Here is a 57,671-nt window from a genome sequence, read left to right on the forward strand (position 1 = left end):
TCAAGTGAAACAAGGTCTTTTGCACTTTGTTTTCGAAGCTCTTCGTATTCTCCGCCTTGGACAATCCCAAACAGCCCTTGATCTTCAGGACGCTGGTGCGCTGTTAGACATCGCTCTGCCCATCTGCTTGTCCGCTCCACAGAACGTTTCATATAATCGTACTCTGCAGGATACGGCGGGCATTCATCAAATGCCATCATAATATCAGAGCCAAGTGCATTTTGGATGTCCATGGCTTTTTCAGGAGATAGGAACAGCTTGTCTCCGTTTAAATGATTACGGAAGTGAACGCCTTCTTCTTCAATTTTTCTAAATTCACTCAATGAAAAAACTTGGAATCCGCCTGAATCTGTTAGGATTGCTCGATCCCAGTTCATAAATTTGTGCAGACCGCCTGCTTCCTTTACGATATCGTGACCTGGACGGAGCCATAGGTGGTACGTATTGCTTAAGATGATGCCTGCATCCATAGCCTTTAATTCTTCAGGCGCCATTGTTTTGACTGTAGCCAGTGTACCTACTGGCATAAATACAGGTGTTTCAAAGGAGCCGTGCGGTGTATGAACGCGGCCAAGACGTGCACCTGTCTGTTTGCATGATTTAATGAACTCATAACGTATCGGTAATTGCGACAAAAATGAGCCCTCCTGTCTTTGTTGTATGATGTTATTGAATCAGCATGGCATCGCCAAAGCTGAAGAATCGGTATTCCTCTTTAACAGCCTCATTGTACGCTTTAAGTACGTGCTCTCGTCCAGCTAATGCGCTGACAAGCATAATTAACGAGGATTTTGGCAGATGGAAATTCGTGATCATGCCGTCAATTGCCTTGAATGTGTAGCCAGGGTAAATAAAGATCGACGTCCAGCCGCTTGAGGCTTTGAACTCACCATCATGTGCACTTGCAATGGTTTCAAGCGTTCTTGTTGACGTTGTGCCGACTGAAATAATCCGCCCGCCTTCCTTGCGAATGCGGTTAAGCTCATCAGCTGTTTCTTCATTCATTTCATAAAACTCTGCGTGCATTTCGTGTTCTTCAATACGTTCTGCACTTACCGGACGAAATGTGCCAAGCCCTACGTGCAGCGTAATGAAAGCAATGTGTACACCTTTCGCTTTCAGCGCATCCAGCAGCTCGGTTGTAAAGTGGAGACCGGCAGTTGGCGCAGCAGCGGAGCCAACCTCTTTTGAATAAACGGTTTGATAGCGTTCACGGTCGTCAAGCTGCTCTTTAATATATGGAGGCAGCGGCATTTCACCAAGGGATTCAAGCACTTCATAAAAAATGCCTGTATATTGAAACTCGACTTTTCTTCCGCCATGTTCCATTTCCTCTGTGCATACTGCTTTGAGCCGTCCATCACCAAACGTGATAACCGTCCCTTTTTTCACCCGTTTGGCTGGTTTGACAAGTGTTTCCCAGTTGTCTCCCTCTTCTTGTTTCAATAGAAGCAGCTCTACTTTGGCACCTGTATCCTCTTTCATACCAAACAGACGTGCAGGCAGAACGCGCGTATTGTTTAGAACGAGACAATCACCCTTTTGAAAATAATTGATGATTTGTGAGAATGTATCATGTGTAATCGCACCCGTTTGTTTGTTTAAGACCATCAGTCTTGATGCATCTCTTTTTTCAAGCGGCACTTGTGCAATCAATCTTTCTGGTAAATCAAAATCAAATAGTTCTAGCTTCATTTCCTTCACCTATTCTGTAGTTAACTAGTTAACGTTATTTCATCCGTCCAAAGATATTAAGTAATATGGTTAGTACGATGCTAATGACAATGCATGTAATGACAGGAAAAAAGAACGTTACATTTCCTTTTTTCACAAAAATATCACCTGGAAGCTTACCAACCAATTGAAATACTAATCCTGCGGCAAAAAGGACACCACCTAAAATCATTAATATTTTAGGGAATTCAGTCACGAATCGGAACCTCCATTTGAAAATGTTCATACGCTTCTCTTGTGACGACCCGCCCTCTTGGTGTTCTTTGCAGGAAACCAATTTGCAGTAAGTACGGTTCGTACACATCTTCAATCGTATGTGATTCTTCTCCAATTGTCGCTGAGATCGTATCAAGCCCAACAGGACCGCCTCTAAATTTTTCGATCATACTTAAAAGCAGCTTATGGTCTATATGATCAAGGCCAAGCCTGTCGACTTGAAGACGCTCTAGGGCATCTTCCGCAATATCCTGCGTAATGGCATGATTCCCAAGCACCTGCGCAAAATCTCTTACTCTTCTGAGCAAACGATTGGCAACCCTCGGTGTTCCCCGGGAACGTCTCGCAATCTCTTCAGCAGAGCGAATATCGATCCCAATCTCAAACAGCTCGGCTGTTCTTGCCACAATGTGAGCCAAATCTCTTTGTTCATAGTATTCCAATCTTGCATGTACCCCAAACCTGTCACGAAGCGGTGCTGTTAACAGCCCGACACGGGTTGTTGCACCTACAAGCGTAAATGGCGGTAAATCAAGCCGCACAGAGCGTGCTGTATCTCCTTTTCCAATGACAATATCTAAACAAAAGTCCTCCATTGCTGGGTACAGCACTTCTTCAATTGAACGCTGCAAGCGGTGAATTTCATCAATAAACAATACATCACCTGGCTCAAGAGATGTTAAGATGGCCGCCAAATCACCAGGACGTTCAATCGCTGGTCCTGACGTTGTACGCAGCTGAACATTCATTTCATTGGCAATGATCGACGCAAGCGTTGTTTTCCCAAGTCCAGGAGGTCCATATAAAAGGACGTGATCAAGCGTTTCCTGCCTCATGCGGGCAGCTTCAATAAATACGCTGAGGTTATCCTTTACTTTTTGCTGACCGATATATTGGCTAAGTGTCTGTGGCCGCAGACTTTGCTCAATGGCTGATTCATGGTTGTCTGCTTCAGTTGAGACGAGCCGTTCATCCATGAGACATCACCCTATTTCAACATTTTTTGTAAAGCTTTTTTCACATATTGATCGGTTGTGAGATTCTTTTCTTCTTTTAATAATGGAAGAACCTTTTTGATTTCACGATCACCGTATCCAAGGACACTTAAGGCTTCAAGCGCTTCATCTAATGCAGTTTGCTGCGTTTCGACCTGAATGTGGTCCTCGTGATTAAATAAGTTGCCAATCATTTCTGGTACCACATCTGCAAGTTTGCCTTTTAGATCCAGAATGATTTGGCGTGCTGTTTTTTTGCCCACACCAGGGAATTTAATCAGGAACGCTTCATCTTCACGTTCTATCGCTGAAATGACAGCGCCAGGATCCCCGGAAGCAAGAATGGCGAGTGCGCCCTTTGGCCCAATTCCTGTGACATTTAACAGTTTTGTGAACAGCGCTTTTTCTTCTCGTGTTTGAAAACCGTATAACGAAAAGGCGTCTTCCTTTATGTAATGATACGTATAAATCGTTTCTTGTTTATTTACTCGATAGATAAACGGGTTTGGGGTATAGACTTGATATCCCACTCCGCCGTTTTCAATGACAACATATTGCGGGCACACATAATCAATGGTCCCTTTTACAAACTCTATCACCGTTTTCACCTCTTTGACTGTTCTTCATTGTAACATAAATCGAAGAGAAAACCGCAATAAAAGTTAACATACGTTCGCTCAGTACATTTTTATGATGAAACCACGAAAAACAGCTTGTGGCCTTCACACCAGCAAGCTGTTACACGCTTTAAAACGATACTTCATTTCGATAAGGCTTCATGACTTCAAGCACATGCTCAAATTCATCCTTTGTTCGAAAAGGAATGCCTTGCTCAAGCTGCTTTTCCACATGACTTTCTAAACGGGACGTATCAATTTGAAAAAAGAGATGAATAGGCTCCGCCCAGCCGTCAGGCCTTCCATGAAACGTAGAGATCACACCGTCCTCTGATAATCCGATATATCCATTTGCTTTACTTAATGGAGAGATATCATCAATTTGCTTTCTAAAAAGGGCAAAATCCTCTTTTTGTTCTACGAGCGTCCAGCCTTTATACTGCGCCCAGAATGTGTCTTTGTCTTCTAATGATGCCCGGTGTCTTTCAATACTCACATCGCCGTCTAGATAGACTTTTTCAAGCTGGACGGTAATAGAGTTTGACTGCTTTTGCAAGTGTTCTTTCCCTTCCATATCCGCAGCAAAAAAAAGCACACTTGTCATGATAAGTCCTGTAACGAAACATTTCATCTTCACTTTCACTATTTACACCTCTTTAGAACATGAGATCGATGCATGACATATGTAGTTTGACCCATTTTTCTAAACATTAACCAAATCGATCATTCAAATGTATGGTAAGAGTCTTTCGTTGTATCCTTCATTCGTAAATGTTATGTTTTATACAATCCATTGCTTTATCGAATGACACGGTTTTTTCATCATTCGTTTTTCAGCCGCATAAACTGAAACCAAAGAAGGTGAAGTCAATGTCAGATGTCAAAAGATTAGCCGAATCGATTCAATATCATGAAGAGAAACGTTTTCATAAGCTTGCCTATAAACCGGCAGAGCTTGAACTGTGCGGCAAAGGAAGAAGTGCCTATGTCTTTTTATACAAAAAAGACGGCAAGAAAATGGCACTAAAAGTTTTTTTCCCTTCTTATCAGCATATTGCCCGCAAAGAGGCTGCCATTTACGAAAAACTTTCTGGTTCGTCTTACTACCCTGAGATTTATGAGTCTGGGGAACAGTATATTTTAATGGAATATATTAAAGGCTACACATTCTATGAATGCCTTACAAAAGGAATTCCTATTAAAAAACAAATGATTGAACAAGTCGATGATGCGCTGGAGGAAGCGCGCGAGAAAGGATTGAATCCTTCTGATATTCATCTGCGCAATTTGATCTTAACAAAAGAAGGACGGATCAGGGTCATTGACGTTGCCAGATTCACGCAAACGAAAGCATGTCATCAATGGGATGATTTAAAAGCCGCTTATGCCTATTACCAAAAACCTTTTTTCCCTAAAAAAGCACCGCGTCTGTGGCTTGAAGTCATTGCCTATTTGTATAAAAAGAACTGGCTGTCCCGCGGGCAGCTTAATAATCGAAATGATTTTTCTGCATAATGAAAGCCGCTCTCTTTGAGCGGCTTTCTGCGTTATTCTGTTTCTACATGGATACTATTGACGTTTAATAGGTTAATGATTTCATTATTCAGCTTAAACCAATGATTGGCTTCTTCAATTTTTTTATACACATCATAGGTAGCTGGACGTTTGAGCTCGAAATCAAGCACTTCCCCATTGTTCATATGAAATGTTACCTTAAATACTTTCATCATAAAGATCACCTTCCACTCTTCTTGTTCGCTGGTCAAATAGATCAGCTCTTTTCATTCATTCTCTATTCAACTCGTTTCCCCTCCTTGTTTCCATTCAAACCCAAGAAGTTTAAATTTTGTTTAAATTCACACAACATATCTATCTCTCAGATCTGCAAAGAAGTATATTGATTAAAAAGGAGGCTGCCCTTAATGAAGCAGAAAAAGAAACGAACATCTCCCGTAAAACAAACAGTCTTTTTTCATTTAACAGATGCTCTCATTCCAAGTGTGGACATGCTGGCATATGCAGCAAAGGCATTTTTTCACCTTTTAAGAAAAGCCTTCTCAGCCGTTTGATAAAACCCCGCACAGCATGCGTGCGAGGTTCTTTTTTTAGGGCTGATAAATTTGACTTCCCTGACTGACAAACTCCTTCGCCTTCTTTTCCATCTCTCTTTTCACTTCTTCAGATTGATTGCGGATATCATGAGAAATTTTCATACTGCAAAACTTCGGTCCGCACATCGAGCAAAAGTGAGCGGTTTTAGCGCCTTCGGCAGGCAATGTTTCATCATGGAACGCCAAGGCTCTTTCTGGATCAAGTGACAGGTTGAATTGGTCCCGCCATCTAAATTCAAACCTCGCTTTCGATAAAGCATCATCGCGCTTTTGAGCAGCAGGATGTCCTTTTGCTAGATCAGCGGCATGTGCGGCAATTTTATAGGCGATCACGCCTTCTCTCACATCTTCTTTGTTCGGCAGACCTAAATGCTCTTTAGGTGTTACATAGCACAGCATGGCTGTTCCGTACCAGCCGATCATGGCCGCACCGATTGCGGATGTAATGTGATCATACCCCGGCGCGATATCTGTTGTAAGAGGCCCTAACGTATAAAATGGTGCTTCCTTGCAAATGTCCATTTGCTTGTCCACATTCTCTTTGATTTTATCCATTGGGACATGTCCGGGCCCTTCAATCATCACCTGCACATCATGTTTCCAAGCGATCTCTGTTAATTCACCTAACGTTTCCAGCTCTGCAAACTGCGCCTCATCATTCGCATCAGCAATCGAGCCTGGTCTAAGTCCATCTCCAAGTGAAAAGGCGATATCATATTTTTTCATAATTTCACAAATGTCTTCGAAGTGAGTGTAGAGGAAATTCTCTTGATGATGAGCAAGACACCATCTTGCCATAATTGCACCGCCTCTTGAAACAATTCCAGTCACCCGATCGACTGTAAGCGGAATATATCTTAACAGCACGCCCGCATGAATTGTGAAATAATCTACACCTTGTTCTGCTTGTTCAATTAATGTGTCCCTGTACACGTCCCACGTCAAATCTTCTGCGACTCCATTCACTTTTTCAAGGGCCTGATAGATAGGAACGGTTCCTACTGGGACTGGGCAATTCCGAATGATCCATTCTCTCGTTGTATGAATATCCTTTCCAGTAGACAGATCCATCATTGTATCTGCCCCCCATCTGATCGCCCATGTCATTTTTTCAACCTCTTCATCAATGGATGACGTGACAGCTGAATTACCAATATTCGCATTGATTTTGACATGAAAATTCCTTCCGATAATCATTGGTTCACTTTCTGGATGGTTAATATTCGAAGGAATGACGGCTCTTCCGCTCGCTACTTCCTCTCTAACGAACTCAGGGCTTAGCTCTTCTCTTATTGCGATAAACTCCATTTCAGGCGTAATGATGCCTTTTTTGGCATAATGCATTTGCGTCACGCGCGCTCCTTGTTTCGCGCGGAGCGGCTTATGATGAAAATCAGTTTGGACAGAATGGAAGGACCCCTTCTCCCTTGAACGATATCCGTTATCTTCCGGTTTTACATGACGCCCTTCATAGCTTTCTGTATCTCCTCTTTCTTCAATCCATGCTGCCCTAAGACGCTTTAATCCCTTTGTGACGTCAATATGAACGTTCTCATCAGTGTACGGTCCACTCGTATCGTATACACGGACTGGTTCATTTTTTATGCCGCCCGCCTCTGTCACAGTATGTGAGAGCGCAATCTCTCTTTTCGGCACTAAGATATCGGGCCTTGATCCTTTCTCATACACCTTTCGGCTGCCGTCAAAGCTGGATAATAATGATTGGTTGGATGGGACACTTTTCTTTTCCTTCATTTGCTGTTCTCTCCTTTTCTTCTTGTCACCGGACAGGATGGAATCAGCACCAGCAAAAAACCAGGCTCTATTGAAAGAACCTGGTTTCGTCGTCAGAAATAAACATGCATATCATTGATAGGATACATGCATCATCTTCAACTTCCCCACGCTGGTACGAGCCAGATCAGGTCCAAAGGGTTAAGAAGCTTATGCTACTCTCTCAGCCCATTTACGGGCACCCCTAGTCACTTTTATTGATTTCCACATCAGTGTAGCATAGAGACATCATGAAAAAAAGAGAATTCAGGAAAATAGTTCCTTTCCCCTACAAGCTTTATGGATTATATTGATATACAGATTTCTATACATGATCTGTCTCTCTCATTTCAATTAAATCTGAAATAATCGTTGATCCTTTTCTCCTATTATGTATAATTAATCTAAACGGAGAATTTTTATACAATTTATTCAAAGGAAGTTCTAGTCGATTGCAAACATTTCTCACATTTATCGTCGTAGGATTCTCAATTGCTCTGCCTGTTGGAGCAATCACGGTTGAAATGACAAAACAGGGACTCAAAAACGGATTCTTTCATGGTTTAACTGTCGGAGCAGGCGGTATGACCATAGACTTATTACTTATCTTGACTTTATATGCTGGATTTGCTCAGTTTTTATCTCTGCCGTTTGTTCAAATCCCGCTCTGGCTGATCGGAGCTGTATTTTTAATGATTCTCGCATACGACTCCATTAAACACGCGGATCAAGATATCCATTTAGCAGGAGAAAAGGTCAATAAATCATTCGCAAAAACATATCGAAACGGCTTGCTCGTGGCGGTATCTCCTGGAAATCTTGTGTTCTGGGTTTCTGTTTTTGGTGCTGTACTTGCGGATGCGTATACAAAAACAGATTCATCTGAATTTATGCTGGCTGCCGGCGGTATCTTGGCAGGGATTTTCCTTCATGACATCGGTCTTCTCACACTTGTATCGTTAACAAGAAAAGTGATGAATCGGACGATGATCAAGTGGACATCCATTATTGCTGGTATTTTATTACTAGGGTTTGGCTGTTATTTCTTTTACGAATTTTATATAGGCATCAAGGTTTATTTTTAAGAAAAGGCTAAAGTTCGTGATGAACTTTAGCCTTTTTGTGTCAAACTATCGGGTCATGCCTGTTTGGCCTGTTTCAAATTGCGTTCTTCTCATGTCTCTAAAGCGAGTGAATGCACCTTCATCTTTTATGACTTGGACTGCTCTTCCATCCGCATAACGAGTCGCTGCTTCTTCTACTTGTGATACGCCTTCTGACGTCAGGCGGCCATCTGATTTAATGGCAATATACACATTCTCATCCGTCACCATGACTTGAGAGTCTGCCACGTGATTCATTTTATTGACGCGGTTGGCAATTTTTCTTGAACGCTGAATGTTCTCTTGTTTATCATAGCCTGAGAACGACATTTGGTTATGATAATTCATATCTCCATGACTGTAGCGTCCATCTCCACCTGTGAGAGGCATTCGATCATCCGTTTGAGGACGTGTACGGTAATCAACATTTGTTGTATTTCTCCCGTTCATTCCCTCCATAAGTTCAGAAACTGGTCCTTGATGATCTTGGTTGTTGTCTTCCGCTCGTTGATTTGAATGATAACCAACCGGCTGGCCTGATTGATTATGACGTGTATCGACACCTGCGTTATTATTTGCACCACATGCCGTTAAACCAATAGGAAGAAGCACTAATGCGATTGTTTTTTGCCATTTTTGTCTCAAACGAAAAACCCCCTGTACAAATTCAATCTCATGAGCGCGAAACAGGCTCTGTTTTAGCATGTACAGTTAGGAAAAAAATCAAGCTGTCAGTTATAAACAAAAAAAGGAACGATTGAGATCGTTCCTTCTGTCATTAATCTTCTTCCTCTTCCTCCGGCCTTGCAAAAACGGATTGACCTGGATATGGCTGCATATAAGGCTGAGCTGGATAAGCCCCCATTTGGCCATAAGGAACAGGATTCGGATCATGTCCTGGCCAAGGCTGATGATGCTTCATGCCATCATCGCATCCGCAGTCTCCCTTTCCATATGCTGGATTTGAAACATTTGGATAAAATCCTTGATTTGCGTTGGCATTTGCGTTGGCGTTTGAATGCATATGGTGATGCCAGTGATGTCCGTCGTTTGCATGGTGCTCATGATTCTCTCCGTAGTAAGCTGGCGCTTGATACGCAGGATAATACGGATGAGCCGGGTATGGATATGGCATCATATGATGATGATAATATGGCTGGATTGGATAACATAGGCCTGATCCCGGTAAAATTGGCGATGCCGGCACCATTTGCTGCGGATATGGATACATCGCCGGCATGTAATGACCATAACCAAAATAAGGATCATATGGTTCATGATGATGGTGCTGATGATGATGCTCGTTATTTTCAGCCACTCCCCCTACCGCTGCCCCTCCCATATTTGGCATTTGCGGGAAGTTAGGAAGGTTCGGATAATTGCCATGCTCCATGTCTTTTCCCTCCTCTTTTTGATGCGGAATATGAATAAACGGATCATACCCCTTCGCCACTTCTTCTTTTAGATGACCTTTATTTTCATGATGAAAATGGTCCTTGTTATCTTTATGTTCCTTATTTTCATGATGAAAATGGTCCTTGTTATCTTTATGTTCCTTATTTTCATGATGAAAATGATCCTTGTTATCTTTATGTTCCTTATTTTCATGATGAAAATGATCCTTGTTATCTTTATGGTCTTTATTTTCGTGATGAAAATGATCCTTGTGATCCTTTTTGTGATGAACGTGATCTTTTTTCTCATGATGATCTTTTTTGGGAGGAGGCGTGAATGGCTGGTAGAGATTGGTCTGATAATAGTTCACATCGACTTGCGGAAAAACTGGCTGCTCGATCTTTGGCACTGGCGGTACATATGGTACCGGTTCATTTGGCTTTTCCTTCGGTTTCGTATCTTGCACTTGCACAACATCTTTTGGCTTTTCTTTCACATACGGATGTTCTTTCGTTTTTGGCATTTCTTTTGCTTTGTGATGATCTGTTTTCACAGGAACACCACTAGATGGAATTTTAATCTTCATACCCGGCATGATCAAATCAGGATTACTGAGCTGTGAATTTAGTTTTTTCAATTCTTGAAAGTCGACTCCGTATTTCTTTGAAATTTTCCAAAGGGAGTCTCCTTTTTGCACAATATGAATTTTCAACGTTTTCCCCTCCTATGCAAAACGTGAACGTAACGGTTATGTCAGAAGTACAATATGTTTCAACATAAATTTATGCCTATTTACAAGCCGATATGATAAAAACTTGTTTTCTGATAGGAGGGGCTGATTCATTATTTAATGGTGAGCATTTTCTTGAGTGCAAGCAATGCGTCTTTCGTGATGTCTTCATTGACCTGTATCAACCCGGCCGGCTGACCCTTCTCAATGCTTTCAAGTGACCATAACAAATGAGGCAGATCAATCCGGTTCATAGTCAAACATAGACACATATCTGGGTTAAGGGATTCAATTTGTTTATCTGGGTGCTGCGCTATGATCCGTTTGACTAAATTCATCTCTGTTCCAATCGCCCATTTGCTTCCTGCTGGTGCCTGTTTGATCGTATCAATAATAAATTTCGTTGAACCTGCTAGGTCAGAAGCCCTTACGACCTCATGCGTGCATTCAGGATGGACAAGAATTTGAATGTCACGGTCTTTTTTTCTCATTTCTTCTATATTTTGAACGGTAAACTTCTCGTGTACGGAGCAATGGCCTTTCCATAAAATCATCTTAATACGAGAAAGCGGCTGATCGGTGATGAGCTTTTCTTCTATCTGATCCCACACAGCCATTTCTTCTAGCGGAATACCTAAATCAAAAGCCGTATTACGCCCTAGATGCTGATCAGGGAGAAACAGAATCCGCTCTTTTTGTGTCAGTGCCCACTCGAGTACTTTTTTAGCGTTTGACGAAGTAACAGTCGCCCCGCCATGCTTGCCGACAAATGCTTTAATATCTGCTGTTGAATTGACGTACGTAAGCGGAAGTATTGTATCCCCAAACAGATCAGTGAGCTGCTCCCATGCTCTGTCTGTTTGTTTCATGTTCGCCATATCTGCCATTGAACAGCCCGCCCTCATATCTGGCAAAACGACGCTTTGATTCTTGTTTGACAGCATATCTGCCGTTTCTGCCATAAAGTGAACACCGCAGAACACAATGTATTCAGCCTCGTGATTGTCGGCAGCTATTTGTGCCAGCTGCAATGAATCTCCTGTGGCATCTGCAAATTCGATGACCTCATCCTTTTGATAATGGTGGCCCGGTATAAAAAGCTTTGAACCAAAAGCCCGCTTAATTTCTAACACTCGCTGCTTCATCTCATCATCAGAGCGGTGTTTATATTCATCTGGCATCATGACTGCATGTTGATTGGCTAATACATTAAGCATAGACATGAGTCGTTCCCCCTTTATGACTGAATTCCATATTCATACTAAAATCAAACGCTGGAGCAGAATGAGTCAGAAAACCAAGTGAAATAAGATCGACTCCTGTCCCCCTGTAGCTTGGCAATGTCTCTAACGTGATGCCCCCTGAAGCCTCTGTCAGAATGGACTCTGGCGTCATTTGTTTAAAACGTTTTACCTCGTCCGGAGAGCAGTTATCAAACATGATGACATCCGCTTTTGCTTCAATGGCTTCCATTAGCTGCGTTTCTGATTCAATTTCCACTTCAATTTTCACCATATGACCGGCATATGCTCTTGCTTTCTCTACAGCTTCACGGATAGAACCGCATGCGGCAATATGATTATCTTTAATCATCACCCCATCTGATAAGCCAAAGCGATGATTCTTTCCACCGCCTGTCTTTACTGCGTATTTTTCTAACATACGCAAGCCGGGTGTCGTTTTTCTCGTATCACAAATCGTAATAGACGGGTCACCTAATCGCTGCACCGCCTCATGTGTTAAGGTGGCAATACCTGTCATTCGCTGCAATAGATTTAAAATGACCCTCTCTCCCTTTAATAAGTCGTTGACTGGGCCCTTTATTTTCGCCAGTACAGCGCCTGAATGAATCCAATCACCTTCTTGAAAAAACAGCTCAGTTTGAATCTGTTCATTCAACAGGCGGTACCCTGTATCAATCAGTTGTGACCCTGCCAATACACCAGATTGTTTCGCAATGATAAGAGCTGTTCCTTTCTTGTCTCCAAAGATGGCATCTGCTGATACATCTCCAAAGCCAATATCTTCTGTGAAAAAATGAGTGAGCATTTGTTTTAACTGTAAACGTTCCATTTGGCACCGATCCTTTCATTTTTCATAATGTGAATGTGGCCTTTTTCATGAACAATCTGCCTGCCCCGCCAAAACGCATCACTCCGCTCTGGATAATCCATTCGATAATGGCCGCCTCTGCTTTCTGTACGAAGTAATGCAGATTTAGCAAGGCAAACCGCTAATGCCCATTGATTGCTTAATTCGATCTGTTCATTTGTGATATCCTTCACATTAATTTGCTGAAAATTGACATGTTGCAACGAATGAAGCAAAGTCTGCAAGCCTTTTTCATCTCTCACAATGGCCGCAAATGTAGTCATCCATTGTCTCAGCTGAGCTGTTGAAATCATTGGGACCATCCATATTTCTTGAATAGAAAAAGGTGGACTTGTTTCTTTCAGTTTAGGCAGCTGTTCAATTCTCTGTGCCGCTTTGCTGCCTAACACGAGACCTTCCAGAAGAGAATTACTCGCCAATCGATTCGCACCGTGTAAGCCAGTGCAGGCCGCTTCTCCAATGGCAAATAGTGCTGGAACAGTCGTTTCTCCATATTCATTCACGCTGATACCGCCCATTAAAAAGTGCATACCTGGGGAAATTGGCAGCCTGCCGCTTGCCATATCGACGCCTGCACGCTGGCACATCTGAGCTATGGCCGGAAAACGAGCTGAAAAATGCGGAATATCATGGATGTTAAGATACAATTGATGACCTAATTGCTGCTCATGAAAAATCGCTCTAGCGACCACATCTCTAGGTGCTAAATCAGCTTGCGGGTGAATATCTTTCATGATCCGCCTGCCTGTTTCATCTTCTAAATAAGCTCCCTCTCCCCGTACTGCCTCTGAAATGAGACCAGCTGCTTTTCCCGCGATTGTTAAAAGAGTAGGATGGAATTGAACAAATTCGAGATCCACTAATTGCGCCCCGGCTCGATAGGCCATCATCAGTCCGTCTCCTGTTACAGAAGGATCATTTGTGTTTGTCTCATATAGGGAGCCGCAACCGCCAGTTGATAAAACAACGGCATCTGCGGTCATCGTATGTACGTGTCCTGTCTCGTCTTTCCATACAACACCCGTACATGTCCCTTCATGAATCAATAGATCAATGACATGATGATATTCGTATAAATGAATATGTGAGCCGAGCTGACTTTTCAGGAACTGTACAAGGGTTTTGCCTGATTGATCCCCTCCCGCGTGCAAGATGCGATGAGTGGTATGTGCTCCCTCTTTGCCTAATTGCGGCTCTCCCGCCTCATCTTGATCAAATGGACAGCCTTCTGCTACGAGCTGCTCCACAAGATGTTTTCCAAGTTTCACGATTTCTTGTACGGTTCTTTCATCATTGTGATCACAGCCGGCAGCTAGTGTATCTTGCACATGCTGCTGAACTGAATCATGTGCTGAAAAGGCAGCAGCGATTCCTCCTTGTGCCAGCATGGAATTACTAGATGAACATTGTTTTTTTGTCATCATGATGACCTGGCAGCTTTTAGAAATGGTTTTTGCAAAGGAAAGCGCTGCAATGCCTGATCCCACCACAATAACTTTTTTGATTGATGACACCATCGCCCCTCCTGTCATTTACACCTGTCTTGACACATATCATTACACAACACTAAAATAAATACAAGAAAAAATTTTCACACGGGAGATGGATAGGTTGGTTTATTTAGATTACGCAGCTTCTACACCTGTTTCAGAGGAAGCACTGCATGTTTTTGAGCAGCTGAGTAAAAATTTCTACGGAAATGCAAGCAGTCTTCATGATGCCGGGGGAAAAGCAAATGACATATTGACTTACAGCAGACAATCACTCGCTGCCATGATCGAGGGTGAACCAGATGGGGTCTACTTTACAAGCGGTGGAACTGAATCCAATCTCCTTGCGATTCAATCGATCATCAATGGACTGCCAGCACATCAACAGCATGTCATCACAACTTCAGTTGAGCATCCTTCTGTTCATCATGCAGTTAGCAGCTTAGAGCGTCTTGGCGCAAAAGTCACGATCATTGAACCGAATCAGGATGGAATCGTTACAGAGGACATTCTCAAAGAAGCATTATTGCCTGAAACAGGGCTAGTATCAATTCAGCACGCTAATTCAGAAACAGGGATTATCCAGCCGCTTGCTGATTTAGCGCCTCTTTTAAAAGAAAGGAACATTCTTTTTCATACAGATGCTGTGCAAACATTTGGAAAGATTCGTGTGTCCATCAAAGACCTTGGAGTCGATGCCGTGTCCATCTCAAGTCATAAAGTGTATGCTCCTAAAGGCGCTGGTGCCGTTTATATGGGCGCTCATGTTCCTTGGAAACCTTTATATACAGGAGCAGTTCAGGAAAATGGCTTACGTCCAGGGACAGTGAACGTTCCTTGTATCGGTGCTTTTGCTGCCGCAAGTGAACAAACGATGCTTAGGCTGGATGAACAGCATAAATTAGATGAGCAGCTACGTGATTATTTTCTTCAGCAGTTAAAAATAAGACAGCTGCCAGTTCGTACACTTCAGGACAATGACAATCGCCGCACGCTGCCTCATATTATTGGTTGTTTTTTTGAAGGGTTTGAAGGACAATATGTAATGTTAGCATGTAACCGGCATGGGATTTGTCTTTCAACTGGAAGCGCATGTGCTTCTGGTTATCACCATCCTTCCCCTGCTGTGAAGGCATTGCGTGTATCAGATCGTGATGCCCTTCAATTTATTCGACTATCATTTGGATGGCAGTCATCAAAAGAGGACATCGATCAGCTTTTGCATACATTTGAGCATTTGCAAAAGGAGAAGAAGGGAGCTTAGGACGTGGAGCAAGAGAGGAAACTCATTGGCGAAGAAAGAAGAAACGCCATTTTAGAGTGGCTGAAAGAAACAGACACACCGCTTACTGGAAGCTTTTTAGCTAAAAAGGCGGCTGTCTCTCGGCAAGTCATTGTACAAGATATTTCATTATTAAAAGCAAAAAACGAACCCATTATTGCCACAAGCCAAGGCTATGTGTATATGGCAGCGCAGCATGCGCCAGAAAGAGAAATTGAACAAATCATCGCCTGCAAGCATGATCCTGCTCGTACAGAAGAGGAACTGACCTTAATTGTAGACTTTGGTGTGACGGTGAAAGATGTGATCATTGAGCACCCTGTTTATGGTGAACTGACGGCCTCTATTCGCGTCAGTACACGGAAACAAGTCGCTGATTTTGTGCATCATATTTCTAACACCGGCGCTTCCTACTTGTCAGAACTAACAGACGGCGTGCACCTGCATACTCTCACTTCTTACAGCCAAAAGCAGCTTGACCAAGCCATTCAAGCGCTGGATGATGCTGGGTTTTTAATAAAAGACTAAAAAAATAGTGTCCTGCACGGGACACTATTTTTCATTCGTTAATTCATATGTTTGATAGCTGCCGAGCAGCTTAACCTCACAGCCAATCGCCTCTAATTCTTGAATCGCACCAGGAACGAGGACATCATCCATTTCTTTTTCAATATCAATAATAAATAAATAATGTCCAAGACCTGTTTTTGTCGGACGAGATTCAATTTTTGACAAGTTGAGATTCCGCCAAGAAAAAGCAGACAGCACGCGGTGCAATGCGCCTGATTGGTCATCCTTAGGCAGACTGACCACAATGGTCGTTTTTGGCTTTGATGAGAAACCAGAATTCATTGGGAACGATGCGTTAGGATCTTTATGTAAAATCACAAAGCGTGTATGGTTGTGCGGATAATCATGAATGTCTTTTTTCGCAATCGTCAAACCATACGTTTGTGCGGCAATTTCATTAGCAATAGCCCCGACAGCTTCATCTGGATGCTCACTGATGTATTTTGCTGCATAGCCTGTTGATTCCACTGGCCGATGAGGAATATGAGGGTACTGCTTTTTCAGAAATTGATGACACTGGGCAATCGCGTGAGGATGTGATTGAATGACATCTAACGTCTCCCAGCTCTCGGCTCTTGATGGGTGGACAAGCAAATGCTGCCGAATTGGTGCTGTCATTTCCCCCACAATGGACAGCGCTTCTTCATGAATTAAATAATCAATCGTTAAGTTCACAGAGCCTTCGAGTGCATTTTCAAGTGGAACGACCGCCAAGTCGACTTCGCCCTTTGACACAGCATCCATACATTGCGGAATCGTTGCATAGGCACGCTGCACCGCATCTTTTGGAAAACAAGAGCATACGGCCAAATGAGTAAATGTTGCCTCTGGTCCAAAATAACCTACAGTTAATTGCTTCATCTGCTATGATCTCTCCTTTTACGCCCCGGAACCTAAAATTTCGACTTTTTCGACAAATTCAAGCTTTCTTAATTGATTCATGACGGTGTTGATATCATCTGCCATACCAGCTGTACTAATTGATAAGGTGACATTCGCTCTTCCTTGCAGCGGAATCGTTTGGTGAATGGATAACACATTACAGCCAGAGTCAGCCACAATTTGAAGCAGTCTTGATAAAGCCCCAGACCGGTCCTCAAGGTGGAAAAACAATGTGATGATCTGCTCTTTCACCATTGTATAAAATGGAAAAACAGCATCTCGGTATTTATAAAAAGCACTGCGGCTTAAATCCGCTTTTTGAACAGCATCGGCAACTGAATCCGCTTTTTTGCGATCGAGAAGCTTTTTGACTTCAAGCGTTTTTCGCATCGCATCTGGAAGTACATCCTCTCTTACTAAATAGAACGTTTCTTCTTTCACCTGTTTTCTCCCCTTTTAAAAACGGGAGAGCCCATGGTCTGGACCCTCCTTTTGATCAATCAATAAATTCGAATTCAAATTCAAGCAGACGAATGATGTCGCCATCTTTTGCTCCGCGCTCACGCAAGGCATCATCGACACCCATTCCGCGCAGCTGTCTAGAGAATCGTTTAACAGATTCATCTCTTGAGAAGTCTGTCATCTTAAACAGACGCTCAAGTGCTTTACCCGTTAAGACAAATGTGCCATCAGGATCTCTAGAGATCTCAAATGGTGCATCGCCTTCATCAAACCTGTACATCACGCGGTTATCCGACAGCTCCTCTTCATTATAGAGCGGGAATTCCGGTGTTGTTTCAAGCTGATTGGCGATTTCAAATAAGAGCTCACGAAGCCCTTCTCTTGTGATCGCACTAATCGGGAACACTTTATAGTCATCCGTTAATTTTTCTTTAAATGCCTCTAGATTGTCAGCTGCATCTGGCATGTCCATTTTGTTCGCAACAATGATTTGCGGACGCTCAGTCAATCTCATATTGTACTGCTCAAGCTCTTCATTAATCGTCACGTAGTCTTCGTATGGGTCACGCCCTTCAAGTCCAGACATATCAATGACATGGACAATGACACGTGTACGCTCAATATGACGTAAAAATTGATGACCTAAGCCAACGCCTTCGTGCGCTCCTTCGATCAGTCCTGGCAGATCCGCCATAACAAAGCTTCGGTTATCGTCTGTTTCAACAACCCCCAGGTTCGGTACAAGCGTTGTAAAATGATAATCCGCTATTTTTGGTTTCGCAGAAGAGACAATCGAAAGCAGCGTTGACTTCCCGACACTTGGGAAACCAACAAGTCCAACATCTGCAAGTACTTTTAATTCTAAAATGACGTCACGTTCTTTACCTGGCTCACCGTTTTCAGACAGCTGTGGTGCAGGGTTTGCTGGTGTTGCGAAGCGTGAATTCCCACGTCCGCCACGTCCGCCTTTGGCAATTACAGCCCGCTGCCCATGCTCTGTCAAGTCAGCTAGTACTTGTTCCGTCTCTGCATCTGTCACAACCGTACCCGGCGGAACTTTGACAATCATTTCTTCCGCATTTCGGCCATGCTGGTTTTTACTCATTCCGTGCTCGCCGCGGTCAGCCTTGAAATGGCGCTTATAACGAAAGTCCATTAACGTTCTGAGTCCTTCGTCTACTTCAAATACAACATCTGCACCATTTCCGCCGTCGCCGCCTGCTGGGCCGCCCTTTGGTACATATTTTTCACGACGGAACGCCACCATACCGTTTCCGCCGTCACCGCCTTTAACATACACTTTAACCTGATCTACAAACATAACTTCCTCCGTTTCTCTGCATCACATATCTCGTTCTTGCCTCAAACAAAGCTCAATCATGGACTCATGAGGCGTCACATGAAATTGCGTTATACTCATACATGGATAGTTTGCGTAATGAAACGCATTTAACGCATCCAAACTTGTTAATTTTCCTTTGAAATCAAAATATAAGATCACATCATTTTCTTCATGATCTGTTTGGAACGTGACCGTTAAATGATTTTCAGTTTTTTGGCAAACTGATTGATCGAATATCGAAAACAACTCCTGTGATACCGTTAGCAGCTGCGATTCATATGCTGATAAGTCTCGGGTTTCACCAAGCACTTCATATTCTAAGGTGATAAAATGCGACTCCCAATTAAATGTTAGAAAGTAATAGGCCAATTGGGGAATTTTTAAATTTGAGAGTTTGGATTCATGCTGTGCTTCAATGACCATTTCTTCTATAATTTCAAACACGCGGTCATATTTTTCTAATGTCAAGTTGCCTTTGATCAGCTGTAATTTATTCATCCAGTCGTGTCTTGAACGACTGAGCAGATCAATCAATTCATTTGTTAATGCAACGTGAGTTAATTTTTCATTTTCTTTACTTGGTATCTCTTCCATTATCGCACTCCCAATCGTTTGGTCTCTCTTTTAGGAGTCTTATCATCAATATGTCTCCCTGAATTATAACAGAGAAGACAGCATAGAAAAACACTAGTTATGTGAGGAAAGGTTGTTTTTTCTGATTGTATAGGAGAAAATGAGGCAAAGTCAGCAAACGTTCTTTGATATTTATGGAGTGCATCTTCTTTTATCATCTTCGGTACTGCTTGTAAAAAGTGAAAAAAACTCCAGTCAATGACCGGAGTTTTTAGCAATTATTGTGCCGCAGGATATACGCTCACTTTTTTACGGTCACGACCGAAACGTTCGAATTTAACTGTTCCGTCGATTTTAGCGAAAAGAGTGTCGTCGCCTCCGCGTCCAACGTTTTCACCTGGATAGATTTTCGTTCCACGTTGACGATAAAGGATAGAACCACCAGTTACGAATTGACCATCAGCACGTTTAGCGCCTAAACGTTTAGACTCAGAGTCACGTCCGTTCTTTGTAGAACCTACCCCTTTTTTAGATGCGAAAAATTGAAGATCTAATCTAAGCATGAAGTTCACCTCCTATTTTTTTGTTGATATTCTCACATAATCGTGATAATCTCGTTCAATTGTCTCCAAGGAAACGACCATGCCTTCTAAAAGCAGCTGGGCTTTTTCAAAGGATACTGGATCTGTATCAGCCGGCAGTTCAAAAGAGAAGTAGCCGCCTTCTTCACCAATATCAAGCAGTGGGTCCAATCCTGTCAGTGCAATAATTGAATTGACTGAGCCGAAAACAACAGCAGATACACCTGCACAAACGAGATCCTGACCTTTTTCAGCAAACTCGGCATGTCCAGTCATCTGAAAAGACGTAATGCTTTCATCTGCTGAAGACCGAGTAATGGTTGCTTTGATCATATCACTCACACGCCTTAAGCGTTGATTTTTTCGATAACAACTTTAGTGTAAGGTTGACGATGACCTTGTTTCTTGTGGTTGTTTTTCTTCGGTTTGTACTTGAACACAGTAATTTTCTTACCGCGACCTTGTTTTTCAACTTTAGCCGTTACTGTTGCTCCAGCAACTGAAGGGTTACCCACTTTGACAGTGTCTCCGCCGACAAACAATACGTTTTCGAAAGTTACTGTTTCACCTGCTTCAGCAGCTAGTTTTTCAACATAAACAGTTTGACCTTCTTCAACTTTTACTTGTTTACCACCAGTTTCGATAATTGCGTACATCTCTGCACCTCCTAATAAACTCAGACTCGCCGAATACAGGGGGCCATAGGCACTTTACACCTGCTCCGCGCGGTTGTAGCACGGGTGCTACATATCCATAACATTAAAAAATATATCAAACTAGACGCAGAATGTCAATGTATTTTCACCATTAGTACGGTAAAAGAAGCTCTTCCATTGAGGAGGTGGTTCTGCGGTCTGAAAAATACGCATGGAGCAGTTCATTTTCATCAAGCTGGCTCATCTTCACGCCATCTCTTTCAATAATAATCGGATGTTTGCAGCCCCTTTGAAATCGTGCCATCACTTCGTATACTTTTTCCTCTGTACTTGCTCTCAGCGGAATTAGCTTTTCTACCTTTTGCTCTTTTTTACCGTAATACCGTTCTAGTAAAAAGCGAACCCTGACGTAATGCCGCTGCCTGTGCTCCATCACGAGTGAATAAGCTAAAAAAGTGAGCAGCACCCAGCCATTGAATTGCAGCGGTGCAAACAAAAGTAACCCTCCTGTCAATAGACCGAAAAAGACAAGTGAGCCTTTTATTGCTAGGGCATGTGCACGTTGGAAAGGGTAAAAAACGGATAAGAGCAAAAAGAATAATTTTCCGCCATCAAGCGGCCAAACGGGCAAAAGATTCACAAGAAAAATCGCCATATTATAAAAGGTAAACATCGTAAAGACGTCATGCGAAATAAGAGAAGCCTCCATGAAAAGCCATGCCATGAGCTGGAGCGGTACATGCTGAAGCGGCCCGCACAAAATGACCGCCAGCTCTTCTTTTAACGGACGGTTCCCATGTTCCTCTACTTCCACCGTTCCGCCAAATGGCAGTAAAAAAATCCGCCGAATGCGCCAATGATAATAGCAGGCAGCCGCTGCATGTCCAAGTTCATGGACACAGACGATGATAAGCAGACAAAGCAGCGGCTTAATTTGGCCTGACAGAACCGCAAACGCCATCACAATCCACAGCAGCGGATGGATATGAATTTTCGTCAGCATGAGCAGCCATCTATTCAAAGGTCATCACCTGAATAGGATCGATAAATTGTTCATTTTGCTTAATGGCAAAGTAATACGTGCCCTTCCCTTGATCATCAAGCGAAATCTGGCCAATTTTTTCACCCTTATCGACAAAATCGTATAAGGCCACATCCGCTTTCTTTAATTGACCGTACCAGCTATAGCTGTTATCTGCATGCTGCACCACCACGGTAAGCCCTGTATCGCTTTTCTTTTTCACCTCAACCACATAGCCTTCCTTCATACTATCTATGGCTTCAGCGGATGTCTCCACTTTGACACCTGCTCCATTTTGCGTAAAGGATTCCTGCACTTTACCAGAGGCAGGAACAGCCAGTTCTTGATTCGCTTGTACGTCCTTTTGGCCATCTTTTTTCTCTGTTAAAAAGGCCAGCGGATGTCCAACTGTTTTTTCAAACCAGCGGTTAACAGCAGCAAATTGAAAATCTTGCTCAAAGGTCTGAGTAATCATCGGCTTCAGCTGCTGAAACGGACCTGTCTGACCTTTAAATGAAATGGCTGCAATCAACACAAGGGACGCTGATAATAAGCATTTAAGCACAAAGGTATTCGGGTTAAATAAGGGATGACGATATTTCTTTGGCTGATGGGACGCCGGTTCATAGGAGGTCGAGCCAGAATGCTTTTCTTCCTCTGTCAGCATAACCCATGGCGGGATATCTTCTTTTTTCTTGAAAGCCGTCTTCTTAGAGAGAGCAGCTGGCTGCATCGTTTTGCGGCGCTGCGCGATTTTCTTTCGGTACTCGTCCACTCTTTTCATGAGATCACCCTTTACATACAAACAGTTTGTACATTTTATGTGACAACCCCATCTGATATGCAACAAAAAGACCGATTCTCATCGAATCGGTCTCAGCGTGCAGAGAAACCCTCGCATTCAGTGTCGGTCTGCGCTCCGGTGCTCACGAATGTCAAATTCGCTTCGCAAAGGCAGCCGCCTTTCCTGACTGCAAAGGTTTTCTATCACGGTTCAGTGATTATGCTCTTACACCAAAGAATGCTTTCAGCTTTGCAAACATTCCCTTGTTTTCTTCTTCAAAAGATTGAAGCGGTACTGATTCGCCTAGTACGCGGCGGGCAATATTGCGATAGGCAATCGATACTTTGTTTTTAGCATCCATGACAATCGGTTCACCATTGTTTGAAGCCTTAATCACATCATCATCATCTGCTACGATGCCAAGTAGATCAATCGATAAGTGATGTACCACTTCATCTACATCCATTGAATCGCCATTTTTCGCCATGTGTGTACGAATACGGTTGACAATCAAACGAGGCGGTTCGATATCTTCTTGTTCTAACAAACCGATGATTCGGTCCGCATCTCTCACAGCTGAGATTTCAGGCGTCGTCACGACAATAGCCTTGTCTGCACCGGATACAGCATTTTTAAAGCCTTGCTCAATTCCAGCAGGGCAGTCAATGACAACATAATCAAAGTCTTGTTTCAATGATTGAATTAATTCTTTGATCTGTTCCGGCTCTACAGCCGTTTTATCGCTTGTTTGAGCAGCAGGTAAAAGATACAAAAGATCCTCGAAACGCTTATCTTTTACAAGCGCTTGGTGAATTTTGCATCTTCCTTCTACTACATCGACTAGATCATAAATAATGCGGTTTTCAAGCCCCATCACGACATCCAGATTCCGAAGGCCGATGTCAGTATCAACTAGACACACCTTTTTCCCTTGAATTGCTAGTGCTGTGCCTAAGTTTGCAGATGTTGTTGTTTTGCCAACGCCGCCTTTTCCTGAGGTAATCACAATAGCCTCGCCCAATTTCACATTCCTCCCTCAAGCCTTGTCAGATTAGGTCTTATATGAGCCAATTGCTGCAGGCGTTCAATGATCATATTGCCATCTATATCTAAATAAGCACATTCCATTTCATTTCCATCTTCTTTTTGGTCTGGTGCACGGTTAATAACTTGTGCGATGCGAAGCTGTGTTGGAATCATATGTGATGCCGCAATAACAGCCTGTTTGTTGCCATTACATCCAGCATGCGCCACACCTTTTAATGCGCCAAGTACAAAAATATTTCCCCCTGCGCGAATCGTTCCGCCAGGATTGACATCTCCTATTAATAAAAGATCTCCTTCGACATACAGCACCTGTCCAGAGCGTACAATTTTTGCTACAGAAGTAATTTCAGCCTCTGCTTTTAATCGTCTCGCCTCTTCAGTTGACATGACGTCACTTTCAATGGAGTGGATAACGAGATGTTCATTTTCAGACACCGCTTCGGTCAAACGTGTCTCCTGATCCTCTGTTAAATAACGAAAACCAAGCTTAATATGCACATTGACCTTATGTCCTTCTCTTCCATCTGTATATTGCTCAAGTAATAGAACCTCTCGCAAGCCAGAAAGAAGGTCATCAAACGAACAGTCATCATTTAACTGTAATGTTAATCCGTTTTTTGTACCTTTTATCGTCACATATTGCTGTTTTTGAGTTTTCAAGATGCTCACCTCAACAACATACTCATTTCGCCGTAATTGGACAAACTCCTGCTTTTATTCGTCGATCAGTTCTTGTTTCACATGGGTGAAAAAGAGCCTTAGCGGCACAACAAGTATGAGAGACGCAGCAGTATTTAAAAGAATCGTTGGAATAAAACGTTCGATGACATACGTATTAAACGGCATAATCCCTGGTTGAATTGTCGCTTGAACGCCGTATACATAAAACTCCATCACTGAAACAGCAATAATCGACAGAAAGACGACAACTAACACATTCGTTTGCAGAACTTTAAAGGCTTTTGCTAACAAATAGCAAAGCGCCCCAAAGCCAAACATATGAACACCAAGTATACCTGTATATGAAATATCATATAAAAGTCCAAAGATAAATCCGTAAATCACACCATATTTTTGATTCACAAAAGCAGTCATAAATACAAGTGCGAGTAAAATGAAATGAGGAGCTAAAATTTGATTCTCTGAAACAAATGGGAGCTTCACTAAATCAACAAAAATGCTGTCAAATACGAAGATAAACAACATGACGAAAGCAAGAAGGACACGTTTCACGAGCCTTCCTCCTTCGTCAATTCAGATGCATCTGCTGTACTTGTGCTACGATTCACCACAATCACGCGGTCTAAATTGTTGAGTTCAGCCGCTGGTTCTACGTAAATGATCTTTGTCAGGCCGTAATGGTCTGGCTCAATTTCACTCACCTTACCAATCGTTAAGCCTTGCGGGAATACGCCCCCTGCTCCAGATGTTTCAACAAGATCTCCTTTTTTGACATCCCCATCTGCATCGGATTTCAGAATATTCATAGTCAGCATTTTTTTCTTGCTGTCATAACCGTTAATGATTCCATTGAGTTCTTCCTTGCCCTTTTTCGCATAAATTTTCGTTGAAATTCTATTATTTTGGTCAGTAGAGCTTAGCAACCTTACAGTCGAAGTAAAATTGTTGAGCTTATCACTTTCAATTTTCCCAATTAACGCACCACTCTCATTTGTGACCGCCATATCTTTGTCCACGCCTTGTTTTTTCCCTTTATCAATCATCACAAAGCTATCCCAAAGAGATGGGTTTCTTGCGATAACAGTTGAGAGAATTGGCGTGTAGTCACGAATAGAGTTCACATAGCCAAGCTGTTTGCGAAGCTTTTTGTTCTCATCTTCTAGTTCTTGAAGTTTCGCCTCATATTGGGTTTGTCCATCAAGTTTTTTTCGAAGACGCTCGTTTTCATCATATGTGTTCTTTAAATCTTGTACGTTCCCATAAATACCGGCAATAAATTGTGATGGTTTATGAAAGACACCTTGAAAAAAGCCTGTCGTATCCCCCACTAATTTTTCCGGCCATGAAGCACCTCTGCCGCTTTTCACTGAAAAACCAATCATGGCCACCAGTACGATGACACAGACAAGGAGCAACATTAATCTTTTATTCATAAAAAACTGCGGCATGTCTTACACCTCTTTAATTACGACCGATTATCGATTATCTTTTGATTTTCCTTTGAACAAATGAATATGTTCTAGTGCTTTCCCTGTTCCGATTGCCACACAGTCAAGCGGGTCTTCTGCAATAATGACTGGCATTTTCGTTTCATCACTAATGACTTTGTCAAGATTACGAAGCAATGCACCGCCTCCTGTTAAAACAATTCCGCGGTCCATAATATCTGCTGCCAGCTCAGGCGGGGTTTTTTCAAGAGTCATTTTCACTGCATCGACAATTGTTTCCACCGTATCGCGAAGCGCTTTTGCAATCTCTTCTGCCGTAATAGAGATTGTTTTTGGCAGACCTGTTAAAAGGTCACGGCCGCGAATGTCCATCTCATCATGTACATCAGGCTGCGCAGAACCGATTTCCATTTTAATCGCTTCTGACGTACGATCACCGATCATTAGGTTATACGTTTTACGGATGTAGCTGCTGATCGCATCATCCATCTCATCTCCTGCCACGCGGATTGATTGTGATGTCACAATGCCGCCAAGAGAAATAATCGCTACCTCTGTTGTACCGCCGCCAATGTCCACAACCATACTTCCTGTTGGCTCCCATACAGGCAGGTTAGCACCGATTGCCGCAGCAAATGGCTCTTCAATCGGGTATGCGTCACGTGCACCAGCTTGTCTTGTTGCATCAATGACTGCACGCTCTTCTACAGCTGTAATACCAGATGGTACACATACCATGACGTAAGGTTTACGAGCAAAAAGCCCTTTGCCTTTTAATGCTTGATTAATGTAATATTTCATCATTGTTGCTGTCGTCTCGTAATCTGCAATGACTCCGTCTTTCATTGGGCGTAATGCCACAACATTACCAGGTGTACGGCCAATCATGTTTCTAGCATCATTTCCGACTGCCACTATAGACTTCGTATCAGTTTCCAAGGCTACGACCGAAGGTTCTCTCACAACAATGCCTTTTCCTTTAATAAAAACAAGCGTATTCGCTGTTCCAAGATCTATTCCAAGGTCTTTTGTACCAATTCCAAACATATGTATGTATCTTCCTTTCTTAAACCAAAATTCCCTTAGGGAAAAACTCATAAACTCTATTATATCGTAAAACATTGAAAAAAAAAGTGTTACAAATACCCTTTTTCCTTCAAACTCACAAATTTTTGATCACCTATGACAAGATGATCAAGCAGCTGTATTCCAATCAGCTTTCCACATTCAAAAAGTCGCTGTGTGACTTCAATATCTTCCCTGCTCGGCGTCGGGTCTCCAGATGGATGGTTGTGCACACATATAAATGAAGCAGCCGAACGTTTAAACGCCTCTTTGAAAATTTCACGCGGGTGAACGATGGATGAGTTCAAACTTCCAATAAACACAGTATGTTTATGAAGAACTTGATTTTTTGAATTGAGATAAAGACAAACGAAATTCTCCTGTTGTAAAAACCTCATATCTTCCATCACATATTTTGCCCCATCCTCTGGTGTGCGGATCACATAGCGGTTGTCCGTCGTTTGATGGTGTAATCTAGTGCCGAGTTCTAAAGCAGCTAATAGAGAGACCGCCTTCGCCTTTCCAACTCCTCGAATCTTCGACATTTCTTCAATTGAGGCTTCTCTTACAGAGCGAAGACCGCCAAATGTTTGCAGAAGTTTTGCAGAAATTTGGAGAACTGATTCCTTTTTTGTGCCTGTCCTTAAAAGAATCGCAACAAGTTCATGGTTTGACAGACTGCCGGGACCATATTTCATAAATCGTTCTCTCGGCTTTTCATCTTGAGGAAAATGCTTTAGCAACATAGGGAAATCGTTCATGATGCCCACTCCTTTTAGATTCCTTCCTGTCATCAAAAAGGGGTGATTCCAAATGTTTCGAGCACTCTAACTGTTTTGGCAATAGGGAGACCGACAACGGAAAAATAATCCCCATCTATTTTTTGAACAAACAGTGCGCCTTTTCCTTGAATGCCATAGCTTCCCGCTTTATCAAGCGGTTCTCCCGTTTCGATATAGCGGTCTATTTCATTTTGCGCAAGTGTCCAAAACGTCACTTCTGTTTGTTCATAAAATGTTTCTTTTCTATTCTCTGACTGAATCGTGACACCCGTCAAGACTTGATGTGTCTTTCCTGACAATAATTGAAGCATTGAGGCCGCTTCTTCCTTGTCTTTTGGTTTCCCAAGACATTTGCCGTCAATTGCAACAATCGTATCTGCACCAATAATCACAGCTTCGGGATATAATCTTTGAATATCACTTGCTTTTTGTTCTGCCAACCATTGGACGTTCTCTGCAGGAGAAAAGTTTCGATTTATTTCTTCTTTTAATTGACTTGCTTGAATGTCATAAGAAAACCCTGCTAGATCAAGCAATTCTTTTCTTCTAGGGGATTGAGATGCGAGAATCAATTGGTTCATGTTTGTTCATCCTTTCAGGGTTTAGCCTAAGAAGTAAGATACCCATTCATCCTATCAAATGTACATCTTACCGACAATTTACGAAAATTCATTTTTCATGTTTCTTCATCATTATGTTGGATGCAAAAGAAAAAAACTAGTCATTTTTTGACTAGTTTGGTTTTATAAAATATGATTTTACGTATTTAATTGATCAAGCAGTGCCTGCTGAGATTTCCACCCGTTTTCAGCAGTAGGTTCATTTAACAGCTGCACCGCTTTCAGCAAACTGCTTTTAGCTGGTGCGTCCGTTGTTTTGGCACTTTCAAGCTCAGAGATCAGCTGCGCAACGTCCTTTTGATCCACATCATCCCCTGCAATGACCTTAGAGGATAAAACAGATGCCTTTTCTATTAAACTAGTCAGCTCCTCCGGTACTTGAAATGAGAGCTCCTTGCCTCCCCACGCCTCAAAGTGCTGATCAATCAGCTTCTTCCCAACAGCGCTTGTCATGCCCTGTTCTGTCGCAAGCCCGGCAATAACATAATAGCCATCATCCATTGAGACCTTTTTCCCCGCGTATCCTGCTTCTTTTAAACTGCCAACTAATTCATCTGCTCCTTTTTCAGAGGAAAACTTTCCAGCCTGTACAACATATGTTGAAAAGCTGCCAGAGGCGCTTTTTTCATCTTTATTCTCTTTTGATTCATCAGCAGTATCTGCTGGCGGCGCATCCCCGCCCGCTTTCATCGATGATTGATTTCCGGATGCTGAAACGCTGATATCTCCCCCTGATGGATTCTGAGTACCATCTTGACTTAGGCTAAGTGCAAACACACCTAGGCCTGTCCCAAGAACCACTGCAAACACAATCGTTGTCATCACTCTCTTAAACGGGCCGCGGTTTTTACCGAACTTCTGATCAAAGGAGCCTTTTTTCTTTTGATAAGGTGTGACGACCTTTGGATCAGAATGATAAATATGATCAGCTGCATCATCCCACTGGAAATCTTCTTCTTTCGGTTTAGCCGGTTCTTCCTCGGAAGCAGCTGTCTCCAGTTCTGAATGCCTTTTTTCCTCCCAATTCGAAAACGTCACTTGATCATCCTCTTGTTGTTTTGGCGGCTGATGGTCATCTTCATGAAGCATTTCTTCTTTGCCATTAATATTGACTTTTAACCCTTGTTTTTTTGCCTGCCTTTTTTTCACTGTCATTCCCCGCTTTCTGACATTGTTTGTAAGAAAGACCTTTTTGTCCAATGAATCAGCGCGAATGTAACCCGTCCTTCTTTCTGTTTCACACTTTAACATAGCGGATAAAAAAAAGAACAAGACTTTTGTCGGCAGGGAAAAAAAGTGTTCGCCAATTTTTTCAACCGGTCGACCCGGTGAATGGGAGCATGACATGAGCTCCATAGAGATACAGCCAAAAAGAAAAAGAGATCGCAGGAACAAAGGGAAATGGCTCATCTAATCGAAAGGAAAAAACCTTCGCATAGACGATTCCAGCGATACACGAGAGGAAAAGAATGAGAAGGAATGGCTTGAATCCTAAGCAAAATGCAATTACTCCGAACAGCTTGACATCAGCTCCGCCCATGCTATTTGGCTTGAGACGATCTAAACTATAAAACAAGAGAAAGCAAAAAAGAAGCGAAGCCGCTCCTTCCCACCAAATAAGAAGAGGTTCAAGCGTGCGGTATATGACGAAAAGAGGGAAAAAGAAGAGAAACAGCTCGTTTGGCACCCTCATATAAAGGAGATCGCTCACGACAGCAATCACAAATAAACTACAAAGAATCACAAGAAAAAGACCTTCAAACGAAATACCAGCGATTCTATACATGAGCAAAAAAAGACTGCCTGACAGCAGCTCAATCAGTGGATATAGCAAAGACAGCCGAGTGCCGCAATATTTACAAGTCCCCCTCAATAATGCATACGAAACTAGCGGAATCATCTCGCGCAAGGAAAGCGGCTGTTTACAAGCTGTGCAGTGAGAACGAGGAAAAAGAATAGACCGCTTCAGTGGCAGCCTTTCACCAACTAGATGAAAGAACGACCCCATGGTGATGCCTGCAAGAAACACAAAAATGCCTATCATATATCGTGACCCCTTCCGAGAATAAGATAGACCGGATTTTACCACGACCGTATTCATTGAGCACATAGCGAAAATATGATTTTACTTCCCTTCTGCGTATCAAAAGAAAAAAACGCAAGAGGCATTGAAGCCACTTGCGTTTTTTTGTTACCCGATCATACGATTTCGTATATCTGAAATAAAATAAAGAGAGCCTGTCACAAGAATCACCGCTGAAGGATCATCACTTTTTTTCTGAATGAACTCAAGCACTGTACGAGGGTCATCATCATAAGACTTTGCGTCTAACTGACTGCATACATAAAGCTTTTCAGCTGATTCGGCTCTTGGAAAATCAAATGAAACAAAATGGATAGAAGAACTAACGGCTTCAAGCTTTTGAATCATTTGCTTGTACGGCTTATCTTTTAAAGCACTAAAACATATATGCACCTGTTTAGTAGAAAAATGAGCTTGCACAGTTTCAATTAAACGGTCGATCCCTTCTTCATTATGAGCACCGTCTAAATACACTGGAGGATGATCTTTGACTTTTTCAAACCTTCCAGCCCAAACTGCCTGCCGAATGCCTTCATATATTTGCTCTTCTGTCACACTAATATAGCCTTCTTGCTCCAGCCATTCAATGAGTAAAACAGCAAGGGAAGCATTTTGCCTTTGATGCGTTCCAATTAATCCTGTTTCAAGCTGAGGATACTGCCTTTTTGATGTGCGTAACGTGAATCGTTCACCTGTTTCTGTCGGCTGCTGCTCATCAAAACTACAAGTATCATGTAATGAAATACATTCGGCATTCTTTTCTTTGGCTGTGTTTTGAATGACAGAAAGAGCTTCAGGCTGGTGAACTGCCGTGATCATCGGAATACCCTCTTTGATAATGCCCGCTTTTTCAGCTGCAATTTGTTCAAGTGTGTCACCTAAAATGGCCATATGATCATGACCAATCGATGTAATCGTTGTTAAGATAGGCACAGCAATATTTGTAGAATCAAGCCTTCCGCCAAGCCCTGTTTCCAAGAGGACAAAGTCTACTTGGTGCACATGATCAAAATAAGCAAATGCACATGCTGTAATGATTTCAAATTCTGTTGCTGCGCCAAGCTCTGTTTGATCTAATTCATCAACAAGAGGCTTGATTTCATTCACCAAACTCAGCCATTCTTCATCCTCTATAGGCGCTCCGTTCACGCTGATTCTTTCATTGAACGTTAGTATAAATGGGGAGGTGAAAGTTCCGACCGAATAGCCGGCTGCCTGTAAAACAGAACGCGTAAACGCAATGGTTGATCCTTTACCATTTGTACCTGCAACATGTATTGCTTTTATGCTTTGTTCCGGATTTCCTAGTCTGTTCATCAGCCATTTCATTCGTTCAAGACCCGGTTTTACACCAAAGGCCAGTCTGCTGTGAATCCACTCAATCGCTTCATGATAGGTTGTAAACAATGTCATCTCTCATTTCATACGAAATTTTCAAAAAAGACGACTCCATTTCATTAGGAGCCGTCTTTTCAACCTTATGCTTTCAGCTCTTCAATACGCTTTTGAACAGCTTCGCGTTTTGCGACATAATCACGTTCTTTCGCACGCTCTTCTTCTACGACACTTTCAGGTGCTTTTTTCATAAAGCCTTCGTTGCCAAGCTTTTTCTGTACTCGTTCCACTTCTTTTGTCAGCTTATCAAGCTCTTTTTGCAGACGTGCAATTTCTTCATCCAAGTTGATTAAGCCTTCAAGCGGCAGAATGAGTTCTGCTCCAGAAATAACAGCCGTCATCGCTTTATCACTAGCTGGAACGTCTGTGCCAATTTCAAGAACACTTGGGTTCGTGAAGCGCTCAATATATGAACGATTTTTCTCTAAACGTTCCTGAACATCAGACGTAGATGCTTTAATGTAAAGCTCAACTTGTTTGCTCATTGGCGTGTTCACTTCACTGCGAATGTTACGAACAGAACGAATGAGTTCAACAAGCAGCTTCATATCAGCAGAAGCTTGTTCGTTGGAAAGCTCTGGCTTCACTTCAGGCCATGCCGCTACAGTAATGGACTCACCTTCATGCGGCAGATGCTGCCAGATTTCTTCTGTTAAGAACGGCATAAACGGATGTAGAAGCCTCATCGTTTGATCTAATACATACGCAAGGATCGAACGAGTCGTTTTCTTCGCCGCTTCGTCTTCACCATAAAGCGGAAGTTTCGCCATTTCAATGTACCAATCACAGAAATCATCCCAAATGAAGTTGTATAAATGTCTGCCCACTTCACCGAATTCATACTTGTCAGCAAGCTGTGTGACACTTTCAATCGTTTCATTTAAGCGTGTTAAAATCCATTGATCAGCAACTGATTTTTCCCCTGATAAATCAAGCTCATCATACGTTAAACCATCCATATTCATTAAAGCAAAACGGGATGCGTTCCAAATTTTGTTCGCAAAGTTCCAAGTGGATTCAACCTTTTCAAAGCTAAAACGAAGATCCTGACCTGGTGAGCTTCCAGTCGCTAAGAAATATCTTAATGAATCCGCACCGTATTTGTCGATGACCTCCATTGGATCAATTCCGTTGCCAAGCGACTTACTCATTTTACGTCCTTGTTCGTCGCGGATGAGCCCATGAATGAGGACATCTTTAAACGGTTTTTCTCCTGTGAATTCAAGACCTTGGAAGATCATGCGGGATACCCAGAAGAAAATGATGTCATAGCCTGTTACAAGCAGATTGGTTGGGTAGTAGCGCTTGAAGTCTTCACTGTCTGCATCTGGCCAGCCCATTGTAGAAAACGGCCAAAGTGCTGAACTAAACCATGTATCAAGCACATCGTTATCCTGTTCCCAGTTCTCAATATCTTCTGGTGCTTCAAGTCCAACGTATACTTCTTTCGTTTCTTTATGATACCAAGCCGGAATGCGGTGTCCCCACCATAGCTGACGAGAAATACACCAGTCACGGATATTTTCCATCCAATGTAAATATGTCTTTTCAAATCGGTCTGGAACAAATTGAACTTGGTCGTCCCCTTTTTGCAGATGAATAGCTTCGTCTGCCAGCGGCTGCATTTTCACAAACCATTGTGTCGATAAATACGGTTCAACGACAGCTCCACTTCGCTCACTATGACCAACTGAATGCATGTGGTCTTCAATTTTGAACAAGATGCCTTCCTCTTGTAAATCCTTCACAAGCTGTTTGCGGCATTCGAAGCGGTCCATCCCTTTATATTGCAGGGCATTCGCATTCATTGTGCCATCTTCATTCATGACAAGAATACGCTCTAGCCCGTGGCGGTTTCCAAGCTCAAAGTCATTCGGATCATGAGCAGGTGTAATTTTCACAGCACCTGAGCCAAACTCCATATCGACATAGTCATCACCGACGATTGGGATTTCACGGCCTGTAATTGGTAAAACCACTGTTTTTCCAATCAAATGCTGATAGCGTTCGTCATCAGGGTGTACGGCTACGGCTGTATCCCCCAGCATAGTTTCAGGTCTTGTTGTCGCAATTTCAATTGAACCTGTTCCATCTGAAAGCGGATATCTCAAGTGATAAAACGCACCTTGAACATCCTTATAAATCACTTCAATATCAGAAAGTGCCGTTTTCGTTGCTGGATCCCAGTTAATGATGTACTCTCCGCGATAAATAAGCCCTTTTTCATACAATTGAACAAACACTTGGCGAACGGCTTTATTCAGACCTTCATCTAAAGTAAAACGTTCACGGGAGTAATCGAGGCCAAGTCCCATTTTCGCCCACTGGCTGCGAATAAAATCTGCATATTCTTCTTTCCACTTCCACGTTTCTTCTACAAATTTCTCCCGGCCAAGGTCATACCGGCTTACGCCTTCTTCACGAAGCTTTGCCTCGACTTTTGCTTGAGTCGCAATACCGGCATGGTCCATACCTGGAAGCCAAAGAACGTCATAGCCCTGCATCCGTTTCATACGTGTCACGATGTCTTGGAGTGTAGAATCCCATGCGTGCCCAAGGTGCAGTTTTCCTGTCACGTTTGGTGGAGGAATGACGACTGTATATGGATCTTTCGTTTTGTCATTTTGTGCTTCGAAGAATTTCCCTTCAAGCCAGTACGTATAGCGGTCTTTTTCAATCGCATTTGGATCGTACTTTGTTGGCATTTCTTGATTATTTGTTCCCATTTGTGTAACCTCCACATTTTTTCGGCTGATGAAACATAAAAAAAGCCTTTCCATCCTTATAAAAGGACGAAAAAGCTTTTTCGCGGTACCACCTTTTTTCACGAGACACATATACGTGTCCCATACACTCTAAAGGATAACGGGGTTCTCCCGAATTTCTCTACTTGTTCATTCAAGAAATTAAGCTCACAGGCGACCTTCCAAACAAGTACATCCTAGGAAACCTTTCAGCTCTTGGTTTCCCTCTCTTTAGGGTCTTGCTCGTACTCTTCCTGATCCACGCTTACGATATATCACGTTCATCAGCACATACTCATCTTTTATTAATATTACTAAATGCCTTTTGTTTTCGTCAATCATCTTTTCCGCTTTTCTTCTTCTTTATACAAATTGGGCAGGCACCCTTCGCCCTTTTGCCCATATGATAATAACAAAATGAAGAAGGAGGGCGTTTGATTTGAAGAAGTTCAATCCTTACACACTTCCCCCCTGGCTGAGACAAATTCGGGCAGTTGCTTCCCAAGTCGTTCTCCCGATTGCTATATTTCAAGGATTTCGTACGATCATTTTCCCTACGACATTTGACGTCCTCATTCTAGGTATTCTTATTTTTCTCGCCTGTGCCTTTCACCTTGATTGGTTTTAAAAACTTATCATTATGTACCTGCCCATATAAAGCCAACGCAGCATAACCTCGTCATTCCGCCGATGACGAGGCACTTTGTTCTTCTTCAAGCCGTCTAGCCTGCTCAATCTCGTGAATCTTCATGACAGTCGGCTCTGAATTTTTCATCTGCCAATACGCTCTTAACAGCTGCTGGCAGCTTTCCATTTCATCCTGCCCGCCTGCTTCATAGGCTTTTACTGTATCAAACAGACCTTGCGGATAAGCGAGGTAGCTTAGGAATAAATGCAGTTCTTCCTCCCTAAGAGGGTTTCCTTTTTGATACGTATAAAACAAGGAAGTGCATTCAGGACAAGACGTGGGATAGGTTTTGAATGTCCGAAAGTAAAAGGTCAGAAGATCATAAATGGGGGCGGCTTTTTTAGACCGCTCAAAATTGGTGAAATGTCCTGTCCCTACATCATTATACAAAAAGTGATGGATCGATAGCTGTCCATGATTTAGCACAACACGCGTTGTCTCTTTGTCTGTCATTTCTTCATGCCAATCTTCTAAACGTTCAAGCGCAAATTCACTGGCAGACATCGCCTCTGAAAAATACATAGCAGCGGCCAGCTCAAATGGCGACATATACCACGTTTGTTCTGCCCGCTCTATGAATCGTTCATACATGTCTTTCTCTGTTTCCCATTTGGTCTTGATTTGTGTGTAATGCGCTTCTATCTCTTGCGCTGTGATATCCATCATGACTTCAGTCCGCTTATGAAGTCTCGCAATCTCTTGAAATAAATATTCATGCTTATCGTCCTGCTCTTCTCTCTTTTCATTCGTCAGCCACGGCATCAAATAGTATGCATACCGGCTTTCCCGATGACTTGAGAAAAAGGAACCGCTCTTCGTCCGATAAATCGGCACAAAGGAGCGATAGCCCTTTGATTCCAGTTCAAGCATTTGTTCTGTAAATTGCATATGCCGGCTGGCTTTTACTCGTTTCAGAGCAAATACACCCTGCTTTGTATAGACCTTGATGACAGCAGGACTGACAGGTTCAATATATTCAGCCTCAAGCCCGTATTCGTATAAGACAGATTGGATTTCATCCACGTTCACTCACCACATTTTCTCGGTCAGTCATCGCTTGCTATGCATTGCTTTTTTGATATTCAGGAATATAAAGAATCTGCCCTTCCTCAAGCTCCGCATCCATCGATAATGAGTTTGTGCGAAGAAGCTGCTGCACATTCAACTGATATCTCTCACAAATACGATCGACCGTATCTTCTTGCTGCACTATACATATTTTCATGCGGGAAAAATCTTCCTCCTCCTGCTTAGCGAACAGCTTTGTTAAATAAAGAGAGTTCTCACTGCCAGACGTTTCTCTCACGTCTTCTTCAAGCTCCTCTTCTTCTTGAGCTGACTCATATATTTTAGGTGCTTCCCGTTCATATAAGCGCCCGAGCTGATATTCATCATCGTGCGCCTCATGCTCAGGTTCCACTTGATCAGCAGGTGTTTCAAAAGCCGGATACGACTGTACCGTTTCTTCCTGCTCTTCAGCAGCTTCCGGATCCTTTCTCACTTCCACTTCAAAGAACGGATCTTCTCGGTCCTCTTCTTCTAAAAGCTTTGGCGGTTCAAAAAATGGCGGTTCCTGCACCTGAGCTTCAGGAATAGATCGATAGCCAGACGCCACCGCTTCTTCTTGGTTATTAGGCTGTTCCGGCTCTTCTTGTTCTTCTAATTCTTCCGTTTCTTCGGGCGTTTCCGCTACTTCCCTCACCAGCTCTATCTTAATTTCTTCTTCCTCTTCTTGTTCTTCTTGTTCTTCCTGTACTGCCTGTTCCTCTTGCTCCGCGCGCGTGTCATGTTGGAATACAGGCTGAATCTCATCATGCTCACGTTCTTCGCTTTGCAGCTCTTCTTGTTCTTCTTGTTCCGGCTGCAACTGATAATCGTAGGCCATATCGCCATAATCCTCTTCAGGACGATGGACAAATTCATATGGCTCCTCTACAGGCGCTTCAGGCGTTTCCTCGTCTAACAAGCCCTCAATGGCTAAATCAGCCTGAATGGTGAGCAAACGATTCTCTGTCAGCTGGTAATCAAACGCATCAATAAACACAAACACATCATTTAAATGACTAATTTTGTTCTTCGGAATGGTGATATCGACTGGAAATTGATGCAGAAGCTCCGCCGTTCCGTCTTCTCTGACCTTTACCTCATCTGCTTCCCTGTATGTTGGAAAGGAACTCAATTCACCCAATAGCTCCTCTTGATTTATGTTGTATTCTCCTGTTAGCTCGAGTGAACCTCTAATGGAAACATAATCATTCACTTCTTGAACGAGAATGTCAGGGTCGAGAGAAATTGACAGCAGCTCACTGACTTCCTGTCCGCTTTTGAAATAAATGGATTCTTCTACCGAAAACTGTAATCGATTGTTTTGAGACAAGTCGGTGTCCTCCTTTCATCTAATCCTTAAAAAATAAAATTAGATGTCAATACAGTTGTATGAGGGAGGGAGTGAAAATATGATTGGTTTTCTCCAATGCAAAAAATCCGATATGTCTCCATATCGGCCTTTTGTTTTATCGACGTAGTTTTTGAAAAACCTTTTCCACTGTCTCAATCGTATATTCGATGTCTTCATCTGTATGAGCTGTTGACAGGAATAGTCCTTCAAATTGAGAAGGCGGGAGGAAGATGCCGTGATCGGCCATTTCCTTGTAAAATTCAGCGAATAAAGCAAGATCAGCTGTTTTCGCCTTGTCATAATTGATCACTTCTTCATTTGTAAAGAAGAATCCGATCATGGAACCCGCACGGTTAAACGTTAATGGAATTCCGTATGCTTTTGCTGCTTTCGAAATACCTTCTTCTAAACGGTCACCTTTTCGTTTAAACTCTTCATAGGACTCAGGTGTCAACTGTTTTAAAGTTTCTAAGCCTGCTGTCATCGCAAGAGGGTTACCAGATAACGTTCCTGCTTGATAAATTGGACCACTTGGCGCAATTTGTCTCATAATATCCGCTCTTCCGCCATAAGCACCGACCGGAAGACCGCCGCCAATGACTTTACCAAGGCACGTCAGATCAGGTGTGATGCCAAAATAGCCTTGCGCGCAGTGATAATCCACGCGGAAGCCTGTCATAACCTCATCAAAAATAAGTAATGATCCATATTGCTCCGTGATGTCTCTCAGTCCTTGCAAGAAACCTTCTTGCGGAGGGACAACCCCCATATTTCCTGCAACCGGTTCTACAATGACACCCGCGATATCGTCTCCAAATTCTTGAAAAGCAACTTGAATGCTTTCTAAATCATTGTACGGTACTGTGATTGTGTTGCTTGCAGTCCCTTCAGGAACACCAGGACTATCCGGCAGTCCAAGCGTCGCCACTCCAGAACCCGCTTTGATGAGCAAAGAATCACCGTGGCCATGATAGCAGCCTTCAAATTTCACAATTTTATTTCTGCCTGTAAAACCGCGAGCTAGACGAAGTGCACTCATCGTCGCCTCTGTACCAGAGCTGACCATACGAATAACTTCGATGGAAGGAACCCGTTCTGATACAAGTTTAGCTAATTCATTTTCAACTAACGTAGAAGCACCGAAGCTTGTCCCATTTTCCGCTACTCGCTGAATGCTTTCAACAACACGGTCATTCGTATGTCCTAAAATAAGCGGTCCCCATGATAAGACATAATCGATGTATTCATTTCCATCAATATCATAGATCTTGGCGCCTTTGCCTCGTTCCATAAAAATCGGGTCTGTGTTGACTGATTTAAATGCACGCACAGGGCTGTTGACACCACCAGGCATTAATTGCTGTGCTTCTTCAAATGCTTGCTTTGATTTTTCATAGCTACGTCCCATTTCAACGTCCTCCTGTCTATCCGTTCTTTATTCTGAGAGCCATTTTGCTGCATCTTTTGCATGATACGTAATGATGAGTTCTGCTCCTGCACGTTTCATGCTTGTCAGCATTTCAAGAACAAGCTCTTTTTCAGAAATCCAGCCATTTTGAGCAGCGGCTTTCACCATCGCATACTCTCCGCTCACATTGTAAGCAACAACAGGGAGTGTAAATTCATTTTTCACATCACGCATAATGTCTAAGTAAGAAAGAGATGGTTTGACAATCAAGAAGTCAGCTCCCTCTTCTACATCAGATTGCGCTTCTCTTAGAGCCTCTAAACGGTTTGCAGGGTCCATTTGATATGTTTTACGATCTCCAAACTGCGGTGTACTATGTGCTGCATCACGGAACGGACCGTAAAAAGCACTTGCATATTTCACCGCATATGACATGACAGGTACATGAATAAAGCCTGCTTCATCAAGTGCCTCACGAATGGCAACAACAAATCCGTCCATCATATTTGAAGGCGCGATGATATCTGCACCTGCACGCGCTTGGCTGACAGCAGTTTTCGCTAATAGCTGAAGAGATTCATCATTTAAAATTTCTCCATCTTCAACGATTCCGCAATGCCCGTGATCTGTATATTGGCATAAGCAAGTGTCTGCAATGACCACGAGCTCTGGGAAATGCTTTTTGATCTCAAGCGTTGCCCTTTGAACAATGCCATGGTCGTGATACGCCTCACTGCCTACACGATCTTTATGATCCGGCACACCAAATACAATGATCGATTTGATGCCAAGATCAACAAGCTCTTGAACTTCTTCTTTCACAAGGTCTACAGAAATGTGATATACACCCGGCATTGAAGAGACTTCTTTTCGTACATTTTCTCCCTCTACAAAAAAGATCGGGTAAATGAAATCAGATGGTCTTAAAAAGGTTTCTCTGACTAATTCTCTCATTCCTGCGCTTGTCCGCAATCTGCGGTGTCTGTTAAATTTCATCAATGGTTCAACTTCCTTTCAGATAAACGGCACATTAAATCTAGCATTCCGTCTATCGTATAAGTATCTGGGGTTTCAGAAGAAATCCCGTATTGAAGCAGTGCCTCTTTTGTCAGAGGACCGATCGTCACAAAACAGGTGTCAGATGCAGCCAGCATCGCTGCGTCTGGTTCCATCACATGCATAAAAGAATGAACAGTGGATGAGCTCGTAAATGTAATAAAATCAAATGATTGCTTTGTCATTGCCGATTTAAGTGCAGCAATTCCTTCCTCATCCTTGACTGTTTCATATAAAATCCATTCTTTTACTTCTATGCCGAGCGGAACGAGGGTCTCTTTCACCACATCTCGTGACAGATGCCCTTTTGCTACAAACACACGCTCTCCTGGGCGTACATGATCAAGTAATGCATCTGCCAGCTCTTCCGCTATAAATCGTTCTGGCACCACATCCACCTTCAAGCCGTGCTGCTCAAGATAGGCAGAGGTTTTCTCTCCTACAGCAGCGACTTTCAAATGGGTTAAGCTCTTATGTAAATGATGGTCTTTTATGTAATTCAGAAAAAAAGACGCACCATTCACACTCGTGAAAACAAGCCAGTGGCTATTTTGTAAGTCCTTTAAAAAGGCCTGCGCTTTTTCTTTTGTGAGCGTAGGCTCAAACCGAATAAGAGAGGTTAAAACCGCATGGCCGTTCAGCGCTTCGATCTTTTGCTGAAACACGCCCGCTTGACGTTCATTTCGAGTGACAAGCACCGTCTGTCCGTGAAGCGATTTGCCTATGCTCATTGAGACAGATCCTTTTTCACCTTGTCGATCAAATCCTTTGCTCCCTTATCGGCCATCTGCTTCGCACACGCTGTTCCTATGGCTTCAGGGTCAGTGCCTGTGACGGTTTCTCGAATAATCGTGTGCCCATCAGCAGATGCAACAAGACCTGTTAGTTCAATTTCATTATGCTCATTCATCGTTGCATAGCCGGCGATCGGCACCTGACAGCTTCCATCCATTTGTTTGAGGAAGGCTCTTTCTGCGAGGACCGTTTTCTTCGTATATTCATTCGTAAATTGGGCGAGAAGCTTAAGCAGCTCTTCATCATCCCCGCGGCACTCAATCGACAGCGCGCCTTGTCCAACGGCAGGAAGGCACGTCTCAGGAGATAAGAATTCCGACACGACCTCTTTGCTCCATCCCATTCTAGACAGACCGGCGGCCGCTAGAATAATGGCATCATACTCTTCATTTTTCAGCTTTTCCAATCTTGTATCAATGTTTCCTCGAATCCATTTAATCTCAAGATCTGGTCTCTCCTGAAGAAGCTGGGCGCTGCGCCGTAAGCTGCTCGTTCCCACAATTGCGCCCTTAGGCAGTTCGCTGAGACTCAGATGATCCTTCGAAATAAGTGCATCCCGCACATCTTCACGCTCAGGAATACAGCCAATCACTAAACCTTCCGGAAGAGCAGCCGGCATATCTTTCATGCTGTGCACCGCCATATCGATGTCATGATTCAGCATCGCCTGCTCGATCTCTTTAACAAACAGTCCTTTTCCGCCAACCTTAGATAAGGTCACATCTAAAATTTGATCACCCTTTGTCACAATTTCTTTTATTTCAAAAGAATAAGAAGGGTTTAGTTCAGACAGCTTTTGAATGACCCATTTTGTTTGTGTAATTGCCAGCTTACTTCGTCTAGAACCTACTTTAATTGTACGCAATACGTCTTCCTCCCGACAATGCCTTTAAGACTCATCATTATTGAAACCAATGAAAGGTTGATAAGCTACCAAGCAGAAAATAATTGATCATCAGCACAAGAAATGAAGCGACATTCCATAGTGCCACGATTTTGCCCTGCATATTTCTCACCAATCTGATATATAAGTAAAAGCCGTATAAAAACAGCATAATAAACGAACCAAGCACCTTTGCATCTGTCCAGTACAACGTATCATACGAAATATATGCCCAAATGATGCCAAGAATTAAACTAAGCAAGAGCATTGGCACACCAATAATGTTTAATACGTACGCCATATGATCGAGCTTTGATAAGTCTTCAATTCTCAGAAGCCATTTTCCCCATTTTTTCTTTTTCAGTAAACGATATTGAAAGAGATAAAGCAGTGAAAACGCAAATGAAAGTGAAAAGGCACCGTAGGATAAAATCGCCATCGTAATATGAATCACGAGCAGTTCACTCGTGAGCTTCCCCGTTAGTTCTGCTGAATGGAGGTCAGATGGTGTAAAGGTGTGAATCGCCATCATGGAAAAACCGATCACATTTGTAAAAAAGACAATAAATTCAACGCGCAATACCTTTGTTAGGACAAGAGAAAGTGTCACAAGCACCCACGTATAAAAATATAACCCCTCTGCTACATTCAACACAGGGAATCGGTCTGTTTCCATCATAATATAGAACATGTAGACTGTTTGCAGCAGCCAGACAATAGAAAGCAACCAGAAAGCCATTTTTCCAGCCTTCCGGTTGTGTTGAAGAAAATCTATGAAATAGAACAAGACACTTAGTGCATAGATTAAGATCGTCGCTTCATTGAGTCTCGCTACAATGGATTCCATCATCGCTTAATCACTCACTGGCAACTGTAGCAAAGCCTTGTGCCATATTTGGTTTGAACAGCTGAAATGATCCTTGCTCCACCTGCATTGGCTCGACCTTTTGCTCTTCATCTTCAACCTGTAAATCAAAGATTTCTTTAAAGAGTAAAAGCTTTTCCTCTGCATTCGGCTCCGCGGCAATTTCTTTTGCCTTTAAGATAGGATCTTTCAACATTTGGTTGATGATGCTTTTCGTATGTTTATTTAACAGCTTCATTTCACGGTTTGTGAGGTTTGGAAGCTTCCGCTCAATACTCTGCATCGTATCGGCTTGAATTGTGAGTGCCTTTTCTCTAAGTGCAGAAATGACCGGAACAACACCTAACGTATTCAGCCATTGCTTAAATTCCACAATTTCTGCTTCAATCAGGAGCTCGACCTGCTCAGCCACTGCACGGCGCTCTTTTAAGTTGGCAGCCACGATGCCTTCAAGGTCATCAATGTCATACAAAAAAGCACCTTCTACTTCAGAAATAGCTGGATCTAAATCACGGGGTACAGCAATATCCACCATAAATAGAGGTCTGCCCTTCCGTTTTTTATTCGCACTTTCGACCATTTCTTTTGTAATGACAAATTGTTTCGCTCCCGTTGAGCTGATTAAAATGTCTGCTTCGGATAATGTTTTTTCTAATTGGTTTAAGCTCTTAGGCTCTCCTGAAAAACGACCCGCCAATTCCTTTGCCTTCTCAAACGTTCGGTTGATGACCGTTACTTGGCCGATTCCTTGACCTTGAAGGTTTTGAGCCGCCAGTTCGCCCATTTTGCCCGCACCAAGAATCAGGACATGCTTATCAGAAAGACGTCCAAAGATTTTTTTGGCAAGCTCAACAGCTGCATAGCTGACAGATACGGCATTAGACGCAATATCTGTTTCCGCATGAGAGCGCTTTGCAACGGTTACCGCCTGTTTAAATAAATAATTGAAAACGGTACCAATGGTCTTCTCCTCTTGAGCTACTTTAAAGCTGGAACGTACTTGACCGAGTATTTGCGTTTCACCAATGACCATGGAATCAAGTCCACAGGCCACACGGAATAAATGCTCAACCGCTCCATCGTTTTCATAGAACTTCAAATAAGGAGAGACATCTTCCTTTTCTAAACCGAACCAATCGGCTAAAAATCTTTTTATATAAAACCGTCCAGTATGAAGCTGATCTACTACTGCGTAGATCTCTGTTCGATTACATGTTGAGATGACGATATTCTCTAGAATGCTTTTTTCTTCTTTAAGCTTGGACATCGCTGTTCCGAGCTCACTCGGTTCAAAGCTCAGCTGTTCCCGTATCTCAACAGGGGCTGTTTTATAATCTAAACCCACAACAAGAATATGCATAACTTCAGCTTGCACCCCCAACGCCCTGTCTAATTTATAATAATTACAATATAGAATTTATTATTTATAATGATTATAACATATATTCATTTTTAACTGGATAAAAATTGTGAACAGATTTCAAAAATGTTGTGATATAGTAGAAAAATGTTCGACACTGTTTATGCCATATCATCACTTCAAGCAATTTACCAGATTTGGCGCGTGCGGACAAATGATCTGCTTAAAAGAAGGTGACATCTTTGAAGAAGAAATCCATTTTGCTGCCGCTTACTTTACTGGCTGTAGCGCTATATGCCATTCTCTCAGGAGGTCAATTTGACATTTGGAAGGATCAAGAGAAATGGTATACACTTGTACTGCTTTTTGGTCTCGCTTTTTTATATCAAGGAAAGAAGGAGCAAGAAAGCGCTCATGTGTTTATCGGTATGCTTATGACAGGCCTTTCGCTACACTTTATTCTACAGCCTAAATTGGACCACTGGCCAGACACATTTACAATGATTGTATTCATCGTAGGACTTGCACTCTTTGTGAAATCATCTCAGAAAAAAGAATATCGTATTGAAAGTGTTGTGCTGATCGCACTCGGTCTGTTCCTTTATTTCTTTCAGCAAATTACAAAACAGCTAAGTTCCCTTTCGATTCCTACTTCTGGCTTTGAATTGTACTGGCCTTATGTACTGATTGCTGTCAGTCTCCTCTTATTATTTTTAAAAAGGAAATAACTTATACAATAAAAAAGCATCTGCTCATCGCAGATGCTTTTTTAGCCGTTTACCTTCGCAAGGATCGCATTCCAGGCTTCGTCTTTTCCCTTTTTTGTTTCAGAAGAGAATAAGATGAGTTCATCTGATGGGTCAATGTCGAGCGTCTGTTTGACGACTTTCGCATGTTTTTCCCATTTGCCTTTTGGAATTTTATCCGCTTTTGTTGCGATGACGATCACGGGAACTCCGTAATATTTAAGGAATTCATACATGTTCACATCGTCTACTGATGGCTTATGGCGCAGATCCACAATTTGGACAACTGCTTTTAATTCTTCACGCATTGTAATATACGTTTCGATCATTCTACCCCAGGCTTCGCGCTCTGTTTTTGATACTTTGGCAAAACCGTAGCCCGGAACGTCCACAAAATGGAGCATATCATTAATAATGTAGAAATTAAGCGTCTGTGTCTTACCTGGTTTAGAAGACGTACGCGCTAAATTTTTACGATTAATCAATGAGTTGATGAACGAGGACTTTCCAACATTTGATCGTCCAGCAAGCGCGATTTCAGGCAGCCCGCCGCTCGGGTACTGCTCTGGTTTCACCGCACTAATGACGATATCTGATTTTGTTACTTTCATCTTCCCTCTCCTACCAACGCTTTCTCAAGCACCTCATCTAAATGTGAGACCGGAATAAAGGTTAGTCCTTCTCTCACACTTTCAGGAATATCATCAATATCCTTCTCATTGTCCTTTGGAAGAATAATGGTTTTCAATCCTGCACGATGTGCGCCTAATGCTTTTTCTTTTAGTCCGCCAATCGGAAGCACTCTTCCTCTTAACGTTATCTCTCCTGTCATACCAACCTCTTTTGACACAGGACGTCCTGTGAGTGCTGATACAAGAGCCGTCGCAATGGTGATACCAGCTGATGGCCCGTCCTTTGGAACCGCACCCTCTGGAACATGGATATGAATATCGTGCTTTTCATTAAAATTAGGATCAATGTTCAGTTCATCTGCTTTGGATCGAATATAACTGAATGCCGCCTGTGCAGATTCTCTCATGACATCACCTAGCTTACCTGTTAACAAGAGCTTGCCTTTACCAGGCGAGAGTGATACCTCAATTGATAAAGTGTCTCCGCCAACAGTCGTATACGCAAGTCCTGTGACAACCCCCACTTGGTCTGTCGTTTCAGCCTGACCATAACGGTAAAGTCTTTTTCCGAGAAATTCAGATAAGTTCTTTTCCGTCACTGTGATGCGTTTGCGGTCTTCAGCCACAATCGCTTTTGCTGCTTTCCGGCAAATGGACGCAAGCTGACGCTCTAATCCACGAACACCCGCTTCTCTTGTGTAATAGCGAATCGTATCATAAATCGCGGCTTCACGAAGCTGCAAGTTCCCTTTCTTTAATCCGTGCTCCTTTAGCTGCTTCGGCAGAAGATGGTCTTTCACAATCTCTGCTTTTTCAACTTCTGTATACCCTGCAATCGTGATAATCTCCATTCTATCACGAAGTGGACCTGGAATGGTTGCTAAATTGTTGGCAGTGGCAATAAATAACACCTGCGATAAATCAAATGTCTCTTCAATATAGTGATCGCTAAAGTTGTGATTTTGCTCAGGGTCCAGCACTTCAAGCATCGCAGAGGACGGATCACCTCTAAAATCAGAGGACATCTTATCGATTTCATCTAAAAGAAATACTGGATTCATAGTGCCTGCCTTACTCATCCCGCGAATGATACGGCCTGGCATCGCCCCTACATATGTTCTTCTATGTCCACGAATCTCAGATTCATCACGCACACCGCCAAGAGAGATACGGATAAACTTTCGGTCAAGTGATTTAGCAATCGATTTGGCAAGTGACGTTTTCCCTACCCCAGGAGGTCCTGCTAAGCAAAGAATCGGTCCTTTTAATGAATTGGTCAGCTTCTGTACAGCAAGGTATTCAAGCACACGTTCTTTGACTTTCTCCAGCCCATGATGCTCATCATCTAAAATTTCACTTGCAAGCTTTAAATCTAGACGATCTTCTGTATAGATGCCCCATGGGAGATTGATCAGCCAATCAATATAATTTCGAATGACAGAGCTCTCCGCAGAGCTTGAAGGAATTTTTTCGTAACGGTTCAATTCTTTTAACGCCGTTTCACGAACAGAATCCGGCATGCTGGACTCTTCAATTTTAGACATTAATGAACTGACTTCGCCTGTTTTTCCTTCCTTGTCTCCAAGCTCCTTTTGAATGGCTTTCATTTGTTCACGCAAATAATATTCTTTTTGCGTTCGTTCCATTGAACGTTTGACGCGCTGTCCAATTTTCTTTTCAATTTCCAGCACTTCTTTTTCATTGTGGATTAAGCTGATGACGCGATTCAGACGTTTTTTGACATCCACTGTTTCCAGCACTTCTTGCTTGTCCTTTAACTTGAGCGGCAGGTGAGAAGCGACGATATCTGCCATTCTCCCCGGTTCTTCAATATCCGTCACCGTTGCATATGTTTCAGCTGAGATTTTTTTTGAAATTTTTATGTACTGATCAAAGTGATCTAACAAAGTGCGCATGAGTGCTTCTGCTTCTGCGTCTTTTAATTCTTCTTCTGCCAATTCTTTAATATCGACGGACGTATAGTCCTCAAGCTCCACGTATGATTCGATCTGCGCTCGATTTAAGCCTTCAACGAGTACACGAATCGTTCCATTCGGCAGCTTCAGCATTTGTTTGATTTTTGTGTAGGTGCCGACTTTGAAAATTTCCTCTTCACCTGGTTCATCTATTGAAATTTCCCGCTGTGTTGCTAGAAAAATCATATGATCGTTCATCATCGCCTGTTCTAAAGCTTGAACAGACTTCTCGCGTCCAACGTCCAAATGCAAGACCATTGTTGGATAAACAAGCAAGCCTCGCAGTGGAAGGAGCGGAACATTCTTTTTGATTTCATCTGCCATGTTGATTGACACCTCCGTCACTAGTATGAATCATTATAATATACCTGTTTCAGTCTTGTACAATGTAAAAGACTTGAGAAATGATGATCTTACCGTAGTATACCCTTTCTTTTTATCTTGAAAAAGAAAAAAAGATCTATTTCACTAAAAAATCCCCATATGTGATGGGGATTAAACAGATTTTCTTTTCATTTCCTCTTCTAGTCCATCTTTCTTCTCGTCTGGCGGGTTGACCAAACACTGATCCAGCACTTCTTGGAAGTGCTTCACAGGCACAATGGTGACGCCTTCAATCTCTTTTAAGATCGACTGCTGGTTGTCATAAGGAATAATCACGGTTGTGGCACCAGCCTGTTTCGCCGCCTTAATCTTCGGTATCACACCGCCGATCGGCTTCACCTGACCCTGCAATCCAATTTCACCTGTCATCGCTGTCAGATGATCAATCGGGATTTGATGAATGGCAGAGAAAATCGCCGCCGCCATGGCAATCCCAGCAGACGGTCCATCAATAGGGGCACCGCCTGGAAAATTAATATGGATGTCATATTCATTTGTCCGTATGCCCAAGTTTCTCAGCACTGTTAATACATTTTCAACTGATCCTTTAGCCATACTTTTTCGTCTAATGGATTTCGATTGACTGCCAATGCTTTCTTCTTCTGCAATGCCTGTAATGTTGATACTTCCTTTTTCGAGTGCCTTACATATATTCACTTCAATCTCGAGCAAGGCTCCGCTGTTTGGTCCGTAGACAGCCAGACCATTCACTACACCGACTTTTGGCTTTTCCGGTACTTTTTGTTCATATCTTGGTGTCAGCTGGCTTGAGTGAATGACCCACTCGACATCGGCGATCGTGATGTCTTTTCGGTTTTCTGTGACGGCCATTCCAGCAGCGATCTGCACCATATTGACTGCTTCACGGCCATTTTTCACATATGAGGTTAACAGGTTCAGCCCTTCATCACATAATTCCTTTTGGATTTTCTGGACAGCCTTAGCAGCGACAATTTTCAGTTCATGCTGGTCAAGGTCCTTAAAGAAAATTTCCAAACACCTCGATCGAATCGCTGGTGGAATTTCTTCAGGTGTTCTTGTCGTGGCACCTATCAATCGAAAATCAGCCGGAAGTCCATTTTGAAAAATGTCATGAATGTGATTCGGAATTTGAGTGTTCTCCTCACTGTAGTAAGCACTGTCTAAAAATACTTTCCGATCTTCAAGGACTTTCAGCATTTTGTTCATTTGAATCGGATGCAGTTCGCCAATTTCATCGATAAACAGAACCCCGCCATGCGCATGCGTAACGGCTCCTTGTTTTGGCTGCGGTATGCCTGCCTGGCCCATCGCTCCTGCCCCTTGGTAAATCGGGTCATGCACGGAACCAATGAGCGGGTCTGCGATGCCCCGTTCATCGAACCTTGCGGTTGTGGCATCGAGTTCTACAAATACCGCATCTTTCTTAAACGGTGAATCAGCATGACGTTTCGCTTCTTCCATGACAAGACGAGCAGCGGCTGTTTTACCAACCCCCGGGGGTCCGTAGACAATGACATGCTGAGGATTCGGTCCGCACAGCGCTGCTTTTAGAGCACGAATGCCGTCTTCCTGCCCTACAATATCTTGAAATCCCTTTGGCCGGACTCTCTCTGATAAAGGCTCACTCAGCTTGATTGACCGCATCTTTCTGAGTGCTTCCATTTCTTTTTTTGATTCTTTGTCTATCGTCACCTTTTGTGTGCGCTGATTACGCAGTAAGTTCCAAAAGTACAGCCCGATGACGATACCAAAGAACAGCTGTATAAATAATACGATTCCTGTCCAGCTCAATCGGTGCTCCCTCCTTCATCTATCGTATGTATTGGTTTCTGTCTGCTAGTATTTCCTAGAGCTGGACGGAATAAACACGTCTTCTGCGATAAATAAAAAACTCCTGAATCAAAATGATTCAGGAGTGATAACTTCTCTTATGCAGATGTTTTTGTATCTTTATTGACGACTGTGCCATCCTTTAACACAAGACGCGGCGGCTCACCATCAGCAACCGTTGCACCAGTGATGACACATTTTTCAATATCATCACGAGATGGAAGGTCAAACATGACATCAAGCATGATGCCTTCAATGATCGAGCGAAGACCACGAGCCCCTGTTTTACGCTCAATTGCTTTTTTCGCAATTTCGCTAAGAGCATCTTCTTCAAATTCAAGCTCTACATCGTCAAGCTCAAGCATTTTTGTATATTGCTTAACAAGCGCATTTTTAGGCTTCGTCAAGATTTCTACAAGTGCTTTTTCATCTAACGGCTCTAGGCTTGCAATAACCGGCAGGCGGCCGATGAATTCTGGAATTAAACCGAAGCGAAGCAAGTCTTCTGGCAGTACTTTTGATAGAAGGACTTCTTTTTCAAGATCTTCGACTTTATTTTCCGCACCGAATCCAATTACTTTTTGACCTAAGCGGCGTTTGATGATTTGCTCAATCCCGTCAAAGGCTCCTCCACAAATGAAGAGGATGTTCGTCGTATCAATTTGAATGAATTCTTGATGCGGATGCTTACGTCCACCTTGAGGCGGTACACTAGCGACTGTTCCTTCAAGAATTTTCAAAAGGGCTTGCTGGACGCCTTCCCCAGATACATCGCGAGTGATAGAAGGGTTTTCTGATTTTCTTGCTACTTTATCGATCTCATCGATGTAGATAATACCTTTTTCCGCTTTTTCTACATCATAATCCGCTGCCTGGATCAGCTTTAGTAAAATATTCTCTACGTCTTCACCAACATAACCTGCTTCAGTTAATGATGTAGCATCTGCGATCGCAAATGGAACATTTAAAATACGTGCAAGTGTTTGAGCAAGTAATGTTTTACCGCTTCCTGTTGGTCCAATCATAGAAATATTACTTTTCGAAAGCTCAACATCATCAATCTTGCTGTTTGAATTGATCCGTTTGTAGTGGTTATACACCGCTACAGCTAAGGATTTTTTCGCATTGTCTTGTCCGATGACATATTCATCAAGAATCTCCCGAATTTCATGAGGCTTCGGAACATCCTTGAATTCAACTTCTTCCTCTGTGCCGAGCTCTTCTTCAACTATTTCCGTGCAAAGCTCGATACATTCATCACATATATATACGCCAGGTCCTGCGACCAGTTTACGCACTTGATCTTGCGTTTTTCCGCAAAACGAGCATTTTAATTGACCTTTTTCCTCGTTGAATTTAAACATTCTTTCACCCCTTATTCTTCTTCACTTGCCTGTAGCTAACAGTCAGCTACCTTTCTGGGTCCAGTATGTATGCATTTTACCATACTTTCCTAAAAGACGGTAACGATGTGTTTCTAACACTGCACATTGAGATATGTATGACAGAAAGATGCGACTTACACTATCGTTTCCAAAAGAAGCGATGATAAGTCAAAAATTGTACAAAACAAGGCACGAGTCACTCGCGCCCTGTTTTATTATTATGCACCATATTAACGGTTTTCTACAAGAAAATCAATTGCTTTACGAACTTTTAGATCTTCTTTCATTGCTTCAGTAGATCCGATCGCTTGTTTGATATTTTCAATTGGCATGTTGTATGCTTCAGCCATTTTTGAAAGTTCTTCTTCCACTTCTTCGTCAGACACTTGTAAGTTTTCTGCAGCAGCAATTGCTTCAAGTGTTAGGTTAGATTTTACGCGTTTAGCAGCATCTTCTTTCATTTGCTCTTTCAGCGCATCTTCATCTTGTCCAGAGAATTGGAAGTAAAGCTCAAGGTTCATTCCTTGCATTTGAAGACGTTGTTCGAATTCTTTCATCATGCGGTCTAGCTCTGTGTCAACCATCGCTTGTGGGATGTCAACTTCCGCATTTTCAGAAGCTTTCGCAACTAGCTCTTCACGAAGTTTTCCTTCTGCTTCGTTTTCTTTTGCTTCTTCAAGACGTTTCTTCGTTTTTTCAGTTAATTCAGCAAGCGTTTCTACTTCTTCATCAACATCTTTAGCGAACTCATCGTCAAGTGCTGGAAGTTCTTTTGCTTTGATTTCATGAATTTTCACTTTGAATACAGCTGGTTTACCTGCAAGGTCTTCAGCGTGGTATTCTTCTGGGAATGTAACTTCTACGTCTTTTTCAGCGCCAGCTTCAAGACCAACTAATTGCTCTTCGAAACCTGGGATGAATGAACCAGAACCAACTTCAAGAGAGTAGTTCTCAGCTTTTCCGCCTTCGAATGCTTCTCCATCAACGAATCCTTCGAAATCAAGAACAACTGTATCGCCGTTTTCGATTGCGCCTTCTTCTTTGACAACAAGCTCTGCTTGACGGTTTTGCATGCCTTTTAGCTCTTCTTGTACATCTTCATCAGTGACAGCTGTGTCGTCTTTTTCTACGTTAAGACCTTTGTAGTCACCAAGTTTTACTTCAGGCTTCACAGTTACTTTTGCAGTGAAGATTAAGCTTTCGCCTTTTTCGATTTTCTCAACATCGATTTCAGGGCGGTCAACTGGCTCGATACCAGCTTCGTCGATTGCTTTTGGATATTCAACTGGAAGAAGAATATCTAATGCATCTTGATAAAGAGATTCTACACCAAAACGCTGCTCGAAAAGACCACGTGGTACTTTCCCTTTACGGAATCCAGGAATCGATACTTGCTTAACCACTTTCTTAAATGCATCATCAAGTGCTTTGTTAAATGTTTCAGCGTCAACTTCTACAGTTAGAACGCCTTCGTTACCTTCTTGTTTTTCCCATTTTACTGACATGTGTGTTTCCCTCCAAAAATCTATTCAGATTGTGCGTTGCTCCATTCTAAAGCATCATAAAGACTTCGTCCAATCAAAAACCACGCACTCCGCTAAGAAGCTTGCATTATGTATACAACATTTGACTTGATTATACATATCGTCTTTCAACCGTTGGAATCTGACAACTGCACTATATATGCACAAATACAACCATTATATTATAACATAACAAGTCCGTCTTTCAACTAAATCGACAAATTACAAATAAGAAATTTCTTCAATATCTTTCAGCATTGTGCAAGCTTCTCTCAGCTCTCGTTCGTTAAATTCATACAATAAATGCAATTCTTCGAGTTCAATCTCGATCCCATGCATTTCATAGCCGACTTTATGAAGTGCCGCTGCCCAAAGACTCGGATCTGTGTATTTAGGAAGAAATGGATACAGCACAAATAAGTGCCGGCGCCATAACTCTTCCACGCCTTGGTAAAGGGTCGGATTCTCATTGCCGAGCGTGTCATCGAGCATACGAAGCACTTGCTGGAGAAGCGGCATCTGCTCTGGCTTTACAGCCTCAGAAGGAATAAGGGTTAAAGAATCACCGAATTTCGTCACATGAACCGGCTTTGCCACATCATGATCTGCCAGAAGCTGCAGGATCATTGATTTGACCAAAGGGTTCCCATCAGGGTTTTGTAAGATGGTATTTAATAGACCCATGTGCGGTGTGATGTTCCGGTCTTTCAACGAATGGATAAACTGTACCTGTTCTTCCGGCCGCTTTAGCATGTCATCTATGTTGATCTCACTTCCGGCGTCCTCATCTTCATCTAAAATCTCTTCAGGTGATTCGATCATTTTTCTGCTAAATTCGAGCAGCTTGTAAAAATGCTCCGCGCTTTCTGCTGGAAGGTGGTTTTCCTCGAGCACAGCCTCAATCGTCTGTTTGACTTCTTCATATTCTTTCAGCTGAATGAGGATCGTCATATACACTTGTAGCACAGTGAAATAGTGACCATATCCTTCATGCAGCATTTTTTCACAAACACGCTTTGCATCCTGCAGCTCACCCAGCTCCAGAAAACAAATGGCCATTCCGAGGTGAATATCGGATTCTTCATCGTCATCATACGATTTTGCTTCTGAAAACAAGTGAAGCGCCTCTTGATACTGTTTATCTTTTAATGCTGCCATTCCTTTTTCAATCAGTCTTTCTTTCAGACCAGGAAACAAAATGACATTATCTTTCTTCTTGTCATGCTTCATGCTTACGTTCCTTTCGGGCGCATATTTTTTATCAGTTTACCAACGAAGATTAGTAAACACAAGTAACGAGAGGTTTTCATGCAAAAAAGAAGCCGTCACACCTCGGGCGGACAGCTTCTCGTTGCTTAAGCGCGCAGCCAGCTGCTGCGCTTTTCTTCAAATGCTTGAATGTCATCTTCTAATAGTAATGTTAATGAAATCTCATCATAACCATTTAGGAGCATTTCTCTCCAGTGAGGGTCGACTTGAAAAGGGGTGATATTCCCTTCATGATCTTCTATCTGCTGTTTTTCAAGATCAACCGTCATCTCATACCCTTTGTTCTCATATGACGCAGCGAAGGTTTTCCACACATCATAATCAAGGCGAATCGGAAGCATCCCATTTTTAAAGCAGTTTTGATGAAATATATCTGCGAATGATGGTGCGATGACAATTTTAAAGCCATAATCATCAAGCGCCCAAGGAGCATGTTCCCTAGATGATCCGCAGCCAAAGTTCTCCCCTGCGATCAAAATGGATGCTCCTTCATAGATCGGCTGATTTAGTTCGAAATCTGAATTTGGGCTGCCATCGGCTAAATAACGCCAGTCGAAAAAGGCAAAGCGGCCATATCCTGTTCGTTCGATTCTTTTTAAAAATTGCTTCGGAATAATTTGATCTGTATCTACATTGATACGGTTAAGCACAGCGGCTTTTCCTTTATGAGTGACTAAAGGCTCCATCTATGACAACTCCTTACACGACTGTTTTCTCTTGATTAAACTTCCTGACATCGACAAAGCGGCCATGTATCGCAGCCATTGCAGCCATTGCCGGGCTGACAAGATGCGTTCTCGCACCCTTCCCTTGACGCCCTTCAAAGTTACGGTTTGATGTGGACGCGCAGCGTTCACCCTCCGGTACCACATCGTTATTCATACTAAGGCACATACTGCAGCCTGATTCTCTCCATTCAAATCCTGCTTCAAGGAAGATTTCATGAAGACCTTCTTTTTCTGCTTGCAATTTGACACTTTGAGAGCCAGGCACCACAATCGCTCTGACATGATCTGCTACTTTTTGTCCTTCAATCATAGAAGCGGCTTGGCGTAAATCAGTCATTCTTGAGTTCGTACATGAGCCGATAAAGACATGCTCAATCGTAATATCTTCTATACGCTGATGCGGATGGACACCCATGTATTCATAAGCACGAATCGCTTCTTTTTGATCATCTTCTTGTGCAAAGTCCTCAGGTCCTGGGATTGATGCATCCACAGGGAGTACCATTCCTGGGTTAATTCCCCACGTGACCATTGGTGAAATCTGATTTCCATCTAACACAATGGTTTTATCGTAGGTTGCACCTGGGTCTGTTCTAAGTTCTTCCCATTCTTTAATAGCTGCTTCGAAGTCTTCGCCCTGCGGTGCATATTTGCGGCCGCGGCAATATTCGAAGGTGACTTCATCAGGTGCAATCAATCCTGCTCTTGCGCCTGCTTCAATTGACATATTACAAACGGTCATCCGCTCATCCATCGTCATGTTTCTGAATACTTCCCCAGTGTATTCAATGACATAACCTGAGCCGAACTTCACGCCGTGCGCACCAATGACGGCTAAAATGACATCTTTGGCGGTTACCCCTTTTTGAAGCTTTCCGTCTACTCTAATTTCTAGCGTTTTCGGACGCTGCTGCCAAAGTGTTTGTGTAGAAAGTACATGTTCAACCTCACTAGTACCGATCCCAAAGGCAAGTGCGCCAAACGCGCCGTGAGTTGATGTATGACTATCTCCACAAACGATTGTTTTCCCCGGAAGTGTCAATCCAAGCTCAGGTCCAACGACATGGACGATTCCTTGGTCAACACTGTGAAGGTCAGCAAGACGAACGCCAAATTCCGCACAGTTGCGCTCTAAGGCACTCACTTGCTTTTTAGCAATCTCATCTTTGATCACAAATCGATTCACAGTTGGGATGTTGTGATCCATCGTCGCAAACGTGTTTTGAGGTCTTCTCACCTTGCGCCCTTTTTGTCTTAATCCTTCAAATGCTTGAGGTGATGTCACTTCATGCACCAAGTGCAGATCAATATATAAAAGGTCTGGTTTTCCCTCGCCGCTTTTGACTACATGCTGATCCCATATTTTTTCGATGATTGTTCGAGGCATAACCCTTTTCCTCCCTCTACCTAATTCCACAAGATTCTATTTACACAATGGTTTGCACGCGCTGCTTGAGTGCGTCTACAACCGCATTAGTGATTTCTTCAGTCGTTTGATAAGTTCCCTCTTTTGCTGCTAAATCTTTTGTTCGTTTGCCAGAGGCAAGAACAGCTTCGACAGCTTCTTCTATTGCAGCCGCTTCTTCTTCTAATGCAAAGGAAGTTCTAAGCAAGCTTGCTGCTGATAAAATGGTTGCCAGAGGGTTTGCAACGTTTTGCCCCGCAATATCGGGTGCTGAACCATGAATCGGCTCATATAAATGAAGGCCTGTGCTTGATAAACTAGCAGATGGCAGCATGCCGAGTGATCCAGTAATCATAGAAGCTTCGTCACTTAAAATATCGCCGAACATATTCTCTGTCACAATGACATCAAATTGAGCGGGCTTGTAAATCAGCTGCATGGCAGCATTATCGACGAGCATATGCTCAAATTCAACTTCTGGATATTGGGCAGCAACTTCTTCTACTGCATCCCGCCATAGTTTACTAGAAGCAAGAACATTCGCTTTATCCACAGACGTCACTTTTTTCCGTCTTGTTAACGCCATATCGAACGCTTCTTTTAATACGCGGACAATTTCTTCCTTTGTATAAAGGAGCGTATCAACGGCAGCTTCTTTTCCTTCATCATCCGTATAGCGTTCGCTTGGTTCACCAAAATAGAGACCGCCTGTTAATTCACGAACGATGACGAAATCAACTCCGTTAATGTGATCTTGTTTTAACGGAGATGCCTCACTTAAGCTATCGAACACCTTTACAGGGCGGATGTTGGCAAATAAGTCCAGCTGTTTACGAATGGCGAGCAGGCCTTTTTCTGGACGAAGCTCTGGCGGGTTTTGATCCCACTTTGGTCCGCCGACTGCTCCTAATAAAATCGCATCAGCGCCTTTGCATACATCTACTGTTTCCTTTGGAAGCGGGTTATTTTTTTCATCTATTGCGATACCGCCAATTAGCGCAGTTTCAAATTCGAATTCGTGTCTAAATTGAGCCGCTGTCTCTTGAAGGACTGCGACTGCAGATGTCACGACTTCCGGTCCGATTCCATCGCCGGGCAAAAGTGCAATTTTCTTTTTCATGAGAACCTTCCTCCTTTCCTATGAAATCGCGTGATGTTTCTCAATTTCAATCAGATTTGATTTGAAGATTAAATGCCTGTTCACTGCATTGACGTAAGCTTTTGCCGATGCTTCAAGTACATCTTGCGCTACACCGCGTCCTGCTGTTTCTTTTCCTTCTATTGAAACAGTGACATATACTTCTGCTAGTGCATCTCTGCCTTTTCCATTTGATTGAATGCGGTAGTCCAGCAAATGAATTCTTTCTTCCATACAGCGCTCAAGCGTGTTGTACACAGCCTCTACACTGCCTGCACCTGTAGCTGCTTCTTGAATGACTTCCTGTGTTTCTTGGTTTTTCAGAGAAACTGTTGCTGTTGGCATTTGTTCTGTTCCATAGTGCACTTGCAGACTTTCAAATTCATAGCCGATTTTTCGGTCTGCTACTTTTTCTTCTAATATAATAGAGATCAAATCATCATCTGTAATTTCTTTCTTCTTCTCTGTCAAGTTCTTGAAAGTCTCAAAGAATTTATTGATTTCGTCTTCCGTTAGTTTAAAGCCTAGTGTTTTCAGACGGTCTTTAAACGCGTGTCTTCCGGAGTGTTTTCCAAGGACAAGCACATCTGTTGTCACACCGACAAGCTCTGGAGAAATAATTTCATAGGTTGTTTTTTCTTTGAGGAAACCATCTTGGTGAATACCTGATTCATGTGCAAAAGCGTTGTTTCCAACGACTGCTTTATTACGCGGCACAATCATTCCTGAGTATTTGCTCACTACATCACTTGTACGCTTAATTTCATTCAATTGAATCGTTGATTCGACCTGGTAAAAGTCTTTTCGAATATGAAGAGCTACTGCAATTTCTTCTAAAGCAGCATTTCCAGCGCGCTCGCCAATTCCGTTGACAGCCGTTTCAATTTGATCTGCTCCATTTTCAATGGCAGCAAGTGAGTTTGCCA

At 42.7% G+C, this 57,671-nt stretch carries 58 protein-coding genes, 1 riboswitch and 2 other annotated features (2 of these 61 only partly in view); of the genes, 7 read left to right on the plus strand and 51 right to left on the minus strand.

The window, feature by feature from the left end:
• From tgt to NSU13_RS12485, 6 genes are all read right to left on the minus strand, one after another.
• Nucleotides 1-635, minus strand: the 5' portion of a protein-coding gene (tgt, locus tag NSU13_RS12460; protein WP_024423141.1) for a tRNA guanosine(34) transglycosylase Tgt. The gene continues 511 nt to the left of window position 1, outside the view; 635 of the gene's 1,146 nt are visible here — the first part of the coding sequence; it begins with the start codon at nucleotides 633-635; its stop codon lies off the left edge, out of view.
• A gap of 31 nt (nucleotides 636-666) precedes the next feature.
• On the minus strand, nucleotides 667-1,695 hold the full coding sequence (queA, locus tag NSU13_RS12465; RefSeq protein WP_034279883.1) for a tRNA preQ1(34) S-adenosylmethionine ribosyltransferase-isomerase QueA: 1,029 nt from the start codon (nucleotides 1,693-1,695) through the stop codon (nucleotides 667-669).
• Nucleotides 1,696-1,729: 34 nt separating this feature from the next.
• Nucleotides 1,730-1,930 carry a DUF2905 domain-containing protein gene (locus NSU13_RS12470; RefSeq protein ID WP_012010741.1) on the minus strand — a complete coding sequence of 67 codons (201 nt, stop codon included), beginning with the start codon at nucleotides 1,928-1,930 and terminating at the stop codon, nucleotides 1,730-1,732.
• Entirely contained in the window at nucleotides 1,923-2,927 is a 1,005-nt protein-coding gene (gene ruvB, locus NSU13_RS12475) for a Holliday junction branch migration DNA helicase RuvB (protein WP_024423143.1), read from the minus strand. Before ruvB ends, NSU13_RS12470 begins: the two co-directional genes overlap by 8 nt.
• 11 nt (nucleotides 2,928-2,938) lie before the next feature.
• Nucleotides 2,939-3,544 (minus strand): Holliday junction branch migration protein RuvA, encoded by a 606-nt coding sequence (gene ruvA, locus NSU13_RS12480; protein ID WP_024423144.1) that lies wholly within the window; start codon nucleotides 3,542-3,544, stop codon nucleotides 2,939-2,941.
• Between the two features lie 148 nt (nucleotides 3,545-3,692).
• Nucleotides 3,693-4,193, minus strand: coding sequence for an intercompartmental signaling factor BofC (locus tag NSU13_RS12485; protein WP_046312308.1), 501 nt, complete (start codon nucleotides 4,191-4,193; stop codon nucleotides 3,693-3,695).
• 239 nt (nucleotides 4,194-4,432) lie between these two features.
• Here NSU13_RS12485 and NSU13_RS12490 point away from each other — a divergent pair, with 239 nt between their 5' ends.
• Nucleotides 4,433-5,077 carry a protein kinase family protein gene (locus NSU13_RS12490; RefSeq protein WP_342489539.1) on the plus strand — a complete coding sequence of 215 codons (645 nt, stop codon included), beginning with the start codon at nucleotides 4,433-4,435 and terminating at the stop codon, nucleotides 5,075-5,077.
• Nucleotides 5,078-5,109: 32 nt separating this feature from the next.
• On the opposite strand, the gene NSU13_RS12495 is transcribed toward NSU13_RS12490, so the two are convergent.
• A complete protein-coding gene (locus NSU13_RS12495; protein WP_008342761.1) occupies nucleotides 5,110-5,292 on the minus strand; it encodes a hypothetical protein in 183 nt (60 codons plus the stop codon).
• Nucleotides 5,293-5,484: 192 nt separating this feature from the next.
• Here NSU13_RS12495 and NSU13_RS12500 point away from each other — a divergent pair, with 192 nt between their 5' ends.
• Nucleotides 5,485-5,631 carry a hypothetical protein gene (locus tag NSU13_RS12500; RefSeq protein WP_326136203.1) on the plus strand — a complete coding sequence of 49 codons (147 nt, stop codon included), beginning with the start codon at nucleotides 5,485-5,487 and terminating at the stop codon, nucleotides 5,629-5,631.
• Between the two features lie 36 nt (nucleotides 5,632-5,667).
• Here the strand turns inward: NSU13_RS12500 and thiC are convergent, their stop codons facing one another.
• On the minus strand, nucleotides 5,668-7,428 hold the full coding sequence (gene thiC / locus NSU13_RS12505) for a phosphomethylpyrimidine synthase ThiC (RefSeq protein WP_342489540.1): 1,761 nt from the start codon (nucleotides 7,426-7,428) through the stop codon (nucleotides 5,668-5,670).
• Nucleotides 7,429-7,554: 126 nt separating this feature from the next.
• Nucleotides 7,555-7,663, minus strand: a riboswitch (TPP riboswitch).
• 235 nt (nucleotides 7,664-7,898) lie between these two features.
• Here thiC and NSU13_RS12510 point away from each other — a divergent pair.
• The gene (locus NSU13_RS12510) at nucleotides 7,899-8,531 is read left to right on the plus strand and encodes a LysE family transporter (protein ID WP_034279872.1); all 633 of its coding nucleotides are present in this window, start codon (nucleotides 7,899-7,901) and stop codon (nucleotides 8,529-8,531) included.
• Between the two features lie 45 nt (nucleotides 8,532-8,576).
• Here NSU13_RS12510 and NSU13_RS12515 read toward each other — a convergent pair whose 3' ends face one another.
• The 5 genes from NSU13_RS12515 to nadB all read right to left on the minus strand — a co-directional run bounded on the left by NSU13_RS12515 (nucleotide 8,577) and on the right by nadB (nucleotide 14,303).
• A complete protein-coding gene (locus NSU13_RS12515) occupies nucleotides 8,577-9,194 on the minus strand; it encodes a YhcN/YlaJ family sporulation lipoprotein (protein WP_034279869.1) in 618 nt (205 codons plus the stop codon).
• Nucleotides 9,195-9,327: 133 nt separating this feature from the next.
• The gene (gene safA / locus NSU13_RS12520) at nucleotides 9,328-10,656 is read right to left on the minus strand and encodes a SafA/ExsA family spore coat assembly protein (protein ID WP_342489541.1); all 1,329 of its coding nucleotides are present in this window, start codon (nucleotides 10,654-10,656) and stop codon (nucleotides 9,328-9,330) included.
• Between the two features lie 131 nt (nucleotides 10,657-10,787).
• Nucleotides 10,788-11,897: a quinolinate synthase NadA gene (nadA, locus tag NSU13_RS12525; protein ID WP_342489542.1), complete on the minus strand. Its 1,110-nt coding sequence runs from the start codon at nucleotides 11,895-11,897 to the stop codon at nucleotides 10,788-10,790.
• A complete protein-coding gene (gene nadC, locus NSU13_RS12530) occupies nucleotides 11,884-12,747 on the minus strand; it encodes a carboxylating nicotinate-nucleotide diphosphorylase (protein WP_098677001.1) in 864 nt (287 codons plus the stop codon). The genes nadA and nadC overlap by 14 nt, the downstream gene beginning before the upstream one ends.
• Nucleotides 12,729-14,303, minus strand: coding sequence for an L-aspartate oxidase (nadB, locus tag NSU13_RS12535; RefSeq protein ID WP_342489543.1), 1,575 nt, complete (start codon nucleotides 14,301-14,303; stop codon nucleotides 12,729-12,731). The genes nadC and nadB overlap by 19 nt, the downstream gene beginning before the upstream one ends.
• Before the next feature lie 85 nt (nucleotides 14,304-14,388).
• On the opposite strand from nadB, the gene NSU13_RS12540 reads away from it, so the two are divergent.
• Together NSU13_RS12540 and NSU13_RS12545 are read left to right on the plus strand one after the other, a co-directional pair.
• Complete coding sequence (locus NSU13_RS12540; protein WP_342489544.1) at nucleotides 14,389-15,540, plus strand: IscS subfamily cysteine desulfurase; 1,152 nt, start codon at nucleotides 14,389-14,391, stop codon at nucleotides 15,538-15,540.
• Between the two features lie 3 nt (nucleotides 15,541-15,543).
• Nucleotides 15,544-16,086, plus strand: a complete 543-nt coding sequence (locus tag NSU13_RS12545) for a transcription repressor NadR (RefSeq protein ID WP_024423154.1) — start codon at nucleotides 15,544-15,546, stop codon at nucleotides 16,084-16,086.
• A 24-nt stretch (nucleotides 16,087-16,110) separates the two neighbouring features.
• Here the strand turns inward: NSU13_RS12545 and pheA are convergent, their stop codons facing one another.
• The 20 genes from pheA to NSU13_RS12645 all read right to left on the minus strand — a co-directional run bounded on the left by pheA (nucleotide 16,111) and on the right by NSU13_RS12645 (nucleotide 34,276).
• Nucleotides 16,111-16,989 carry a prephenate dehydratase gene (gene pheA / locus NSU13_RS12550; RefSeq protein WP_034279853.1) on the minus strand — a complete coding sequence of 293 codons (879 nt, stop codon included), beginning with the start codon at nucleotides 16,987-16,989 and terminating at the stop codon, nucleotides 16,111-16,113.
• Nucleotides 16,990-17,007: 18 nt separating this feature from the next.
• Nucleotides 17,008-17,451 (minus strand): ACT domain-containing protein, encoded by a 444-nt coding sequence (locus NSU13_RS12555; RefSeq protein ID WP_008342790.1) that lies wholly within the window; start codon nucleotides 17,449-17,451, stop codon nucleotides 17,008-17,010.
• A 55-nt stretch (nucleotides 17,452-17,506) separates the two neighbouring features.
• Nucleotides 17,507-18,793 carry a GTPase ObgE gene (obgE, locus tag NSU13_RS12560; RefSeq protein WP_024423156.1) on the minus strand — a complete coding sequence of 429 codons (1,287 nt, stop codon included), beginning with the start codon at nucleotides 18,791-18,793 and terminating at the stop codon, nucleotides 17,507-17,509.
• Nucleotides 18,794-18,814: 21 nt separating this feature from the next.
• Nucleotides 18,815-19,408 (minus strand): sporulation initiation phosphotransferase B, encoded by a 594-nt coding sequence (locus tag NSU13_RS12565; RefSeq protein WP_046311934.1) that lies wholly within the window; start codon nucleotides 19,406-19,408, stop codon nucleotides 18,815-18,817.
• Between the two features lie 257 nt (nucleotides 19,409-19,665).
• Complete coding sequence (gene rpmA, locus NSU13_RS12570) at nucleotides 19,666-19,950, minus strand: 50S ribosomal protein L27 (protein WP_003216586.1); 285 nt, start codon at nucleotides 19,948-19,950, stop codon at nucleotides 19,666-19,668.
• A 12-nt stretch (nucleotides 19,951-19,962) separates the two neighbouring features.
• Nucleotides 19,963-20,301, minus strand: a complete 339-nt coding sequence (locus tag NSU13_RS12575) for a ribosomal-processing cysteine protease Prp (protein WP_034279847.1) — start codon at nucleotides 20,299-20,301, stop codon at nucleotides 19,963-19,965.
• Between the two features lie 14 nt (nucleotides 20,302-20,315).
• Nucleotides 20,316-20,624, minus strand: a complete 309-nt coding sequence (gene rplU, locus NSU13_RS12580) for a 50S ribosomal protein L21 (protein WP_003216781.1) — start codon at nucleotides 20,622-20,624, stop codon at nucleotides 20,316-20,318.
• A gap of 12 nt (nucleotides 20,625-20,636) precedes the next feature.
• Nucleotides 20,637-20,709, minus strand: a sequence feature (ribosomal protein L21 leader region).
• 66 nt (nucleotides 20,710-20,775) lie between these two features.
• Nucleotides 20,776-21,645 (minus strand): M50 family metallopeptidase, encoded by an 870-nt coding sequence (locus NSU13_RS12585; protein WP_342489545.1) that lies wholly within the window; start codon nucleotides 21,643-21,645, stop codon nucleotides 20,776-20,778.
• Nucleotides 21,638-22,429, minus strand: a complete 792-nt coding sequence (locus NSU13_RS12590; protein ID WP_342489546.1) for a M23 family metallopeptidase — start codon at nucleotides 22,427-22,429, stop codon at nucleotides 21,638-21,640. Before NSU13_RS12590 ends, NSU13_RS12585 begins: the two co-directional genes overlap by 8 nt.
• 217 nt (nucleotides 22,430-22,646) lie before the next feature.
• The gene (gene minD / locus NSU13_RS12595; protein ID WP_017358134.1) at nucleotides 22,647-23,450 is read right to left on the minus strand and encodes a septum site-determining protein MinD; all 804 of its coding nucleotides are present in this window, start codon (nucleotides 23,448-23,450) and stop codon (nucleotides 22,647-22,649) included.
• A 2-nt stretch (nucleotides 23,451-23,452) separates the two neighbouring features.
• On the minus strand, nucleotides 23,453-24,136 hold the full coding sequence (gene minC, locus NSU13_RS12600) for a septum site-determining protein MinC (RefSeq protein WP_046311942.1): 684 nt from the start codon (nucleotides 24,134-24,136) through the stop codon (nucleotides 23,453-23,455).
• 54 nt (nucleotides 24,137-24,190) lie between these two features.
• Nucleotides 24,191-24,709 carry a rod shape-determining protein MreD gene (mreD, locus tag NSU13_RS12605; protein ID WP_070326439.1) on the minus strand — a complete coding sequence of 173 codons (519 nt, stop codon included), beginning with the start codon at nucleotides 24,707-24,709 and terminating at the stop codon, nucleotides 24,191-24,193.
• The gene (gene mreC, locus NSU13_RS12610; protein ID WP_034279831.1) at nucleotides 24,706-25,605 is read right to left on the minus strand and encodes a rod shape-determining protein MreC; all 900 of its coding nucleotides are present in this window, start codon (nucleotides 25,603-25,605) and stop codon (nucleotides 24,706-24,708) included. Before mreC ends, mreD begins: the two co-directional genes overlap by 4 nt.
• A 27-nt stretch (nucleotides 25,606-25,632) precedes the next feature.
• Nucleotides 25,633-26,652, minus strand: coding sequence for a rod shape-determining protein (locus NSU13_RS12615; RefSeq protein WP_007501538.1), 1,020 nt, complete (start codon nucleotides 26,650-26,652; stop codon nucleotides 25,633-25,635).
• Nucleotides 26,653-26,741: 89 nt separating this feature from the next.
• On the minus strand, nucleotides 26,742-27,416 hold the full coding sequence (radC, locus tag NSU13_RS12620; RefSeq protein ID WP_342490036.1) for a DNA repair protein RadC: 675 nt from the start codon (nucleotides 27,414-27,416) through the stop codon (nucleotides 26,742-26,744).
• Nucleotides 27,417-27,463: 47 nt separating this feature from the next.
• Complete coding sequence (locus NSU13_RS12625) at nucleotides 27,464-28,033, minus strand: Maf family protein (RefSeq protein WP_046311944.1); 570 nt, start codon at nucleotides 28,031-28,033, stop codon at nucleotides 27,464-27,466.
• A gap of 177 nt (nucleotides 28,034-28,210) precedes the next feature.
• On the minus strand, nucleotides 28,211-29,227 hold the full coding sequence (locus tag NSU13_RS12630; protein ID WP_255290963.1) for an SPOR domain-containing protein: 1,017 nt from the start codon (nucleotides 29,225-29,227) through the stop codon (nucleotides 28,211-28,213).
• A gap of 157 nt (nucleotides 29,228-29,384) precedes the next feature.
• On the minus strand, nucleotides 29,385-30,116 hold the full coding sequence (locus tag NSU13_RS12635; protein WP_098677007.1) for an A24 family peptidase: 732 nt from the start codon (nucleotides 30,114-30,116) through the stop codon (nucleotides 29,385-29,387).
• A 147-nt stretch (nucleotides 30,117-30,263) separates the two neighbouring features.
• Nucleotides 30,264-31,568, minus strand: a complete 1,305-nt coding sequence (locus tag NSU13_RS12640) for a folylpolyglutamate synthase/dihydrofolate synthase family protein (protein WP_251231971.1) — start codon at nucleotides 31,566-31,568, stop codon at nucleotides 30,264-30,266.
• A gap of 65 nt (nucleotides 31,569-31,633) precedes the next feature.
• A complete protein-coding gene (locus NSU13_RS12645; RefSeq protein ID WP_025092445.1) occupies nucleotides 31,634-34,276 on the minus strand; it encodes a valine--tRNA ligase in 2,643 nt (880 codons plus the stop codon).
• A 59-nt stretch (nucleotides 34,277-34,335) separates the two neighbouring features.
• Nucleotides 34,336-34,565: a binding site (T-box leader), on the minus strand.
• 168 nt (nucleotides 34,566-34,733) lie between these two features.
• Between NSU13_RS12645 and NSU13_RS12650 the strand changes: the two genes are divergently transcribed.
• Complete coding sequence (locus NSU13_RS12650; protein ID WP_264007688.1) at nucleotides 34,734-34,922, plus strand: hypothetical protein; 189 nt, start codon at nucleotides 34,734-34,736, stop codon at nucleotides 34,920-34,922.
• Nucleotides 34,923-34,973: 51 nt separating this feature from the next.
• Here the strand turns inward: NSU13_RS12650 and ysxE are convergent, their stop codons facing one another.
• The 8 genes from ysxE to hemA all read right to left on the minus strand — a co-directional run bounded on the left by ysxE (nucleotide 34,974) and on the right by hemA (nucleotide 43,747).
• Nucleotides 34,974-36,005: a spore coat protein YsxE gene (gene ysxE, locus NSU13_RS12655; protein ID WP_034279820.1), complete on the minus strand. Its 1,032-nt coding sequence runs from the start codon at nucleotides 36,003-36,005 to the stop codon at nucleotides 34,974-34,976.
• A 37-nt stretch (nucleotides 36,006-36,042) separates the two neighbouring features.
• The gene (locus tag NSU13_RS12660) at nucleotides 36,043-37,359 is read right to left on the minus strand and encodes a LysM peptidoglycan-binding domain-containing protein (RefSeq protein WP_098677009.1); all 1,317 of its coding nucleotides are present in this window, start codon (nucleotides 37,357-37,359) and stop codon (nucleotides 36,043-36,045) included.
• Nucleotides 37,360-37,495: 136 nt separating this feature from the next.
• Entirely contained in the window at nucleotides 37,496-38,788 is a 1,293-nt protein-coding gene (hemL, locus tag NSU13_RS12665) for a glutamate-1-semialdehyde 2,1-aminomutase (protein ID WP_024427834.1), read from the minus strand.
• Between the two features lie 27 nt (nucleotides 38,789-38,815).
• Nucleotides 38,816-39,784 (minus strand): porphobilinogen synthase, encoded by a 969-nt coding sequence (hemB, locus tag NSU13_RS12670; RefSeq protein WP_342490037.1) that lies wholly within the window; start codon nucleotides 39,782-39,784, stop codon nucleotides 38,816-38,818.
• A complete protein-coding gene (locus NSU13_RS12675; protein ID WP_120208317.1) occupies nucleotides 39,784-40,575 on the minus strand; it encodes a uroporphyrinogen-III synthase in 792 nt (263 codons plus the stop codon). Before NSU13_RS12675 ends, hemB begins: the two co-directional genes overlap by 1 nt.
• Nucleotides 40,572-41,504: a hydroxymethylbilane synthase gene (hemC, locus tag NSU13_RS12680; RefSeq protein WP_024423173.1), complete on the minus strand. Its 933-nt coding sequence runs from the start codon at nucleotides 41,502-41,504 to the stop codon at nucleotides 40,572-40,574. The genes NSU13_RS12675 and hemC overlap by 4 nt, the downstream gene beginning before the upstream one ends.
• A 37-nt stretch (nucleotides 41,505-41,541) precedes the next feature.
• Nucleotides 41,542-42,372, minus strand: coding sequence for a cytochrome c biogenesis protein (locus NSU13_RS12685; RefSeq protein ID WP_024423174.1), 831 nt, complete (start codon nucleotides 42,370-42,372; stop codon nucleotides 41,542-41,544).
• 7 nt (nucleotides 42,373-42,379) lie between these two features.
• Complete coding sequence (gene hemA, locus NSU13_RS12690) at nucleotides 42,380-43,747, minus strand: glutamyl-tRNA reductase (RefSeq protein WP_024427831.1); 1,368 nt, start codon at nucleotides 43,745-43,747, stop codon at nucleotides 42,380-42,382.
• 242 nt (nucleotides 43,748-43,989) lie between these two features.
• Here hemA and NSU13_RS12695 point away from each other — a divergent pair, with 242 nt between their 5' ends.
• Entirely contained in the window at nucleotides 43,990-44,475 is a 486-nt protein-coding gene (locus tag NSU13_RS12695; RefSeq protein ID WP_034279808.1) for a hypothetical protein, read from the plus strand.
• A 41-nt stretch (nucleotides 44,476-44,516) separates the two neighbouring features.
• Here NSU13_RS12695 and yihA read toward each other — a convergent pair whose 3' ends face one another.
• The 10 genes from yihA to NSU13_RS12745 all read right to left on the minus strand — a co-directional run.
• Nucleotides 44,517-45,104, minus strand: a complete 588-nt coding sequence (gene yihA / locus NSU13_RS12700) for a ribosome biogenesis GTP-binding protein YihA/YsxC (RefSeq protein ID WP_024423177.1) — start codon at nucleotides 45,102-45,104, stop codon at nucleotides 44,517-44,519.
• Entirely contained in the window at nucleotides 45,101-47,425 is a 2,325-nt protein-coding gene (gene lon / locus NSU13_RS12705) for an endopeptidase La (RefSeq protein ID WP_070326433.1), read from the minus strand. The genes yihA and lon overlap by 4 nt, the downstream gene beginning before the upstream one ends.
• 171 nt (nucleotides 47,426-47,596) lie before the next feature.
• Entirely contained in the window at nucleotides 47,597-49,258 is a 1,662-nt protein-coding gene (gene lonB / locus NSU13_RS12710; RefSeq protein WP_024423179.1) for an ATP-dependent protease LonB, read from the minus strand.
• Between the two features lie 137 nt (nucleotides 49,259-49,395).
• Complete coding sequence (gene clpX / locus NSU13_RS12715; RefSeq protein ID WP_024423180.1) at nucleotides 49,396-50,661, minus strand: ATP-dependent protease ATP-binding subunit ClpX; 1,266 nt, start codon at nucleotides 50,659-50,661, stop codon at nucleotides 49,396-49,398.
• A gap of 251 nt (nucleotides 50,662-50,912) precedes the next feature.
• Nucleotides 50,913-52,187: a trigger factor gene (tig, locus tag NSU13_RS12720; protein WP_034279803.1), complete on the minus strand. Its 1,275-nt coding sequence runs from the start codon at nucleotides 52,185-52,187 to the stop codon at nucleotides 50,913-50,915.
• Nucleotides 52,188-52,427: 240 nt separating this feature from the next.
• Nucleotides 52,428-53,435, minus strand: coding sequence for a DNA damage checkpoint antagonist DdcA (gene ddcA / locus NSU13_RS12725; protein WP_034279801.1), 1,008 nt, complete (start codon nucleotides 53,433-53,435; stop codon nucleotides 52,428-52,430).
• Nucleotides 53,436-53,560: 125 nt separating this feature from the next.
• Entirely contained in the window at nucleotides 53,561-54,160 is a 600-nt protein-coding gene (leuD, locus tag NSU13_RS12730; protein WP_081124635.1) for a 3-isopropylmalate dehydratase small subunit, read from the minus strand.
• Nucleotides 54,161-54,173: 13 nt separating this feature from the next.
• Nucleotides 54,174-55,589 carry a 3-isopropylmalate dehydratase large subunit gene (gene leuC, locus NSU13_RS12735; protein ID WP_025092482.1) on the minus strand — a complete coding sequence of 472 codons (1,416 nt, stop codon included), beginning with the start codon at nucleotides 55,587-55,589 and terminating at the stop codon, nucleotides 54,174-54,176.
• A gap of 40 nt (nucleotides 55,590-55,629) precedes the next feature.
• Nucleotides 55,630-56,727, minus strand: coding sequence for a 3-isopropylmalate dehydrogenase (gene leuB / locus NSU13_RS12740; protein WP_061109432.1), 1,098 nt, complete (start codon nucleotides 56,725-56,727; stop codon nucleotides 55,630-55,632).
• An 18-nt stretch (nucleotides 56,728-56,745) separates the two neighbouring features.
• Nucleotides 56,746-57,671, minus strand: the 3' portion of a protein-coding gene (locus tag NSU13_RS12745) for a 2-isopropylmalate synthase (RefSeq protein WP_034279793.1). The gene runs 628 nt beyond the window's last position; only the last 926 of its 1,554 coding nucleotides appear in the window; the start codon falls outside the window, past its right edge; the stop codon is at nucleotides 56,746-56,748.

Origin of the sequence: Bacillus sp. FSL M8-0049 (assembly GCF_038593355.1) — a bacterium.
In the GTDB taxonomy this organism is placed as follows: Bacteria; Bacillota; Bacilli; order Bacillales; family Bacillaceae; genus Bacillus; species Bacillus safensis.

Bases quoted from the DNA above. Each gene is read 5' to 3' on its own strand.
- nadC (WP_098677001.1), bottom strand. From the start codon at position 12,747: ATGGAACGTTTACAGTTAAAACAAATGCTCACTCATTTTTTCACAGAA.
- NSU13_RS12615 (WP_007501538.1), bottom strand. From the start codon at position 26,652: ATGTTTGGAATTGGTACAAAAGACCTTGGAATAGATCTTGGAACAGCG.
- NSU13_RS12640 (WP_251231971.1), bottom strand. From the start codon at position 31,568: ATGACATTGTTTACAACCTATCATGAAGCGATTGAGTGGATTCACAGC.
- leuD (WP_081124635.1), bottom strand. From the start codon at position 54,160: ATGGAGCCTTTAGTCACTCATAAAGGAAAAGCCGCTGTGCTTAACCGT.
- hemB (WP_342490037.1), bottom strand. From the start codon at position 39,784: ATGAAATTTAACAGACACCGCAGATTGCGGACAAGCGCAGGAATGAGA.
- radC (WP_342490036.1), bottom strand. From the start codon at position 27,416: ATGTTGCTAAAGCATTTTCCTCAAGATGAAAAGCCGAGAGAACGATTT.
- leuC (WP_025092482.1), bottom strand. From the start codon at position 55,589: ATGCCTCGAACAATCATCGAAAAAATATGGGATCAGCATGTAGTCAAA.
- nadA (WP_342489542.1), bottom strand. From the start codon at position 11,897: ATGTCTATGCTTAATGTATTAGCCAATCAACATGCAGTCATGATGCCA.
- NSU13_RS12685 (WP_024423174.1), bottom strand. From the start codon at position 42,372: ATGATGGAATCCATTGTAGCGAGACTCAATGAAGCGACGATCTTAATC.
- NSU13_RS12645 (WP_025092445.1), bottom strand. From the start codon at position 34,276: ATGGGAACAAATAATCAAGAAATGCCAACAAAGTACGATCCAAATGCG.
- NSU13_RS12625 (WP_046311944.1), bottom strand. From the start codon at position 28,033: ATGAACCAATTGATTCTCGCATCTCAATCCCCTAGAAGAAAAGAATTG.
- NSU13_RS12590 (WP_342489546.1), bottom strand. From the start codon at position 22,429: ATGAAAAGAGTGGACGAGTACCGAAAGAAAATCGCGCAGCGCCGCAAA.
- yihA (WP_024423177.1), bottom strand. From the start codon at position 45,104: ATGAAAGTAACAAAATCAGATATCGTCATTAGTGCGGTGAAACCAGAG.
- NSU13_RS12485 (WP_046312308.1), bottom strand. From the start codon at position 4,193: ATGAAATGTTTCGTTACAGGACTTATCATGACAAGTGTGCTTTTTTTT.
- NSU13_RS12635 (WP_098677007.1), bottom strand. From the start codon at position 30,116: ATGATAGGCATTTTTGTGTTTCTTGCAGGCATCACCATGGGGTCGTTC.
- nadB (WP_342489543.1), bottom strand. From the start codon at position 14,303: ATGGTGTCATCAATCAAAAAAGTTATTGTGGTGGGATCAGGCATTGCA.
- NSU13_RS12630 (WP_255290963.1), bottom strand. From the start codon at position 29,227: ATGACAGTGAAAAAAAGGCAGGCAAAAAAACAAGGGTTAAAAGTCAAT.
- pheA (WP_034279853.1), bottom strand. From the start codon at position 16,989: ATGAAGCAATTAACTGTAGGTTATTTTGGACCAGAGGCAACATTTACT.
- tig (WP_034279803.1), bottom strand. From the start codon at position 52,187: ATGTCAGTAAAATGGGAAAAACAAGAAGGTAACGAAGGCGTTCTAACT.
- thiC (WP_342489540.1), bottom strand. From the start codon at position 7,428: ATGAAGGAAAAGAAAAGTGTCCCATCCAACCAATCATTATTATCCAGC.
- mreC (WP_034279831.1), bottom strand. From the start codon at position 25,605: ATGCCGCAGTTTTTTATGAATAAAAGATTAATGTTGCTCCTTGTCTGT.
- ruvB (WP_024423143.1), bottom strand. From the start codon at position 2,927: ATGGATGAACGGCTCGTCTCAACTGAAGCAGACAACCATGAATCAGCC.
- NSU13_RS12490 (WP_342489539.1), top strand. From the start codon at position 4,433: ATGTCAGATGTCAAAAGATTAGCCGAATCGATTCAATATCATGAAGAG.
- NSU13_RS12575 (WP_034279847.1), bottom strand. From the start codon at position 20,301: ATGATCAAAGCAACCATTACTCGGTCTTCAGCAGATGAAAGCATTACG.
- NSU13_RS12500 (WP_326136203.1), top strand. From the start codon at position 5,485: ATGAAGCAGAAAAAGAAACGAACATCTCCCGTAAAACAAACAGTCTTT.
- queA (WP_034279883.1), bottom strand. From the start codon at position 1,695: ATGAAGCTAGAACTATTTGATTTTGATTTACCAGAAAGATTGATTGCA.
- rplU (WP_003216781.1), bottom strand. From the start codon at position 20,624: ATGTACGCAATTATCGAAACTGGTGGTAAACAAGTAAAAGTTGAAGAA.
- clpX (WP_024423180.1), bottom strand. From the start codon at position 50,661: ATGTTTAAATTCAACGAGGAAAAAGGTCAATTAAAATGCTCGTTTTGC.
- lon (WP_070326433.1), bottom strand. From the start codon at position 47,425: ATGGCAGATGAAATCAAAAAGAATGTTCCGCTCCTTCCACTGCGAGGC.
- hemA (WP_024427831.1), bottom strand. From the start codon at position 43,747: ATGCATATTCTTGTTGTGGGTTTAGATTATAAAACAGCCCCTGTTGAG.
- hemL (WP_024427834.1), bottom strand. From the start codon at position 38,788: ATGGGACGTAGCTATGAAAAATCAAAGCAAGCATTTGAAGAAGCACAG.
- NSU13_RS12675 (WP_120208317.1), bottom strand. From the start codon at position 40,575: ATGAGCATAGGCAAATCGCTTCACGGACAGACGGTGCTTGTCACTCGA.
- NSU13_RS12540 (WP_342489544.1), top strand. From the start codon at position 14,389: ATGGATAGGTTGGTTTATTTAGATTACGCAGCTTCTACACCTGTTTCA.
- ddcA (WP_034279801.1), bottom strand. From the start codon at position 53,435: ATGAAGCATGACAAGAAGAAAGATAATGTCATTTTGTTTCCTGGTCTG.
- rpmA (WP_003216586.1), bottom strand. From the start codon at position 19,950: ATGCTTAGATTAGATCTTCAATTTTTCGCATCTAAAAAAGGGGTAGGT.
- NSU13_RS12565 (WP_046311934.1), bottom strand. From the start codon at position 19,408: ATGGAAGAGATACCAAGTAAAGAAAATGAAAAATTAACTCACGTTGCA.
- NSU13_RS12495 (WP_008342761.1), bottom strand. From the start codon at position 5,292: ATGATGAAAGTATTTAAGGTAACATTTCATATGAACAATGGGGAAGTG.
- obgE (WP_024423156.1), bottom strand. From the start codon at position 18,793: ATGTTTGTAGATCAGGTTAAAGTGTATGTTAAAGGCGGTGACGGCGGA.
- leuB (WP_061109432.1), bottom strand. From the start codon at position 56,727: ATGAAAAAGAAAATTGCACTTTTGCCCGGCGATGGAATCGGACCGGAA.